The 57,671-nt window shown below is 44.8% G+C and carries 56 protein-coding genes (1 of these 56 running past the window's edge); 10 read left to right on the plus strand and 46 right to left on the minus strand.

The annotated features are described in order from the left end of the window. The 12 genes from NM125_RS09795 to NM125_RS09850 all read right to left on the minus strand — a co-directional run. The coding region (locus NM125_RS09795) for an efflux RND transporter permease subunit (RefSeq protein WP_255134735.1) at positions 1-3,474 on the minus strand (3,474 nt) is incomplete at its 3' end. A gap of 159 nt (positions 3,475-3,633) precedes the next feature. Beyond that, positions 3,634-4,089 (minus strand): hypothetical protein, encoded by a 456-nt coding sequence (locus NM125_RS09800; protein WP_255134736.1) that lies wholly within the window; start codon positions 4,087-4,089, stop codon positions 3,634-3,636. 579 nt (positions 4,090-4,668) lie between these two features. Further along, a complete protein-coding gene (locus NM125_RS09805; RefSeq protein ID WP_255134737.1) occupies positions 4,669-5,991 on the minus strand; it encodes a tetratricopeptide repeat protein in 1,323 nt (440 codons plus the stop codon). Positions 5,992-6,027: 36 nt separating this feature from the next. Continuing rightward, complete coding sequence (gene flgL, locus NM125_RS09810; RefSeq protein WP_255134738.1) at positions 6,028-6,921, minus strand: flagellar hook-associated protein FlgL; 894 nt, start codon at positions 6,919-6,921, stop codon at positions 6,028-6,030. A 3-nt stretch (positions 6,922-6,924) separates the two neighbouring features. Continuing rightward, positions 6,925-8,283 (minus strand): flagellar hook-associated protein FlgK, encoded by a 1,359-nt coding sequence (gene flgK, locus NM125_RS09815; protein WP_255134739.1) that lies wholly within the window; start codon positions 8,281-8,283, stop codon positions 6,925-6,927. Positions 8,284-8,285: 2 nt separating this feature from the next. Beyond that, positions 8,286-8,795, minus strand: a complete 510-nt coding sequence (flgN, locus tag NM125_RS09820; protein ID WP_255134740.1) for a flagellar export chaperone FlgN — start codon at positions 8,793-8,795, stop codon at positions 8,286-8,288. Positions 8,796-8,818: 23 nt separating this feature from the next. Next, positions 8,819-9,127 carry a hypothetical protein gene (locus tag NM125_RS09825; RefSeq protein WP_255134741.1) on the minus strand — a complete coding sequence of 103 codons (309 nt, stop codon included), beginning with the start codon at positions 9,125-9,127 and terminating at the stop codon, positions 8,819-8,821. Between the two features lie 21 nt (positions 9,128-9,148). Next, entirely contained in the window at positions 9,149-10,276 is a 1,128-nt protein-coding gene (flgI, locus tag NM125_RS09830) for a flagellar basal body P-ring protein FlgI (protein ID WP_255134742.1), read from the minus strand. Positions 10,277-10,299: 23 nt separating this feature from the next. Beyond that, positions 10,300-10,929: a flagellar basal body L-ring protein FlgH gene (locus NM125_RS09835; RefSeq protein WP_255134743.1), complete on the minus strand. Its 630-nt coding sequence runs from the start codon at positions 10,927-10,929 to the stop codon at positions 10,300-10,302. Further along, positions 10,911-11,615, minus strand: coding sequence for a flagellar basal body P-ring formation chaperone FlgA (gene flgA / locus NM125_RS09840; RefSeq protein ID WP_255134744.1), 705 nt, complete (start codon positions 11,613-11,615; stop codon positions 10,911-10,913). The genes NM125_RS09835 and flgA overlap by 19 nt, the downstream gene beginning before the upstream one ends. Before the next feature lie 24 nt (positions 11,616-11,639). Then, the gene (gene flgG / locus NM125_RS09845) at positions 11,640-12,431 is read right to left on the minus strand and encodes a flagellar basal-body rod protein FlgG (protein WP_255134745.1); all 792 of its coding nucleotides are present in this window, start codon (positions 12,429-12,431) and stop codon (positions 11,640-11,642) included. 30 nt (positions 12,432-12,461) lie between these two features. After that, complete coding sequence (locus NM125_RS09850) at positions 12,462-13,202, minus strand: flagellar hook-basal body protein (protein ID WP_255134746.1); 741 nt, start codon at positions 13,200-13,202, stop codon at positions 12,462-12,464. A 413-nt stretch (positions 13,203-13,615) separates the two neighbouring features. Here NM125_RS09850 and flhB point away from each other — a divergent pair, with 413 nt between their 5' ends. The 7 genes from flhB to NM125_RS09885 all read left to right on the plus strand — a co-directional run bounded on the left by flhB (position 13,616) and on the right by NM125_RS09885 (position 21,187). Then, positions 13,616-14,692 (plus strand): flagellar biosynthesis protein FlhB, encoded by a 1,077-nt coding sequence (gene flhB, locus NM125_RS09855; protein WP_255134747.1) that lies wholly within the window; start codon positions 13,616-13,618, stop codon positions 14,690-14,692. A 5-nt stretch (positions 14,693-14,697) separates the two neighbouring features. Beyond that, positions 14,698-16,848, plus strand: coding sequence for a flagellar biosynthesis protein FlhA (gene flhA, locus NM125_RS09860; protein ID WP_255134748.1), 2,151 nt, complete (start codon positions 14,698-14,700; stop codon positions 16,846-16,848). Next, positions 16,845-18,368 (plus strand): P-loop NTPase family protein, encoded by a 1,524-nt coding sequence (locus NM125_RS09865; RefSeq protein ID WP_255134749.1) that lies wholly within the window; start codon positions 16,845-16,847, stop codon positions 18,366-18,368. Before flhA ends, NM125_RS09865 begins: the two co-directional genes overlap by 4 nt. 4 nt (positions 18,369-18,372) lie before the next feature. Next, complete coding sequence (locus NM125_RS09870) at positions 18,373-19,170, plus strand: MinD/ParA family ATP-binding protein (RefSeq protein ID WP_255134750.1); 798 nt, start codon at positions 18,373-18,375, stop codon at positions 19,168-19,170. A gap of 15 nt (positions 19,171-19,185) precedes the next feature. Further along, positions 19,186-19,416, plus strand: coding sequence for a hypothetical protein (locus tag NM125_RS09875; RefSeq protein ID WP_255134751.1), 231 nt, complete (start codon positions 19,186-19,188; stop codon positions 19,414-19,416). A gap of 2 nt (positions 19,417-19,418) precedes the next feature. After that, entirely contained in the window at positions 19,419-20,189 is a 771-nt protein-coding gene (locus NM125_RS09880; protein ID WP_255134752.1) for a sigma-70 family RNA polymerase sigma factor, read from the plus strand. A 740-nt stretch (positions 20,190-20,929) separates the two neighbouring features. Then, the gene (locus tag NM125_RS09885) at positions 20,930-21,187 is read left to right on the plus strand and encodes a hypothetical protein (protein WP_255134753.1); all 258 of its coding nucleotides are present in this window, start codon (positions 20,930-20,932) and stop codon (positions 21,185-21,187) included. Positions 21,188-21,451: 264 nt separating this feature from the next. On the opposite strand, the gene fliR is transcribed toward NM125_RS09885, so the two are convergent. From fliR to NM125_RS09995, 22 genes are all read right to left on the minus strand, one after another. Continuing rightward, positions 21,452-22,240 carry a flagellar biosynthetic protein FliR gene (fliR, locus tag NM125_RS09890; protein WP_255134754.1) on the minus strand — a complete coding sequence of 263 codons (789 nt, stop codon included), beginning with the start codon at positions 22,238-22,240 and terminating at the stop codon, positions 21,452-21,454. Between the two features lie 46 nt (positions 22,241-22,286). Then, positions 22,287-22,556: a flagellar biosynthesis protein FliQ gene (fliQ, locus tag NM125_RS09895; protein WP_255134755.1), complete on the minus strand. Its 270-nt coding sequence runs from the start codon at positions 22,554-22,556 to the stop codon at positions 22,287-22,289. Positions 22,557-22,562: 6 nt separating this feature from the next. Next, entirely contained in the window at positions 22,563-23,384 is an 822-nt protein-coding gene (gene fliP / locus NM125_RS09900; protein ID WP_255134756.1) for a flagellar type III secretion system pore protein FliP, read from the minus strand. A gap of 4 nt (positions 23,385-23,388) precedes the next feature. Then, positions 23,389-23,970, minus strand: a complete 582-nt coding sequence (locus NM125_RS09905) for a flagellar biosynthetic protein FliO (RefSeq protein WP_255134757.1) — start codon at positions 23,968-23,970, stop codon at positions 23,389-23,391. Next, complete coding sequence (gene fliN, locus NM125_RS09910) at positions 23,970-24,908, minus strand: flagellar motor switch protein FliN (RefSeq protein WP_255134758.1); 939 nt, start codon at positions 24,906-24,908, stop codon at positions 23,970-23,972. Before fliN ends, NM125_RS09905 begins: the two co-directional genes overlap by 1 nt. 2 nt (positions 24,909-24,910) lie before the next feature. After that, positions 24,911-25,846: a flagellar motor switch protein FliM gene (locus tag NM125_RS09915; RefSeq protein ID WP_255134759.1), complete on the minus strand. Its 936-nt coding sequence runs from the start codon at positions 25,844-25,846 to the stop codon at positions 24,911-24,913. Positions 25,847-25,871: 25 nt separating this feature from the next. Continuing rightward, positions 25,872-26,375 carry a flagellar basal body-associated FliL family protein gene (locus NM125_RS09920; RefSeq protein WP_255134760.1) on the minus strand — a complete coding sequence of 168 codons (504 nt, stop codon included), beginning with the start codon at positions 26,373-26,375 and terminating at the stop codon, positions 25,872-25,874. Between the two features lie 11 nt (positions 26,376-26,386). After that, complete coding sequence (locus NM125_RS09925) at positions 26,387-27,142, minus strand: OmpA/MotB family protein (RefSeq protein WP_255134761.1); 756 nt, start codon at positions 27,140-27,142, stop codon at positions 26,387-26,389. Continuing rightward, complete coding sequence (locus NM125_RS09930; protein WP_255134762.1) at positions 27,106-27,984, minus strand: motility protein A; 879 nt, start codon at positions 27,982-27,984, stop codon at positions 27,106-27,108. The genes NM125_RS09925 and NM125_RS09930 overlap by 37 nt, the downstream gene beginning before the upstream one ends. 226 nt (positions 27,985-28,210) lie before the next feature. Continuing rightward, complete coding sequence (locus tag NM125_RS09935; protein WP_255134763.1) at positions 28,211-29,833, minus strand: flagellar hook protein FlgE; 1,623 nt, start codon at positions 29,831-29,833, stop codon at positions 28,211-28,213. A gap of 91 nt (positions 29,834-29,924) precedes the next feature. Then, positions 29,925-30,605 (minus strand): flagellar hook assembly protein FlgD, encoded by a 681-nt coding sequence (locus NM125_RS09940; protein ID WP_255134764.1) that lies wholly within the window; start codon positions 30,603-30,605, stop codon positions 29,925-29,927. A gap of 12 nt (positions 30,606-30,617) precedes the next feature. Beyond that, positions 30,618-32,471 carry a hypothetical protein gene (locus NM125_RS09945; RefSeq protein ID WP_255134765.1) on the minus strand — a complete coding sequence of 618 codons (1,854 nt, stop codon included), beginning with the start codon at positions 32,469-32,471 and terminating at the stop codon, positions 30,618-30,620. Continuing rightward, positions 32,468-33,046, minus strand: coding sequence for a hypothetical protein (locus NM125_RS09950; protein ID WP_255134766.1), 579 nt, complete (start codon positions 33,044-33,046; stop codon positions 32,468-32,470). Before NM125_RS09950 ends, NM125_RS09945 begins: the two co-directional genes overlap by 4 nt. A 3-nt stretch (positions 33,047-33,049) precedes the next feature. After that, positions 33,050-33,478: a flagellar export protein FliJ gene (gene fliJ, locus NM125_RS09955; RefSeq protein WP_255134767.1), complete on the minus strand. Its 429-nt coding sequence runs from the start codon at positions 33,476-33,478 to the stop codon at positions 33,050-33,052. Between the two features lie 18 nt (positions 33,479-33,496). After that, positions 33,497-34,816, minus strand: a complete 1,320-nt coding sequence (locus NM125_RS09960; RefSeq protein ID WP_428236984.1) for a FliI/YscN family ATPase — start codon at positions 34,814-34,816, stop codon at positions 33,497-33,499. A gap of 5 nt (positions 34,817-34,821) precedes the next feature. After that, on the minus strand, positions 34,822-35,508 hold the full coding sequence (locus NM125_RS09965) for a FliH/SctL family protein (protein ID WP_255134769.1): 687 nt from the start codon (positions 35,506-35,508) through the stop codon (positions 34,822-34,824). A 5-nt stretch (positions 35,509-35,513) separates the two neighbouring features. After that, positions 35,514-36,557 carry a flagellar motor switch protein FliG gene (fliG, locus tag NM125_RS09970; RefSeq protein ID WP_255134770.1) on the minus strand — a complete coding sequence of 348 codons (1,044 nt, stop codon included), beginning with the start codon at positions 36,555-36,557 and terminating at the stop codon, positions 35,514-35,516. 10 nt (positions 36,558-36,567) lie between these two features. Continuing rightward, positions 36,568-38,208: a flagellar basal-body MS-ring/collar protein FliF gene (gene fliF / locus NM125_RS09975; RefSeq protein WP_255134771.1), complete on the minus strand. Its 1,641-nt coding sequence runs from the start codon at positions 38,206-38,208 to the stop codon at positions 36,568-36,570. Between the two features lie 12 nt (positions 38,209-38,220). Further along, positions 38,221-38,535 carry a flagellar hook-basal body complex protein FliE gene (fliE, locus tag NM125_RS09980; protein ID WP_255134772.1) on the minus strand — a complete coding sequence of 105 codons (315 nt, stop codon included), beginning with the start codon at positions 38,533-38,535 and terminating at the stop codon, positions 38,221-38,223. Between the two features lie 26 nt (positions 38,536-38,561). After that, positions 38,562-38,795: a hypothetical protein gene (locus tag NM125_RS09985; protein WP_255134773.1), complete on the minus strand. Its 234-nt coding sequence runs from the start codon at positions 38,793-38,795 to the stop codon at positions 38,562-38,564. A gap of 4 nt (positions 38,796-38,799) precedes the next feature. Next, entirely contained in the window at positions 38,800-39,300 is a 501-nt protein-coding gene (locus tag NM125_RS09990; RefSeq protein WP_255134774.1) for a flagellar basal body rod C-terminal domain-containing protein, read from the minus strand. A gap of 11 nt (positions 39,301-39,311) precedes the next feature. Continuing rightward, complete coding sequence (locus tag NM125_RS09995) at positions 39,312-39,611, minus strand: flagellar basal body rod protein FlgB (RefSeq protein WP_255134775.1); 300 nt, start codon at positions 39,609-39,611, stop codon at positions 39,312-39,314. Between the two features lie 389 nt (positions 39,612-40,000). On the opposite strand from NM125_RS09995, the gene NM125_RS10000 reads away from it, so the two are divergent. Beyond that, complete coding sequence (locus NM125_RS10000) at positions 40,001-40,933, plus strand: sensor histidine kinase (protein ID WP_255134776.1); 933 nt, start codon at positions 40,001-40,003, stop codon at positions 40,931-40,933. A gap of 177 nt (positions 40,934-41,110) precedes the next feature. Then, positions 41,111-42,505: a PAS domain-containing protein gene (locus NM125_RS10005; protein ID WP_255134777.1), complete on the plus strand. Its 1,395-nt coding sequence runs from the start codon at positions 41,111-41,113 to the stop codon at positions 42,503-42,505. 96 nt (positions 42,506-42,601) lie between these two features. On the opposite strand, the gene NM125_RS10010 is transcribed toward NM125_RS10005, so the two are convergent. From NM125_RS10010 to NM125_RS10050, 9 genes are all read right to left on the minus strand, one after another. Continuing rightward, positions 42,602-43,939, minus strand: a complete 1,338-nt coding sequence (locus tag NM125_RS10010) for a sensor histidine kinase (protein ID WP_255134778.1) — start codon at positions 43,937-43,939, stop codon at positions 42,602-42,604. Positions 43,940-43,997: 58 nt separating this feature from the next. After that, positions 43,998-44,399, minus strand: a complete 402-nt coding sequence (locus NM125_RS10015) for a response regulator (RefSeq protein ID WP_255134779.1) — start codon at positions 44,397-44,399, stop codon at positions 43,998-44,000. 55 nt (positions 44,400-44,454) lie between these two features. After that, the gene (locus tag NM125_RS10020; protein WP_255134780.1) at positions 44,455-44,859 is read right to left on the minus strand and encodes a hypothetical protein; all 405 of its coding nucleotides are present in this window, start codon (positions 44,857-44,859) and stop codon (positions 44,455-44,457) included. A gap of 93 nt (positions 44,860-44,952) precedes the next feature. Continuing rightward, positions 44,953-46,719 (minus strand): methyl-accepting chemotaxis protein, encoded by a 1,767-nt coding sequence (locus NM125_RS10025; RefSeq protein ID WP_255134781.1) that lies wholly within the window; start codon positions 46,717-46,719, stop codon positions 44,953-44,955. 33 nt (positions 46,720-46,752) lie between these two features. Continuing rightward, positions 46,753-47,265: a chemotaxis protein CheW gene (locus NM125_RS10030; protein ID WP_255134782.1), complete on the minus strand. Its 513-nt coding sequence runs from the start codon at positions 47,263-47,265 to the stop codon at positions 46,753-46,755. A gap of 481 nt (positions 47,266-47,746) precedes the next feature. Continuing rightward, a complete protein-coding gene (locus tag NM125_RS10035; RefSeq protein ID WP_255134783.1) occupies positions 47,747-48,178 on the minus strand; it encodes an energy transducer TonB in 432 nt (143 codons plus the stop codon). A 314-nt stretch (positions 48,179-48,492) separates the two neighbouring features. After that, complete coding sequence (locus NM125_RS10040) at positions 48,493-49,635, minus strand: hybrid sensor histidine kinase/response regulator (RefSeq protein WP_255134784.1); 1,143 nt, start codon at positions 49,633-49,635, stop codon at positions 48,493-48,495. Beyond that, on the minus strand, positions 49,616-52,795 hold the full coding sequence (locus tag NM125_RS10045; RefSeq protein ID WP_255134785.1) for a PAS domain S-box protein: 3,180 nt from the start codon (positions 52,793-52,795) through the stop codon (positions 49,616-49,618). Before NM125_RS10045 ends, NM125_RS10040 begins: the two co-directional genes overlap by 20 nt. A 256-nt stretch (positions 52,796-53,051) precedes the next feature. Then, a complete protein-coding gene (locus NM125_RS10050) occupies positions 53,052-54,764 on the minus strand; it encodes a HAMP domain-containing methyl-accepting chemotaxis protein (protein ID WP_255134786.1) in 1,713 nt (570 codons plus the stop codon). Positions 54,765-55,527: 763 nt separating this feature from the next. Between NM125_RS10050 and NM125_RS10055 the strand changes: the two genes are divergently transcribed. Beyond that, entirely contained in the window at positions 55,528-55,719 is a 192-nt protein-coding gene (locus NM125_RS10055) for a hypothetical protein (protein ID WP_255134787.1), read from the plus strand. 201 nt (positions 55,720-55,920) lie between these two features. On the opposite strand, the gene NM125_RS10060 is transcribed toward NM125_RS10055, so the two are convergent. The 3 genes in view from NM125_RS10060 to NM125_RS10070 are tightly spaced (at most 19 nt apart) and all read right to left on the minus strand, a layout consistent with a single transcriptional unit that may run on beyond the window. Continuing rightward, positions 55,921-56,301, minus strand: coding sequence for a response regulator (locus tag NM125_RS10060; protein ID WP_255134788.1), 381 nt, complete (start codon positions 56,299-56,301; stop codon positions 55,921-55,923). 16 nt (positions 56,302-56,317) lie between these two features. Continuing rightward, a complete protein-coding gene (locus NM125_RS10065; RefSeq protein ID WP_255134789.1) occupies positions 56,318-57,385 on the minus strand; it encodes a protein-glutamate methylesterase/protein-glutamine glutaminase in 1,068 nt (355 codons plus the stop codon). 19 nt (positions 57,386-57,404) lie between these two features. Then, positions 57,405-57,671, minus strand: partial view of a protein-glutamate methylesterase/protein-glutamine glutaminase gene (locus tag NM125_RS10070; protein WP_255134790.1) — the 3' end only. Its footprint extends 801 nt past the window's final position; the window shows 267 of its 1,068 coding nt (coding positions 802-1,068); its start codon lies beyond the right edge, outside the window; it ends in the stop codon at positions 57,405-57,407.

A 57,671-nucleotide genomic window follows, 5' to 3' on the forward strand; every position in this document is an offset into this window, starting at 1 on the left:
ATAGGTTGCCATCACTACACCTCCGTCAGCCGCTATTCCAAATAAGGCGATGAATCCCACCCACACAGCCACACTTAAGTTCACGGTTCCCATTTGAAACAGATCCCGAAGATTTTGACCAAACAGATCAAAATTCAGAAACCATCCCTGACCGTAGAGCCAGACGAGCAGGAATCCCCCCGCCCAGGCCACAAAAATGCTACTGAAGATCATGGATGTAGTAGCCACAGACCGAAATTGGAAATACATGATCAGGAAGATAATGACCAGCGCAATAGGCAGGATAACGCTTAGCCGTTTCTCAGCTCGTACCTGATTCTCATAGTTACCCGCGAATTCGAAATTGATACCTGCGGGAATCGCTATGATACCGGAGTTCACACTCTCTTCAATAGCACGTCTGGCATTTTCTACCACTTCAATTTCAGCAAAACCATCTAACTTATCGAAGATTACATAACCCACCAGGAACGTATCTTCGCTTTTGATAGCTTGTGGTCCTTGGCGGTATTTAATCTCAGCCAGTTGTGAAAGAGGTACTTGAACACCCGTTTTGGTGGGAACCAAAAGTTCATTTAAAGCCTCAGGGTTATCTCTTAACTCGCGGGCAAAACGAACACGAATGGGGTATCGCTCTCGCCCTTCAACGGAGGTTGAGACTGCCATCCCACCCACACCCATCGCCATAAATTGCTGCACATCCTGAACGGATAACCCATAACGAGCCAATTGTTCCCGGTTCCAGTGAACTTCCAGATAGGGTTTACCAACAATACGTTCCGCAAAAACGGATGAAGCTTTTACCCCTTCAGCATTCTTCAGGACATCTTCCAATTGTAAACCAAAATTTTCGATTTCTTGAAGATCACTTCCCTTTACTTTGACACCCATAGGGGCTCTCATGCCAGATTGCAGCATCACCAATCGTGTTTCAATGGGTTGAAGTTTTGGTGCCGAGGTAGTTCCGGGTATGCGTGCGGCGGCTACAATTTCATCCCAGATATCATCCGGGGAGTGAATATGATCGCGCCACTGGCGATAATACTCACCGTTTTTATCCGGGATCAGTTCTCCATCTTTATCTCTTACAAACTCCCCTGAATCATTGACCTCGAATCGCATCCGTCGGCCATTTTCATCCGTTTTGTATTCCGATTTATATTGAATCACATTTTCGAACATGGAGATAGGTGCCGGGTCTAAGGCTGATTCAGCCCGGCCCATTTTTCCAACAACCATTTCAACTTCTGGTATGGAGTTAACAGACAGGTCAATTTTACGCATCACGTCTTCTGCCTCTTCTACACCTGCGTGAGGCATCGTAGTAGGCATCAAAAGGAAAGCTCCTTCATCCAGTGCGGGCATAAATTCTTCACCCAGTCCTGGAAAAGCTTCGGACGCTGAAGTCCAAACGGATGTTTCGCTTATATCAACCCCGACCGTATTAAAGCTTTTGGCTACAAATCCAAAGGTAGTTGCAAAGCCCAGCCAAATTACCACCCCAAAAATCACGAAAAAGGATGGGAGGGTTAGAAAAACCTTTTTATGATCCAGACACCAACTAATAATGGGTTGATAATATTTGATGATGAGCCAGAAGGTGGCAAGAATAAGGGCGATCACTAAAACGATAAAAAACAAATTACCTACAAAAGAGACTGATGGGCCAAAAGGAAGCCAGTATTCTGTCAGTAGCCAGGTGACTACTACTACAGAAAGGGCGTTGTTGAGAAATGGAATTCGTTTGTGATATTCTTCGCCTAAAAAGAATCCCATACCATTGATGAGTCCGAAGCCCATGATCAACAGACCACCCCAACCTGAAACAGTCAACATGGCAATGAATCCTCCGATCGCCAGCAAACCGTTCCAGCTCAGTTTTAATTTCCGATTGTTGATCTTTAACCCAAAGAACCAATGGGCAAAGGGTGGAATCAGTGTGATTGTAATGATAATGGAAGCAATCAGCGCGAAGGTTTTAGTGTAAGCCAATGGTTTGAATAGTTTCCCTTCGGCAGCGATCATCGTAAAGACCGGGAGAAAACTCACAATGGTGGTAGTTATGGCCGTCAATACAGCCCCGACTACTTCTAAAGTAGCATTGTATATAACTTCCAGAAGTGATTCATCTTCCTCCATTTCTTCCAAATGCCGGAGCATATTCTCAGAAAGAATGACTCCCATATCCACAATGGTACCAATGGCAATAGCGATCCCGGAAAGGGCCACAATGTTAGCATCCACCCCAAAATACTTCATAGCAATGAAGGTCATGAGTACAGCAATGGGGAGCATTGCAGAAATTAGCACCGAAGTTCGCAGATTCAGTACCATTATAACGATCACGATAATGGTAATCAGTATTTGAAGCGTGAGAGCTTCTTCGAGCGTCCCCAAGGTTTCAGAGATCAGCGTAGAGCGATCATAAAATGGGACAATAGTGACTTGAGATTCGGTTCCGTCTTCAAGGGTTTTTACAGGCAGGCCGGCAGAAATCTCCTTGATCTGTGCTTTTATATTATCAATTACCTGCTGGGGATTTGCACCTTGCCGGGCTACGACTACTCCACCAACGGCTTCTGCTCCAGCCTTATCCAGCACACCTCTTCGTGGAGCCGGCCCCATACTTACGAAGGCTACGTCCTGAATTCGAATGGGCGTATTATCCACTACTTTAACCACAGCAGATTCCAAATCTTCCAGGTTTTCTATGTACCCAATTCCCCGAACCAGGTATTCCACGTTATTCATTTCAATAGTTCGGGCACCGGTCTCAGCATTGGTTTTCCGAACCGCATCAATTACTTCAGGCAGGGTAACCCCATATGTTTTTAGTTTGTTTGGATCGATGTCGATCTGATACTCTTTTACGTACCCTCCAATGGAGGCGACTTCTGCCACACCTTGAGCTCCTGATAGCCCGTATTTCACATAAAAATCTTGTATAGACCGTAACTCCTGGGGGTCCCAGCCACCTGCGGGCTCTCCACTTTGATCCCTGCCTTCCAGCGTGTACCAAAATATCTGTCCCAGTCCGGTAGCATCAGGACCAAGGGCGGGCTTTGCAGTTTGAGGAATAGTGCCTGCCGGAAGTGAGTTTAGTTTTTCAAGGATGCGGGAGCGACTCCAATAATAATCCACATCCTCTTCGAAAATGATATAAATGATGGAAAGACCGGTCATCGAATTACTTCGAACGGTTTTGATGCCAGGCACAGTCAGTAACTGAGTGGTCAAAGGATAGGTAACCTGGTCTTCTATATCTTGAGGTGATTGTCCTTCCCAATCAGTGTAAACGATCTGTTGGTTCTCCCCAAGGTTGGGAATAGCATCCACAGGAACACGATCCCGAGGAAGAAAGTCAAGATTCCAGTTAAAGGGAGCTACTGCAAGTCCCCAGCCTACTAAGACTAACAAGAATAGTACAGCAACAAGCTTATTTTCCAGGAAAAACCGGATGGTTTTATTTAGCATGAGTTTATTATTGATGAATCGGTACAATTAAAAAAGCGGTCATCTCTCGATAGATAACTGAGACCTTGAAGCCTATTTTTTACAATAGATAGATAGTACAAGAATCAAGGTTCCTGACGTTACAGGAATGACTTTAGGGTAGAAAAGATGTACCGATCCCTAAATCAAAAAAGTCTCGTTGGCTAAAAAGATGGGTGGTGGTGAATAGGAATCCGAAATTAGAATAGCGTGGTTGTCGGATTCAGTTTTAGTGGTATGATCTTCCGCAATAACCTGGACAACAGCCAAAACCTTTGCTTTCACTTTTTGGAAAACTGGCGCTTCGGTTTTAACCGGTGCTTCATCGATACTGCAGGCACAGGCAAAACCGTAATCGTGCATTCCTACCATTGATATGGCAGGATTTGCCTCCTCGTTCTTGTGCTGATGCTCCATGGGGCAGTCATCGTGTCCCGCCATCATGGTCATAGGCATTTTATGATCAGCATGCATGGTTTCCATGGCATCACATTCTTCCAAGTCTTTGGCGTGCAGGCCTGTTGGAAGTGAAACACCAATGAGTATGCTCAGGCTTAGCAAAGATGCAATGAAGCGATATGTTGCAGAAATTTTCACGTGATAATATTAACGATTCTAACTGAGAGCTAAAAGCGATATCAAAATTATGCACATTTTAGATAGAATTCTGTAAATGTCATTATTAAAGGATTACCATGGTTGCTTTTCAAAACGGGGTAATGAAGAACTACTTACCAAGTATTTCGCGGCAAAGATCCTTCGCGGTTACTATCCCGGCCCTGCTTTAGTATTCTTGTGCTCAGGATGACTCAGAATCTATTCTCTTCTCCTAAACCAACCAACATCATTCAGAGCGTAGCGCCTGCCAACTAAAAAAGGATGAACCTTGGCAATGAAATGTTTTACAGACAGCTTAAGAAATGATCCCTATCAAAATTTGATGCCTGATCTAATCAAGGCAATCTTTCAATCCCATAAATCAAGGTTCATAAACTAAGGAACCTTGATTGGCATGATTGCAGGGTTACCATGATTTTTATTCAAACAGATGTAATGAAGAATTACTTACCAAGTATTTCGCGGCAAAGATCCTTCGCGGTTACTATCCCGGCCCTATTTCAGCATTCTTGTGCTCAGGAATGACCCGATTTATGTAACCGGGTAACAGGCAAGCAATCAGGCTACTTTTGCTACTAACTTCTGGGCTTGTTCTACTCGGTTGGTCTTAACGGATGCCACAATCAGTCTGCGCCGGTATTCATCAATTTGCGGGTTTGAATTGTAGAGTTCCCAATACAACTCGTACACAAACTCGTGCCACTCATTTTGCATAAACATAGTCATGTAATCGTTGAGCTCTTCCCTGATTTCATCGTCCATGGTCCCGGATCCTACCTCATCTTCAAACATTTTATTGAAGAAAAATTCCGACTTTTCGAAGTCCGTAAGTTCAATCGACAGCACTAAAAGCTGACGCAGAAACGTGCGGTCCACCTCTCCGTTTTTAACAGCAAACAGTTCGTTCAGAAGTTTGGAGGCTTCTTCCCTTAAACCGGATTTCAATGCAAGATCAGCCAGGTTAATCAAGGTCTCTTCTTCGGAGATTTTCACATCAAAATTGGCGAGTGAATAAAGCTCAAGTCGTTCGTAATAGCTGTTCAGCGACTGAAAGGCTTGCTTCCATTTCTTTTGCAGCTGAAAGATTTTGAACTGAATCAGGTAAGGAAGACTTTGCAGAGGCTCTGCATCCAACGATTTCTCCGTCAGTGCCAATGCCTGCGGCCATTTATACTGTTCGGCCAAACAACTTGCCAATCCATTCACTGCTCCTAAGCGATCAAAAGGTAACAACCGGCTTTTCTTAAGTAACTGCCGGTATTGTGCAGCGGCATGCACATATTTTCCCTCTTTGAAATACTGATCTCCCTGAACCAGGTATAACTGTGGAGAGTAGGATTGAAGCGTTAATTCATCCGAAGGGTTTACTTCCTGAACCGGATTTGTTTTCCTTTCAATCATAATGGGCATGGAAGCCAACCCAATTTCATTCTGGGTGATGAACCGGGTACAATCCGGAAGATTCTTACCATCAAATACCTGGGTTTTTCCTTTCTGAACCAGGCGAATTTGATAATGCTGATATAGCTTTTCATTCTGGGTATGAACAATCAGCGCCGGAGCCCATTTCTTTTCATGGACCTCCGCCTCATTGGGAAAATCATTGAATTGAATGACTTCATCATCTTCCACAAAAAGGGTCCACTCTTTATCAGATTGTGCCAGCATCTCATTCCAGATATCGGATCGCTGTTCTTCTTTCTCAGAAGTTCGCCACCCGATGTGTTCATCCAAATGATCCGGACGTTCGGCCGGGCTAACAATCCTGATGCTGTTGAAAATAGAATCCCATTCAGCAATCTTGGTTGAATTCAGGTATTTGATGTCGGTCAGATAAACGACCAAATCAATCCACTCTTTGTATTTAGTTTCTTCTTTCATGACTATTGATTCCGATTCTAATTTCAAGGTTCAGGCTTAGAGATAATCGAGCAGGGTATTTTTGAACATTGTAGTATGAACCGCCATTGCCGACTCATACGCTACTTCAATCCGCTGTAAATCCGAGAATGCTTCTGCATAATCCGTATCTACCAAGCGACTGATATCCGCTTCTTTCGTAATTCGGGTGGCTTCATATTGTTCAAACATGAAGTCCATCCGGTTGATATTATTCCCCAATCTTGAGGTCACATCCGTCACATGCTCAATGGACTCATCCACATCAGGCAGCAGGTTATTCAAAGCAGTTACGTCGTTATCACGCAAAGCCTGTTCAATATTTCCAATCACCTCAAAAAGATCACCCGCCGGTGTATTTCTGATTTCCGAACCGGTTACACTGATGTCGATATTGACACCATCTCCGGCCTGTACTTTAGGCGATTTGTTGTTACTTCCGTTTGAAACTCCACCCACGGCCGTACCGTCCAGTTCAAAAGGCTTTTCACCGCTGTTGGTGCCGGCAAATAAATAGCGGTCGCCGTAGCTCAGGTTCAGGGTACTGATCAGGCTATCTCTGATGCCTGAAATGGAATCGGCCATACTGGCCCGGTTGCTTTCTCCCAACGAGCTGGATGCTCCCTGCACAACCTTTTCCTTAATCTCAATCAGCCGGTCGATGGTTTCATCAAGAGCATCCTGGGCCAACCGGCTTTGCCGAAGGCCACTTTCGATATTGCTCTGAAATTGCTCTTCCTTGCGGATGTCTTCGGTCAGAATCCGGCTTCGCTGGAAAGAAACAGGGTCTTGTGATGGCACCCTGACTGTTTTCCCACTGGAAAGGTCAGACTGAATCTTTGCCATTTCACCGCGATTCTTATTGATATCGCGCATGAAGTTTCCAAAAATAGTTTTCTGTGTAATTCTCATGATTTACCTCAAAATTCCGATGAGTGTGTCGTACATATTCTGTGCGGCCGACATTACTTTGGCCGCTCCCTGATAAGCATTTTGATATTGAATCATCAGGCTTAGCTCTTCATCAATATTCACTCCCGCTTCCCTCTCCTGCTGGGTCGTCAGCATCTGAATTTCGGAATCCCGGGCTTCTATCTGAGAGTTCAGGCTGCTCAGGCTATTCCCGGCCGATGTAATCAAATCCACGGAATAATCAATCAGCTTTCTTCCGCCAATCAGTTGTTGGCTGCGAAGTTCTGCGATCTGTAGAGCCGTTTCACCATTCCCAGCTTCACCGTCCGTATCTGATGCCGCAATATTTGTCGGATCATCCACCAAAACCTGGTTCAGGCTGATGGTATCAGCAGTGGTGTTGGTTGGGTTGAAAAAGTTTCGGCTTACGTTATCATTCAATCCATAACCGCCGGAGTGAATGGCATTAAATTCGGTCACTATTGTTGATGCGAGTTCATCCAGCCGGTCTTTCAATGCGGGTATTTCGGTTTGATACATCTCAAGCTCAGCACCAAGCTGACCGCCCTGAGGCTCCACCGTTTTCCCACTTTCAAGTCGAATCTGATAGGTTTTATCCACATCGTTGATTTCAGCTTTCAGATGATCTGCTTTTTCTGCATCCAGCACCTTCACCCCACCAATGCGTAATTCAACGGCATTGGAATCGTTGGCGCTTATTTCGTAGTCGGTAAGCTCAGACAACTCCTCCAGCTTTCGCACCCTCAGATCCAGACTTGTATTATCGGGAGCTCCTGCAGCATCGGCCTGAGCAATGGTCTGATTCAGAGAATGAATTTCTCCCAGCAAGCCGTTAATTGCATTAATAGTACTGTTTGATGACTCCAGAATCAGGTCGCTGGTACGATCTATATTCCGGCTCACATCCTTAAATTTAGTGGTCATTTGCCGGGCATCACTGATCAGGCTGTTGCGAACGCTGATATCCTGCGGGTCGGTGGACAGCTCAGAAAAAGTATCCAGCAAGTTGCTGATACTCAGGTCCAGATCGCTGCCTGAATCGGAAGCCATACTGGCCTCAAGCTGTTCAAAAACCCGGGCTTTGCTCTGCATGAACGACATGTTTTGCCGCTTTTCGTTCAGCATCACATCGTTCATCTCGTTTCGGAGACGGGTTACATTCGAGATATTTACCCCAAGCCCGGTGTTATAACCGGTCATCTTCATGCCGTTTGGGGTCTTATCGATCCGCTGTCGGGAATATCCCTTTGTGTCGGCATTTACAATATTATTTGAGGTAACCGAAAGCGAACGCTCGGCACTTCGTAATCCACTTTTAGAAATTTCAAATAGAGAGCGCATAATCAGATCTCCTGGTTAAAAGCTACACCTGTTGTAATTCCTGATTGCTCGCCGGTTGGGGCGTAATGGGTGTTTTTGGCATTATGAGCACTGTACATAGACTGCATCATGCGGGCATTCTGACTCATTGCAAACTCAAGCAGTTGCAAAATCTGGTTATGCTTACGCTGCAGGTCTTTGGTATCAGCGGTGAGCGTTTTGTGCCAGTTTTCTATATCAGTTACAGACTCCGGAAACACCTCTTTAAGGCTCACCAACCGCACCGGTGCTGTACTACCCGAGGTAGCTAAGAGTGTGGATAGTTCGCTGATGAATTCCTGCTCATGAATTTTAAAGCGTTTAGACAGATTCCCATGCACGTCAGAAAGCTCTTCAATTCTTACCGCATTTGAAGCGATGATAGCATCAATCTGTTCCTCCATCACCTTAATAATCTGTTTGGAGCAATTATGAAGCAGGTCAACCGATTCTGCTATCTGTTCTAATGAAGTGGTATCGGATATGTTATACATTGCTTTGTTTCTTAATTATTGAATTACTTTTTGGTGGATGCGGAAGAATGATCCCAGTACCTGGAAACCAAATCAGCCATTCCTAATTTTCTTTGAGCGGCGAGTTCACTCGCCAGAGCATCGGTGATAAAGCTTCTGTACATATTATTCGATTGTCCCATCATGCCGCCTTTATCGGACATCTTAAACGAATCTTTAGTGAGCTCATTCACCAAATGCTTTGCAAAAATCTCTTCGAAATCAGTAGCCGCCTTCTCTTTTTGGAGGTCCTGGCTTCTGTTTTTATCAACCTGATTTCGGGCTATGTTTAAAAATGAGTCGTCTACTTTCATGTCTCTTCCTTTTGCTTTTCTCTACATTACAATGAGTTTGCCACGTAATACACCGGCTCTGTCCAGTGCCTGAAAAATCGAGATGATATCTCTCGGGCTTAGCCCCAGCGCATTCAGGGAACCGGCCAGCTGCTGTACATTTGTCTCCGGTTCCAGCACAATGGTTTGGGCCGCCTGCTCATTGATGCCCGCTTCCGGCACATCAAACACCTGTGTCTCTCCCCCGCTGAATGCCGGAGGCTGACTTACATACGGTGTTACCTGGGTTCGCACCTGAATATTTCCGTGTGAAATCATTACATCGTCAATTACCACTTCACCGCCGGCTACAATGGTTCCGGTTCGCTCATTAATAACTACTTTAGCCGGTGACTGAACCTGAATTTCCTGCTCCAGAATGATGCTGGTAAACACGTTCATGGTGCCGCGATCTCTGAAGGCTTCCGGCCAATTCACTTTTACCAAACCCGGATGGTGCATGGAAGCCAGCTCTTCATCAAACGTTTCGTTGATGATTTCAACCATATTCCGGGCATTGGCATAGTTTGGTTCTCTCAGGACCAGCCCCAAAGGTTCTTCCGTACTTAAATTGAATTCTTCGTTTCGCTCTACGGTCCCACCGCTTGGGATGGTTGCTGTCAATGTCTGGTTTTGGCTGAGCCGGGCGCCGGGAATTTCAGCCGTTATTCCCCCTACAATCAGTGGACCCTGAGCCTTGGCAAAAACGGCATCGTTATCCGGATCAAAAAGCGGAGTTTGAAGCAATACGCCACCCTGCAAACTACTCGCATCTCCCAAAGAGGAAACAGTGATATCAATTTCACTTCCGGGAGCATGGTACGGGGTGATGGTGGCTGTAACCATTACGGCGGCTACGTTTCGGGTCCGGAGGCGATCTGCGTCGACGGTAATCCCGAAGTTCTCCAGCATGTTGGCAATCGACTGAACGGTAAATACCGATCCCCTGCTGCTGGATGAACGATCCCCCGTGCGGTCCAGTCCGGTAACCAGTCCATAGCCGATCAGTTCCGTGCGTTCTGCATTTTGGATTTCTACCAGATCAGCCAGCTTAGATTGCGCCTGTAATGGAACGGATAAACCGAATACCACAAGAGCTACAATAATTTGGGCGAGTATAGTTTTTTTCATGTTGATTGCTTCTGTAATCTTGTTCATCGTTGTAGTTCGCGCAGTATCATGGCAGCACCCATCCCAAGTGTGACGCCAGCAAACACCACTTTCTTGAGGAGGCCCTTGTGTTGCTTTTTCTTTTTGATGCCGCCCATTTTCTGATAGCTGATATTGGCATTGGCAATGCGATACGAAAGCACCTGGTTTCGACTGTCCACATCATTCTGCCGAACGGTTCCGGTAATCGACATTTTGTGAACCTCACCGTTTACCTCAGTCATCCGGTTACCCTCTACAATCAGGTCTCCCCGGTCGGTCACTTCAACAATCTGAACACTTATATAGCCTTCGAGTAACTGGCGCTGACTGGAAAGGTTTTTCTGATCAGAACCGTAGTTCACATTCACGCCGGAGCCAAAAGTTGGCTCAAATGGCAGAAAGTTACCGCTTATGGCCCCATTGGCTGATCCATCTGAACTGGTGGAAAGTTTGGAATCGGAGGTTGAACTTCCGGAAGTGCTTTCCTTTAGGATCACCGTAATAATATCTCCCACCTGATTTGCTTTCACATCCCGGTACAGGGAACTCTGTGCATAGCCCGTTCCTGAGAATAGCAGCGCCAGAAAAAGAACAACAGGTACGATTCGATTTACTAATGTGTTTTTTGCCATAATGCTTCTCCCGGACCTTTAACTGTGCCCAGGTATTTGTTTCGTGTTTCTTTGCAATAAATTTGAATTTCTTCGTCGATGGCCCCGTTTTGGCGAGCCTCACAAGTCAGGATAATTTGTATTCCAAACTCCGTGAATATCAGGTCAACATCCTCTCCCGCTTCTACCAAAAAAGGTGTACTTATCTCTGAATGGTGAATCGGCTGTCCCGGATTCACGGTTCTTCTCAATGTCTTTCCTGCCAGCTCTTCCATACTCCGAACCGGTTTATCCCGCCCCATCCGTACAGGTACCCAACGCCAGCTTAAATCGCCCGGCTCAATGGTTTGCCCGCTCATCATTCTTTGGTTGGGAACCGGAAGCTTTTGTTCCGCTTCTACTTTCAGCTGTATCTGAACTTGTTCAATCGAATTCCCGTCCAGGTACAGCACTTCGAAATTGGTGTATTGTTCAACCGTACCTTGCAGCTTAACAGAGCGCACATGTTCGGGTTGGGCTTTTAGCAAACTGCCTTGAATCCACCGGGCAGTAAGAGTGAACCGATACTCCTCTGGGTCAAATGTTGACTCTATTGATTCCTGAGCTTTCTCTATAATAACCTGCCTGGTTTCATCAGTTGCAGTGGGGTACGCCGGCCCCGCTACCACAGAGATGCTTGAAAAAAATATGAGGAGTATCGGTATCACGATGCTATAGATTGCTTATGGGTCTTATCGTTTGATGGAGTTAGTTACCGACATCATGTCTTCAGCGGTTTGAACCATTTTTGAATTGGTCTCATACGCCCGCTGCGCTTCAATCAGCCGTACCATTTCGGTTACAATATCTACGTTAGACTGTTCCAGGTATCCCTGGCGAACCACCCCAAATCCTTCTGATCCCGGCTCACCGAAAAAGGGCATGCCAGAGGATTCTGTTTCTGCAAACAGGTTGTCACCAAGGGCTTCAAGTCCGCCCGGATTGGAAAACTTGGCCAGTTCAATCTGGCCCAATTCAACCTGGGTATTATCACCGGCCATCAGGGCAGTTACCGTTCCGTTTTGGGAGACTTCAATAGCCACCGCGTCGGTTGGGATTTCGATTTGGCTGGCCAGTGGCAATCCGGAGTTGTTTACGAGCATCCCGGTGGCATCGCGACTGAAATTCCCGTCGCGGGTATAGCCTATGTTACCATCAGGCAGTTCTACTTGGAAGAAACCGGCACCGCTGACGGCCAAATCCAGGGCATTGCCTGTTTCGGCTACCGAGCCCTGCATAAAGTTTCGAATAGTGGCTACGGCACGGGAACCGTGGCCTATTTGCAGCGAAGGGCCACTTGAGTTTTGATTTCCGGCGTTGCCCAGCTTGGAAGAAGCGATGTTTTCATAAAATAGATCCTGAAAAGCAATGGTGCTTCTTTTAAAACCGGTAGTTCCAACGTTAGCCAGGTTGTTGGCTATGTTATCTACCGATCGCTGTTGAGCACTCATTCCAAGTGCGGCTGTACTTAATGCTCTAAACATAATGCTGTTGTTTATTCTGTTGTTTGATAATTAAAATCTGCCCAGTCGGGTGGTTACCTGAGAAAGCATTTCGTCTGTTGTTTTCAATGCACGCTGCTGGCTTTCAAAAGCCTGCATGTTTCTCATCATATCCACCATCTCCGTCAGGGGCTGTACATTTCCTTTTTCATAATATCCCTGCATCACCATCCCGGTGCTATCTTCTGAAAGCATGTCTTCATCTATCACCGAGAAATAAGCACTCCCTTTTCGGTTAAGCATGGCCGGGTCTTCCACATTCACAATGCGCAGGCGGTCTTGTGCTTTATTATTCAGCCGGATGGTTCCATCTTTAGATACTTCCAGCATGGCATTCCCACCTGTTTCTCCGTTCGACTGCATATATTCTGCAAGCTGAACCGGGCCGGAATCTCCCATCACTTTAGCACCGGAACTGTTTACCAGGTATCCGTCGGGATTAAGGTGAAACCGGCCGTCGCGGGTTAAAAACTGTTCACCATTTTCTTCCACTACAAAGAATCCATCCCCGTTGATACCCATATCAAATTCATTACCGGTTGGCTCCAGAACGCCCTGCTCCAGGTTCACCTGTTGCATGGGTACACTTTTTGAGATGGTTTTCCCATTCACGTTCTCCTGAAACATCCGGTAAAACACTTTGGTACCTTTAAAGCCCGGCGTATTAATATTCGACAAGTTATCCGCGGTCATTTCCTGAGACCGGTTCAAAACCTGCATCGCCTGCATTTGGGTATATAATCTGTCAATCATGGGTAACTGTTTGTGATCATCATTTAAGGATTTGAAAAATCCGCCGAGAACCATGGAGAACATTTCCTGCGATTCTCACGGATTGAATTACAAAATCTGTGCCAGTCGGTTGAAAAGGTGCTTGATTTCGGCACTGAGCAGGCTTCTTAAACAGTCTTTAGAGATGTTTTAAAAAGGATTAAATCACTTATTAGAGTACTGAATCGGCTATTAATGCTGCTTCAGGTGTCAGGCTTATACCACAGAAAGAATTTCCTGAACCGGGAAAAGTTGCACCCTACCCCCGCCTTCCTCTTTTAGGGAAATGTTTTCCGTTAGCTGGATTTTTTGTCCTGTCTCTTTCCCATCATCCCCCTTAAATCAGCCGAATTTGAAGCCGGCGACCGTGGTACTGTTTTTGATACCAATGGGACATGGCAGATAATAAATCAGATCAGGAAAAAACGGAGGAACCCTCCCAGAAACGCCTCGATGATGCGAGGAAGGAAGGGAATGTCAGCATCAGTAAGGAGGTCTCCTCGGTAGCTCTTATGGTTACAGCGATTATATCGTTTGTAGCGATGAGTGGTATAATCGGTGACCGGCTTACCAAGCTGTTCGAGTCTTTCTTTTCGAATGCGGGCAGAGGATTCGCCGATCAGGAGGAAGCTACGCGCTACCTGCAGGATGCATTATGGGCCGGTATGGAAATGATTACCCCAACCATGATCGGCTTACTTGTGGTGGCTATTCTTGTAAATGTAGTGCAAACCGGAGGGGTCTTTTCTTTTGATGCTCTGAAATTTAAAGGCAGCAAAATGAATCCGCTTAGCGGACTCAAGAATATTTTTTCGACCAAAGGACTGGTAGAGCTGGTAAAGGGAATGCTGAAACTACTGATCATCCTGGTTGTCGCCTACTTCACAGTAAATAGTGACATCAACCACTTTGTCTCATTCATCATCTCCCCATTGGAGTATAGCATGAGCCAATCCGGTTCCTTCATTCTATTATTTGTAACCCGGATTATGTCGGCCCTGCTGGTTCTTTCCATTGCTGATGCCGTGTACCAACAGTTCCAGCATAAAAAAGACCTGCGTATGACCAAGCAGGAAGTAAAAGACGAATACAAGCAGATGGAGGGTGATCCGCATGTAAAAGGTCAGCGTAGAAAATTCGGAATGAAACTCCGCCAGCAAAAAAGAATGGATCATGCAGTTCTTGCTTCCGATGTGGTAGTAACCAACCCGACCCACTACGCCGTTGCCCTGAAATACGATCCCGAAAAAAGTAATGCACCTATAGTAATGGTGAAGGGAAAACGGCTGCGTGCTTTAAGAATAAAAGAGCTGGCCAAGCAGTATGGCATACCTATTGTAGAGAATGTACCTGTAGCCCGTGCTCTTTACGCGACGGCTGAGGAAGACGAATTCATTCCTGCAGACCTGTATCGTGCCGTAGCAGAGATCCTGGCGTACGTTTATAAACTGAAAAACAAACACAAAGTATAATTCACATGGCCTTTGGCGGAATCACAACCGAAAAGTTAAAAGGAACATTTTTCCAGACGGATGTCTTAATTTCCTCCAGTATCATCATGATCCTGCTGATTATGATTATACCGTTCCCCACCCAGTTGATGGATTTCTTCCTGGCGTTGAACATCTCCCTCTCCCTCATCGTGATGCTGGTGGCCTTCTATGCTTTGAAACCTTTACAGTTTGCCGTTTTCCCCGGTATGCTTTTGATTCTCACCCTCTTCCGGCTTTCGCTGAACGTGGGTACTACCCGCCTCATTTTAAGTGAAGGCTATGCCGGTTCCATCATTGAATCGTTTGGGGGATTTATTGTACAGGGCAACTTTGTAATCGGGATTATCATTTTCTCGGTTTTGGTGATTATCAACTTTGTGGTAATTACCAAAGGTGCTACCCGTATTGCTGAAGTTGCCGCCCGGTTTACCCTGGATGCCATGCCCGGTAAACAGATGTCGATTGATGCTGACCTTGCCGCAGGATTACTCACCGACGAAGAAGCCAAAAAGAAAAGAGAGGAAATCTCCCGTGAAGCCGACTTTTACGGTGCCATGGATGGTGCCAGTAAGTTCGTCCGCGGTGATGTAATCGCCGGCCTTCTCATTACCTTTATAAATATTATAGGCGGTCTTATTATCGGTACCGTGCAGCTTGGGATGCCAATTGGAGCTGCAGCGACTAAATATACGCTGATGACGATCGGTGACGGTCTGGTTTCTCAAATTCCCGGGCTTTTGATCTCGACGGCTGCAGGTATCATGGTTTCGCGTGCTGCGTCGGAAGGTAACCTGGGTAACGAACTTAAATTCCAGCTGCTGGGGAATCCTAAAACGGTCATTATCGGTGCAGTGTTTGTCTTTTTTATGGGGATGCTGCCCGGACTTCCCGTTATCCCCTTCTGGAGTATTGCCGGCTTCTTCCTGTTTATGGGATTGAAAAACTTTCAGCGAGAAGAAGATGAGAGGCTTGAAGAAGAAGCAGCTGAAACAAAAGAGCTGTCCGGGAAAGCCGAAGATCCGGTTGAGAATTACTTACTGATGGATACCCTGGAGCTCGAAATTGGCTACAGTCTCATTCCCATGGTAGAAGCCAACCAAGGGGGTGATTTATTGGATCGAATGACTTCCCTCCGAAAACAGCTGGCATCCGAACTGGGTATCATCATCCCTTCTATTCGAATACGGGATAACGTTCAGCTTGATGCTAACCACTACACCATAAAGATGAGAGGAATTATGCAGGGCGATGGTGAAATCTTACCCGGTTATCACCTTACTTTGCTTCCGGCCGATTTTAAACCGGACATACAGGGCATAGAAACTAAAGACCCGACCTTCGGAATGGATGCCATTTGGGTGAGCGGAAAGAATAAGTCTCAGGCTGAGAAGTATGGACTTTCCGTGATTGAATCCGGAGCAGTGATTACCACTCATCTGATGGAAGTGCTCAAGAAAAATGCCCATAAGCTGGTTGACCGTCAAATGGTGAAGAAGCTTATTGATAACATCAAAGAGCAGCATTCTGCCTTAGTGGAAGAGCTTATTCCCGATGGCATGAAGGTGGGAGAAATTCAGAAAGTATTAAAACGACTGCTTCGCGAACGGGTTCCGGTAAAAGACCTGGTTACCATTTTGGAGACCCTGGCCGATTACTGCCATCAAACCAACAACACCGATGTACTCACCGAGTACTGCCGTGCTGCTTTATCAGAGACCATCACCCGGCAGTATGCTAACAACGAGAACGAAGTAACGGTGGTAATGATGGACTCTAACCTTGAATCGCACCTGATTGCTCAGGCCCAGCAGGGAACGCTGAACAGCAACACGCTTGGGCTAACCCCTGAAACGGTTGAGAAATTGTATAAGAATTCGTCAGCTACTTTTGACAGTATGATCCGCCAGGGATTTGAACCGATTTTACTTACCTCGCCGGTCCTTCGCTTTACTCTTTTTGAGTTTTTGGCACCAATTTTGCCAGATATAAATGTGCTGTCGTACAACGACATTAGTCAAGACGTACAGTTTAAAACATTCGGCCGACTGAAGATTGAAGACCCTGTAAAGATGAATCAACCGGCGGCTAACACAGAACAACCAGCGCAACAACCTGAAGAACACGTACTGGCATGATATTGAAGAATATATTTGGGAAAACAATAGAGGCGGCTAAGAAAAGTGCCCAGCAGATGTATGGGGATGATTTCCTGGTTATTGAGTCCTCTGAAGGTGATGGGGCTGATGGTAAAGCCAGCATCACGATCTTTTCTGATGGCAAGAAAGAAGGCCAAACCAACGGCCGGCAGAATGGGCATACAGCTCCTGCAGCACCTAAACAACCTAAATCTGAGCCTAAGCAAGGTGTTATGTTTGAGCGATCCGGGGAAGCACCGGTTCCACCTAAAAACGGGCACAGCAATGGCCAATCCCGCAAAGATACATTGGGCTCTCTGCGTAAGTTTGCCGAGCAGCAGATGGGTGCCGAACTGAACGGCTATCAAAATGGAACGGCAGCTTTAGAGGAAGCAAATGAGCCGGAGCCGGAAAAAAATTCCGATATGTTGTACAGCCGTTCCTTCATTCGCCCGGTAAAACCGACGCCAGAAAAGAAAAAAGAAAATAAAGTTGAAGAGCCGGTTTCACCGTCTGGCGACCCAAAAGAAGAACAGAAAGAGACCCCTTCAGGAAAAGCTAAAAGCAACGGCTTCATCACCCATTTCACACCATCGAAGCCACAGGCCAACAAAGCCCCTGAAGTTCAGGAAGTGGTATCAACGCTGCATAATGAGCGCGAGATAAAAGCCCTGCACAAACGATTTGACAAACTGGAAGCTTTGCTCGACTCAGCCCTTATTTCGGCTAACCTCGACTACGCCTCCCACCCTGCTTTCCAGCAGCTGGTTCACACTGGAATAAACACCAGCGTGATTGCAGGTTGGTTCAGCGATATTATCAAAGAAGGCATCGACCCTTATGATCAGGGCGAGCTTTTTATGTCGAAACTGGCGGAAATCATCCGTAAAGCATTAGGTAAGCCGTCCGAAGAGGAAGCTCAGAAATTCATGCTCTTTGCCGGACCTTCCGGAGCAGGAAAAACACAGCTAATTATGAAGCTGACTCAACACCCTGACTTCATGATCGACAAGAAATTAGCTGTAGTATCAGTCTATCCGCAGGCAGAAAATGCAGCTCCTTATTATACTATTCTGGAACCATTCTGTGCCCAGCATGAAATTCCTTATTTCGAAGTGCAGAGCGGACTGGATGTCTCAAAGATTGTGGAAGACTTAGCTGAATTTGACCATGTATTTATCGACACGCCGTCTTTAAGCATCGAACAGGACAACTCGTTCCGGGAGTTTTGGAAAATCAAACAACTGCTCTCTCCTCTTGCTCCTTTAGAGGTGCATTATGTGGTGAATGCAGCTTTGAACCGTTTTTACTTCCAGAATTCGTCCGCTACACACCATCCCCTTCAGCCCGATTATGTGGCAATCACTCATCTTGATGAAGTGGCCCAGTGGGGACCGGTTATTCCATTCCTTCAAAAAATGGGATGCAGCGCCCGGTACATCAGCACCGGCAACAAGTTGAATAACTTGAATGAGTTTAACCCACAATGGTTTGCTCAAAAGGTATTACAGGAAAATTAGAATTATGAAAAAGCCAATTGAATTAGAACAACCATTTGTCTTCACTGTGATCAGTGGAAAAGGCGGCGTAGGTAAAAGTATGACCAGCGTTAACACAGCAACTATGCTGAGCAAGCTCGGATACAAAGTTGCCTTACTGGATGCTGACCTGGGCCTGGCAAATTGCGCCACCCTGTTGAACGAACCCGTGAGTGCAACGGTAAGTAGCTGGATGGAAGGAAAATGCGGAATTGAAGACTTGCCATACTATACCTCCGGAATCACACTGGTAACCGGAGCAAATGACCCGGGCGAGAACAAGTTTAAACCCGATCTGTTTATGGATGCCCTCGATCAGGTGACTGCCTTTCTGAAGCAAAGCCATGATTTTATCATCATTGATACCCCTGCAGGTGCTGGTGAAATGTCACTATGGGCACTGGATATTTCGCAGGTTGGGGTTTTAGTTCTTGTTGATGAACCCACCGCTATTTCCGATGTGTACCGCTTATGCAAGTACGTATTTAATATCGACCCCGGGTATAAATTCGCAAGTATCGTGAATTATGCTGAAAGTGAAGACACAGCCCAAAGTACCTATCAGCGGTTCAACACCATCCTCAATTATTTTCTAAACAAGCAGACACAATACTTCGGGTTTATTCCGGCAAGCAAGCAAATTCGGGAATCGGTTCAAAAACAAGAGCCGCTGCTGAACATGGATGCCGGGACTGATATACTCAGGGAATTCGAGTTTATTGCAGAAAACGTGCTGGCTTATGCCAAGAATGAAGAAAAAACACTTTTAAAGACTGTACATTAACGGAAGGAGAAAACCATGCTAATACGATTAATTACTGTAATTTCACTGATTCTTTTTATGCTTCTGATGATATCCGGGGTGAACATTGAAGTTGCCCTATACCGCAGCATGCTCACATTCATGATCCTGTTCGCCGTGGTTTATATCTCTATTTTTCTGCTGAATGTGCTCCGTGAAGACCAAAACTCAGATGGTATGTCTATGCCAAACGGCGGGAGTACTTCTAATGCTAACGGAGAGGGGTAATCATGGGAAATAAGTCACTACAAGAACTGGTTGAAATCTATTGCACGAACCCAGCAGATGGGATTCGAAATTCTATCATCAGTAAATCCACTCCGCTGATTCGCAGCATCATTGGCAAGATCAATCGTCCCGATCAGCCATTGGCACACCGGGAAGATCTGGAGAGTGCCGGCGTCATCGGGCTGCTCCAGGCTTTGGATTCTTATGATTGCGAACGAAATATTCAGTTTAACACCTTCGCTTATTACCGAATCCGCGGCAGTATTGTTGATTACCTGCGAAGTATTGATCAGCTGCCAAGAAAACAGCGCAAAAACTACGGTCAGGTGCAGGAAGTTATACAGAGAATGAGCCAGGTTCTGGGGCGCGAGCCTTCCGATGAGGAAATCGCCAACGAGCTGGAAATGGATATGGATGATTACTACAAACTCCTTTCCAACGTACAGCAGCGAAATGTGCTCTCTTTAGATACCCCCGCTTACGATGAAAACTCCGGTTCATTCTATGAATTCCATGAGGATCCAAATTCTGAGACACCGGATACCAATTTGGAGAAGAAAGAGCGCACCGAAGCTCTGCAGAAGAAAATCGGACAGCTAAAGGAACGAGACCGGCTGATTCTGATGCTCTATTATTACGAAGATATGACCATGAGTGAAATTGCTCTGCTACTGGAACTTACCGAAGCCCGTATTTCTCAAATCGTGGGTAAGTTGCTCATTCAACTCAAGGGCGACCTCGGGCAAGAGCAAGTGGTGTACGTTAACAACTGATACGCGATTGGTTTATAATAATTAGCTCCTCACCCACCATTCAGAGCTCTATCACTTGCCTGCCATATAGGTAGGATGAACCTTTGCATTAATATTCCCTAGCACTTCAGATACAAGATCTTACCAAAATATTGTGCTTGGCTTCATCAAGGAAATCTTTCAATCCCTTAAATCATTATTCATAACTAAGGAACCTTGATTGGCTTGATTTCAGGATTATTGCGATTATTATTCAAATCTGAGCAATAAAGAACTACTTACCAACTATTAACGGGTACAGCTCGCTCGCACTCTCCATCCCTCCTCCGGTTTTACAACTATTTGCTCAGAAGGACCCGGTTCTGCTTTTCTTACCCTTTCTCTAAACCGACATTCAGAAGAGTCCCGAGTGCAGGGACGGTGAACTTTTGGCATGGATTGATTGCCAAGCATTTCAAATAATCATCGCTTTTAAAATGTAACTCTTAGATTTCATCAAGAGAATCTTTTAATCCTATTAATCAAGGTTCAATAATAATTTACGAACCTTAATTGGCTTGATTTCAGGATTACCATGATTGTTAATCATATTGGTAGTGCCTGTCTGCCTGGAGGATTAACCTTAACCACAGAATATTTACTAAACAGTACTTACAACCAACTTTTAATGATACCAGGTACGGTTTTCAACAATTCTAATTTAATATCTGGTCATTTCTGTCCGATAAAGAATTAACGAACAACCTTTTCGTTACCATAACATGTCACTCGTACCAAAAATAACACGCTTTACAAAACTGCCGGAGCTCCTGAAACACAAACAGGAAGCCGAAGAAAAGCAGAAAAAAGGCCGGCAAGACCGAAAAGATAAAGACCGCCCTCCTTTTGTTATAGAAGACGAAGTGGCTTTAAACTCCAAAAGTCTGTCTGAATTAAAAGTACGAGCTCACGCAAAAGAGCCCCAAAAACCAAAGACTAAAGATGAAACCATCGGCGGGCACATCGACCTTCAGGCATAATTTTTATCTATAGAACTCCTCATTACAGAGTCCCCGCAAAAAATTATTACAGCCCACATCTATTCCAGTAAACAAGCGAAGCCATTCATGGCTTCGCGAGAATGATGAATGGTGAATGGTGAATATCATGCTTAGATTTAATCAAGCTAATCCTACAATCCAATAAATCAAGGTTCAAAAACTAAGGAACCTTGATTGGCTTGATTTCGGGATTACCCTGATTTTCATTCAAAGCTCCCGGGATGAGGATGATGTACCTTTACCTTAAAATTCCAGCGGAGAAATGACACCCATCACTTCTACCAGGAAGTCGTACAGATGCTGGAACATCAAATCGAAGGCTGTGGGCAGGTACGGGATGGCGAGCATCAGCAGGGCAATCCCTACACCAAACTTGATGGGAAGAGCGATGAACATCATGTTGGCCTGTGGCATGATCCGGGCAAAAATAGCCAGCGATACATCCAACAGAAACAGCACAATGATGAACGGAGAGGCAATCTGAACCCCGATCGTAAAAAGGTAAGTGGCAATCTCAAGCATATAAGGCCCGGCCAGATGAATTTGAGCCTCATTCACCGGTATAACCTCAAAGCTTTTTGCCAACGCACTGATATAAATTTTATCGCCATCAATCGACAGAAAAACCAACACGGCTATCATGCTGAACAGGTTACTAAGTACAGCGCTTTGCTGTTGGGTTGAACTGTCAATCATATTGGCAAAGCTGAGGCCGGTATTTAAACTGATAAGCATCCCCGCCATTTCAAGTCCTGCAAACACAAGCTGGCCCACCAAACCCAAGGCCATTCCCACTAAAATTTCGAGAATAATGGCCTGGAAAATAAATAGCGTGCCGTCACTTGCTGAGACAAAAGCACCATCGGCCGGGATGGCAAAGAAAAGCAGAATGGTAGTCGCCATTGCAAAAAACAGCTTAATTTGCTTGGGAAAAGCTGCCGAACTGAAAAAAGGTCCGGTCATGATAAGCGCAGCTACCCGGGTAAAAACAAGGAACACCGATAAAATCATATCTATCGTAAGTGATTCCATTTACTTACCTCCGGGTTGCTGTTTCGGTGAGCACAAAAGCCTGCGGTTATTGTGTAATCTGCGGTATGAAATCGAACACGCGTTGTGTGAAATCGACCGCAAACTGCAACATGAAGCCAAAAGCAAAAAACAGTACCACCACTACCACTACCATCTTCGGGATATAACTAAGAGTCATTTCCTGAATAGAGGTAGCCGCCTGGAAAATGGCGACAGCTAAACCTACGGCAAGCGCCCCTACCATGGCCGGTGAACATAAAACCACAACGGCTGTGAGCATTTCCTGTAACCAATAAAGTGCTGTATCTATATTCATTCTTCTCTAATTAAAACTTTCAACCAGCGACTGTACCAGCAGGTACCAGCCATCGGTAAGTACAAAAACAAGGATTTTAAAAGGCAGCGAAACCATCACCGGCGGAAGGAACATAATACCCATCGCCAGCAAGATGGAAGCAACCACAAGGTCTATGACCATAAAGGGCAGGTAAATCATAAAGCCAATCTGGAAGGCCACCCTAAGCTCGCTTAACACATAGGCCGGTACGGCTACATAAAGTGGCAGGGTTTCAATATCATCTACGCTTTGGATTTCCGCCATGTCCATAAAATACAGCAGGTCCTGATCTGATGTCTGCCGAACCATGAACTCCTTGAGCGGAACCGCAGCTGCCCCCAATGCTTCCATTTGCGTCATTTCTTCGTTGATGTACGGCTGAATGGCTTCCTCGTTCATCCGGTCAAATGTGGGCTTCATGATGAAAATTGTGAGGAATAATGCCAGTCCTACCAGCACCTGATTGGGCGGTGACTGCTGTGTACCCAACCCCATCCGTAGAAAGAAAAATACCACGATAATCCGGGTAAAGCTGGTCATCATGGTGATGAAGGCCGATCCGAATGAAAGTACCGTGATTAAAATCAGAGCCTGAATCGGCAAGGTAAAATCTTCGTCCTGTGCGGTAGCGCCGGTGTTTCCAATCGATAGATCGATTTGCGGAATAGCTTGAATAAACATCGGGCTTGTTACCGAAGCCAAATTAATCGGTGTAGCCTCAGAAGACGATGGCAGTGCCACAAACAGCGAGGCCATCACTATAAAAACCTTCGTAAACAACGAACTTTTAAGTTTCAACTTCGACATCATCTTAGTTCTTGAACATTTTATAGAGTGATTTAAAATCAGCGGAACCGTTTTTGACCTCTGCTATTTCTTCCAAACCTTCGTTTTCATTCCACTCTGATTTAGGGATGCGATGCAGTAAATTCAGCGATCCTGCGGTCATTCCCATCACCCACACCTCGTTATTAATTTCTACAAACTTCAACTGTGCACCTTGCCCCAGAATATGTTCTCCAAGGTCACGCCCTTCTTGTTTTTGTTGGGTTGAACCGGACTTTTTTCTTGCCCAAAACCAAACCAGTCCCAGCATCCCCATCATTACCAGGAAGGTGGTAAATGCATTTTGAAAAACGGTGTCTTCCCCGGCATTTTCCGGCTCTGAAGCTGTTGCTTCAACTTCAGCGGTTTTTTGCCCAAGGCTTGTTTTTAAACCCTGGGTGCGTTCTATCGCTTCCGGATTGGATGCAGCCTTTTCAGTGGCTGAGAACTCCATTCTTGATACCAGAAACATCCAGATAACCAACAGGGCCACCGCAAACGCAAGCACGATTTTGAGCACGTTCTGTGGCTTCTTTTTTGACTGTGAAAGGATTTTGGTGAAGTCCATTACGAGAGCTTGGCTAAACGTTGGCGGGTAGTAATCAGATTTGAGATCCGAACGCCAAAATGTTCGTCTACAACTACAACTTCGCCGTGAGCAATACGCTGCCCGTTTACGAGGATGTCAACCGGCTCACCGGCCAGTTTCTCTAATTCTATTACAGAACCTTTGGAAAGCTGAAGTACTTTACCAAGCGGTAATTCGATGCGTCCAAGTTCTACCGACACATCCATTTCCACATCTTTAAGCAGATCCATGCTATTGCCATCACCATTTTTGATGGCCGGAGTGGTTTGCTCAAAATCTTCAAACTCAATATAGCGGCCGGATATCACCTCTTCCTTTGCGCCGGCTTTTTCGAGTTCTTCGGAATCAGATGGAGTGAACTCATCTTTTGCCGGTTCTTCCTCAACTTCCTCTTCAGGTTCTTCCTCAGCTACAACCTGCGCTTGCGGATTCCCGAACACTGAAGCTGCTTTAATTTTATCGTCAGCCAGGCCTTCCACTTCCATCATACCAAAGAAATATTCGGTATGGCCTAATTTATCTTCCAGCTGCTTAAGCGTTAATACTTCCAGCTCGCGGAGATCAAATTCCTGCCCGTCTTCTTTCAATTTCTTGGACAGCGTTGTGGAAAGTTCGGACGAGAACTTCATCAATAAGTCTTTAGTCACCTCGTTGAACGAGCTTTCATCCACACCCAACATGATGCTGGAAAGAATGGCAAACCAGTCTTTATCCAGAATACAGATAAGGTCGGTCTCGGTATTTTCATCTCTTGTAAGGATGAAAATATCTTCCTTGACCATCTTCTCCAGAAAAGCTTCCGAAGAAATAGTCTCAAAAGAGGTGATTTCAATATTCGTTTCTTCCAGCAGAACAGAGGTTAAATACTTCTCTATTTCGGGAAGGTTATTTTGCAGTTGTTCTTGATAGTAATTCATAGTTATACCAGTTCCTGTTCGTTAATTTCTTCGAGGAGTTCAAATATTTTGACAGCTCTGTATCCCTGAATAACCCCGGGATATGCCGTCATTTTCTTTACGCCATTCACGCGTATTTCCAGCGGCTTGTCTGACTTTTGCCGCAGCGGGATGGTATCGCCTTCCTTCAGGTTCATGATTTCATCCAGGGTGAGCCGAGTGGTGCCCAGCAACGATTGAATGCGGATGTTGGCTTTTTCCAGGGTTCGCTTATACGACTCCATCTCTTCCTCCGAAAGCCGTTCCTTGCGCGAGTTCATCCCCTTTTTCATGATCGTGTCGTTCATTGCCTTTTTGAGCAGGCTGTAGGAATAGGAAATGCCGATCTCAATTTCTTGACCGCCCAGATCTACCGCAAATTTCACTACGATATTGGGGTCAACAGAAGCCAGATGGAGGTTTTCAGGCTTGCTTTCGTACTTTACATCATCCACCTTGAAATCCATGTACGGCTCCCAGGCCATCACAATTTCATTGCTGATGCTACCCATCACCCGCGACATAATTTTCTCTTCGATGATGGTGAGGATTCGGCGCTCGCTAAGTTTCTTTTCAGCACCGCCGCTTTGTCTTTCAATAAGGTGAATACAAAATTCGGGAGGAAGGACCACTATCACTTCACCGCCAAGTTCTTTCACTGATAGCAGGTAAATGGTGCTCGGGCTTTTTATTTGCCGGGCAAACTCCGTTGACGAAAGTTGGTCTACCTTGTCGAGGTACACATCCACTTTGTAGCGAAGCGAGGAGCTGAAAATGCGGCTTAGGTTTCGGGAAAATACTTCATGAATAGCATGCAGCGTCCTCATGATTTCCTTACTAAACAGCTTTGGATGTTTGAAATCGTAGGATTCTACATATTTAACATTTCCCAATGTATGCCTGGGCAGCTTCGATTCCATAAGAGTTTCCGTTCTTGGTTTACGATCATTGCATTACATATTTAGTGAAATACAAATTGCGTACCGAACGTACTCCGATTGAGGAATTAATTAGTCCTGAAAGTTCTCTCCTTAATTCTTCGCGCCCGGCTACCCGGGTAAGTTGGTCAACATTACGTGACGAAAGCGCATCAATAATTTCTTGCTTCAGCTTCATCATATTCTCGTCGAGAAGCGAAACATGGTCTTTATCGTCCAATTCAAGGCTTATTTCCACCATCAGGTATCTTTTCCCATAAGTATTAGCGGGATTCACCACCATCTCTTCCATTTGATAAGTGCCGTAATCGGACGGACTTTTCTCACTCATTTTAGCAAAAACGGTTGGATAATATTTATCCACAATGGCGTACGCCAGAAATCCCTGCCCCACCAGAATAAGCACAAGCAGGAAATATTTTCCGAGCTTAAGAAAATTTGGCCCGCCTTTACGCTTCTTGGCTTTTATATCCTTTTTGTCTTTTGGGTCGTTTTTATTCTCTGTAGCCATGATGGTAACTGTTAATTTGTTGTTGGATTATAAACCGGAATGGGCTCATCAAATGGCAGTACGGCCTCAAGGGCTCCCCTGGCAATCAGGTCTTTCAGGTAGATCTCAACGCGCCGGTTTCTTCTTCTTCCATCCGCTGTTTCATTTTCTGATACCGGGCGATATTCCCCAAAACTGCTCGCCTTAAAATGGGAAGGGGCCATATCTGCCTGTGCTTGTAAATACTGCACTACCGATACCGAACGCGCCGCCCCCAAATGCCAGTTTGATTGGAACAACATGTTACTAATAGGCACATTATCGGTATGCCCCTGTACCTCAATATCAATTTCACGCTCCCCCAGAACTTCGGCAACCTGCTGTAATACGATCTTAGCCTCCGGTAATAATTCAGAAGAACCACTTTCAAATGTAAGCGAATCACTCAACGTGATTTTAACTCCGTCGCGGAGTAGCTGAATATCCACTTCGGATGCTACATCCTGCTCATGCAAAAAATCGGCAAAGGCTTCCCATCGCTCCATCTGCTCTTCCATCATTTGCTCGAGCTGCTCGGGTTCTATTTTATTCTCAATACTTTCTACGGCTGCCTGAGATTCCGGCAAAAATCCCGCATTCTTCTGGAAGTATTGTATAAAGCTGTTAAACGATGTTTTCTCAACACCGGAAGTCATGGTGTATAGCAACACAAAGAACGTGAGAATCAACGTCACAAGGTCACTATAGGTCACTAACCAGCCTTGAGAATCTCCTTCAGATTTTCCCATTCTTTATCCTGTTGTTCGATCCAAAGTTTGTAAAACTTCTCGTCGCGTTGTTTGATAATCTTTAGTTCTTCATGGTGTTTGACGTACTCTGCCCGGCTGTGCGGGTCAATATGAATCAGCATTTTCTTTTCCATGATGCGGGGATTTTCACCGGCTACAATGGACAAAATACCCACCCTGAACATCCGCTTTCGGTTCAAAGCAATTTCACTCAAATACTCTAATTTTGCCGCCAGCGGTCCCACAATCATATTGGCGAACATACTTCCGTAAAGTGTTGTCAAAAGGGCCACCGCCATACCGGCCCCAAGCGCCTCCGGATCCGAAATATTCTGAAGCATCAATACCAGCCCCACAATAGTCCCGATCATACCGAATGCAGGTCCATAGGTAGCCAGTGAATTCATAACACCGGCAGCGAGTTCTAAATCCCGCTCTGCTCCTTTTATCTCATCTGCAAGAATACTATCCAGGCTTTCTTCTTTGAAACCGTCAACCGCCAGCTGAAGACCATTCTTCAGATAGTCATCTTTTAGATGTTTGATGTCGTTATCCAGAATCAACAATCCACCGGTTCTAACACGCCGGGCAAACATACTGAGCAACTCCATGTCGGTTCGGAGGTCAATAGAGGTCACTTTCATTAATCCCATGAAGGTTTTAAAACTCGTTTTGATGTCATCAATGCTGAAGCTGATCATGGTTGATGCCATCGCCCCCCCAACCACAATAAAAAGAGAAGACAAACTCAAGAATATGAGAATACTTCCTTCCATCATGATGGAACCGACGATCAGGGTGAACCCAATAACTAATCCTATGATTGTTGAACGATCTAACATATTTCCTTTATCGGTGTATGGATAAAAATCTTAAGAGGATATCCCCCTGTTTTTCTAAAAGCGTATCGGTACTGAATGGTTTAGTGATATAGGATTGGTATCGGCATTTCTGAAAAATTCATAAGCATAAAAAAACTCTACCCCCATAATTGATCTGCAGACCAATTTCTGAGAGCAGAGCTTTAACCTTAACTATGAAAAATTAGCTACGTTATCGTTTGGCTAATTACCTTTTCAGATTTACTGCTTCTGTCAACATTTCGTCAGAAGTTGTGATTACCCGAGCGTTTGACTGATAGGCTCGTTGTGAGGTAATCATATTTGTAAATTCTTTGGCCAGGTCAACATTTGATCCTTCCAACGAACCGGAGTTAATAGCTGTTCCGGCAAAGCTATCGGCTGTGTTTACAAACATTTCGCCGGCAGCTGAGGTAGCACGGAACAACCCGCTTCCTACCATTTCAAGTCCATTCTGGTTTTGAACCTGCGCAAGAGCAAGCTGCGCCAGAACGGTGCTGTTTCCGTTGTCATAAATTCCCTGAACCTGTCCGGCTCCATCAATGGCAACATCAATAAGCTGTCCCTGGGTGTAACCGTCCTGGCTAATCACCTTAGCAGAATTAGATCCTGCATATTGTGTGAACCGTGTTCCTGTTTGGGAATCACCGAGGTTTACGGCGAAACTTGATGTGCTTGCTCCTCGACCAGGCTCAAAAGTCATGTTCAGCATATCGCCTGAAGAAAGCTGGCCGAGTTCATCAAACGTAACGGTTCCGGAAGCTCCGCTTGTGATGGTTTCGCCATCAAGGAAACGGGCGTCGTATTGCCATTCGTTGGTACCAACCTGTGTGAACTCAAGCATCAGTGAGTGAGCCTGACCAAGATCATCATAAACCGTGGTACTCATGGTTTGCGTGTTGGTTTGGCCTTCCTGAATAGTTTGCAGTCCCGGGAAGTTGATGTCTCCCGCTCCGGTTACTGATACATTTGAAATGTCGAGATCACTGTCGCCCATAGTTGCCGAGCGCAGGTTCATCATTCCGTCAATCAAAGAAAGCTGGCCTTCAGTTGAGGTTAATCCACTGTTGAAGCTGTTAATCATATCACCAACAGTGTCACCGGCAGAATAAGTATGTGAGATAGTTGCAGCCGTTCCGTCGTTTAATGTAACATCGAACGAAATTACATCACCCGCAGATAGATCCGTCAGTGTTTGGCTCAGATCGTTTATAGGAGTTGTAGCCGTTGCATTGTCTCCGGCTGCGGTTGTAAATCCACTTTGAGCTTGCAGTACTTTGCTCACGCTGGTTCCTGCATTCAGGTTACCGGCAAGCGTCACGTTATCTGTTTTCTTTGGAGGAAGTACGTTCTCAAAATCGATACGAACGTCTTCAGCCGCACCGCCGCCCAGAATGTTTCCACTACTGTCAGCGATGTATCCTTGAACTGAACGACCGGCCTGATCTACCAGCATTCCATCTTTGTTAAATACAAAGTTACCGGCTCGGGTCATCAGGTTTTCACCGCCGTCTGATACCATAAAGTATCCTTCGCCTTCAATGGCTAAATCGGTGGATCGGCCTGTGCTTTGCATCGCACCCTGGCTAAAATCGCGGCTGATGGAAGATACACGCACTCCCAACCCAACCTGGTTGCTCAGCTGGGGGGAGGAATCTCCGCCACCACCTGCCCGGCCTAAACGCTCACTCATCATCTCAGCAAAAGTAACCGATGATGATTTGTAGCCCGCCGTTTCTACATTTGCAATGTTATTACCTATAACATCCATTTTGGTTTGAAATGCTCTCAAACCACTAACACCTGAATTTAAAGATTTGACTAATGACATAAGTTATCTCCTGTCTTTTTGAAAATTGCAGCCTTTAGTACTGCCGGGCGATGCTACTCGATGCCCCTTTTGTTTTTTTGATTAATTACGTTTAGAAAATTCCAGTACCTACTTCTTCAACATCACCAATAGGTATCTCTACATCATTCACCGAGAGGAATACTCCTTCGGATGTATAACGTACTCTGTCGGCTATACCCTCAATAAATACCAGCGAGCCTACGGGATTATCCCCGTTCGCTGCCTTCACTTCAATGGTATAATCTCCTTCTCCCATGCGGTCACCGGCATTATTCAGCCCGTCCCATGTCCAGTCGTGGTCGCCGGATGACAACCCATTCATTGTTTCGCGGCGTATTTCTGATCCACTCGCATCGCGGATGATAATCTCAACCGAATCGGCTGAGTTATTCAGTTCAAACTGAATATCAGAATTGCCTTCAGCTCCAAGGTGAACCTCATTGCTCAATGCCTTCACCTGCTTTCCTGTAAGTGATGCTGCCATGGAGTTTGTTAAGCTGGCGCTCATCATATCCTGGCTACCTTGCAGGGTTTTCAGGCCGTTATTCACGCTGATCAGCTGCTCCACTGAGTTAAACTGAGCAAGCTGGGAGGCAAATTCGGCTCCATCCATTGGGTTGATAGGATCCTGATTACGCATTTGCGCCACCAACAGGTGTAAGAATTCCTGTTGCCCGAGCTGACTTTTCTTAGTCTGCCCTTGTTGAGCAAATGCTCCTGAGGCTTGTGAAGTTATACTATTTACATCCATGGTTCGGTTCCTTTAAGCGGTCCATTCCATTTGGTTGTAGCCAAATCGACGGACGGTTTGTTGTAAGTTCTGTTCGGTTTTCCGGGCCGTTGCCTGTTCATTTCCCGCACCCGATTTTATCATCGGCGATTTTTGCCGGGACGAAGACGAGTTCCCAAAGAAGCCCGACATTTCCTGCCCCTGTTCACCGCCATCAAACTGAAGGTTTACATCCAGTTGACATTCCTGCTCCAGGTGTTGTTTAATTTCCTGTTCGTACTGCTGCATCAGACGACTTAATTCCACACTTGTGGTTGCCAGCTTCACCTGTAACACGCCATCCACCTGTCGGGTAGAAAGCTGAATGCTGTTTCCATCCTCCAGTTCAAAACTGTGCTTTTGCCAGGTTTCCGGAGTGGCTTTTCCGGCTGAAATCGTTTTCTGAACAGCCTGGGTAAGCGATGGCATCACGGTTCTGCGAACCAGCATATTTGATACAGGCATTTCTCCCATTCTGGCAAACAAAGCGTTGGAAGTATCCTTCTGCTCGGTCATCTCAACCGATTCTTTTAAATATTCTTTCAGCATCAACTCTTGCTCGGTTGTCATCGCAGAATTTTGGCCGGGACTCATCTGGTTCTGAATGGCTTGAACCGGAACATCCAGTTGCGACAGAAAGGAAACCGGAGCTTTTGTGTCTCTGCCCTGGGTAATAACGTCAAGCCGCTCGGAGGTCAGTTCCTGCCGGCCCGAAAAAGCATAGTTTTCACGAAATCTCTTTTCTCTTACTTCTTCAGCCTTTTGGCTTTGTATTCCCTGGTTTAATTCAGGAGTACCTGTGGTGGTTTGGCCGGTAGCTGCCCGCATAGCCTGTTTTGTGACATCCACCTTTGCTTCAGGCTCGGTTTCATTGGTCTCAGAGTTTTCCTCAACCTGCTGTTTCTGGATGTTTGCAGATACCTGCTCAGCTACTTTTTGATTCTTTTGCAGAGGAGCTGCTCCTTCATTCACCAAAGGTGAGGCAGGAGCCTGGTTTTGTACATTGTTTGTTGAAGAAGTTTTCGATGAATCTCCTTCAGCCTCCTGAAGTTCAATTTCTGATTCAGACACCTTTTCTTTAACCGAAAAAGTGGTTTTCGTTGTATTTCCACCTTCAGATGTTTCCGTGACTTCAGAGCCACTCTTAACCGAAGACTCCATTTTTGGTACTCCCGGTTCAACAGCCTTAGCTTCCCCTGCCCCGGCTACCTGTTCAGCAGCCGGTTTTACTACCTGGTCGGCATTCTTTGCTTCAGAAACTTCCGTGGTGTTTGTTACCTCAGCGTTCCCTTCGGAATTCAATGGTGTACTTATAGCTTTGGCCGGTTTCGAAATGGTTGATGCGTCTGATTTATCTTCGGTTTCAACCGCTGACCCGGCCGTTTCTATATTCTTTTCAGTTGCCTTATTTGAAGGCTCAACGGCAGTGGGAGATGTCTTTTCGCCGGCATCGGTTAACACAGTATGCTCTTTCTCAACTTGAGAATTGCTTTTAGACTCAGCCGGTTTAGACTCAGGAATTTTAACTTCCTTTTCTGCCTCCGTTACTTCCTGATTCTGTTCATTTTCAACTTGCTCTTGCACCGCTACTTTTTCATCTCCTGTAACTTCGACCTTAGCAGGTGTGGTTTCATGGGCAAGGGGTGCTTCTTCCGACAGACCTTTCTCCTTCTTCGAAGAAGTGTTATCAGATTCCGCTTGCTGTCCAAAACCTTGTACGGTTTTCAGTATAGAACCAAATAGTCCCGGTGAAGCCTGATCTCCTTCAGCTCCTGGTGTTTTTGTAATATTTGTTGCAAGCCCGGCTTCTTTACTACTTCCGGCTGATGATAGTAACTGCTTTATCATAGCATAATCTCCGTCATAAGTTTGGCTGCTTTATCGGAATTCAGTGACCGCAGAATTTTCTCCCGCTGAATGGTGCCCCCTCCATTGTAAAGCCTTACCAACTGCTCGTTGGTCATTTTCTCAAGGATAGGAGCAAGATCGTCTTCCTCCAGGTTTAATAAACTTTTAATACGCTGCGCGAACTCTTCTTTGCTGAGCTCCTGAATATCCTCAGCATCGGTTTCTTCCGGCTGATTTGCTTTGAGCACTTCGATCTCAGCAATCAAAGAATCGACTCTTTTATGCAAAAGGGTATTTTCTTCCAGTGCCAGCTGAAGCTCATCGGTAACCAAGGTGTCAACGGCTACAGAATCCATTACCATTGTTGTATCAGAGAGAACGGCAACCACCGAATCTTCCTGAGCAGGCAAGCCCAGTGCTTCAAATTCAGCGTCCAGCTTTTCTTCCTGTGCCTGCACCAATTCATTGTACTCCTCTTTATTGATATAGGGATACAAGAAGTACATGGCGACAATCATCACCAACAATGGTACAGTTATTAAACCCGCAATTTTAAGTATTACTGCTTTGTTCATCGCTTAACGGCTAAATGATTGAGTTGCAATTTCATCCATAAATTTCTGTTCATCTTTGGCCACACGTTCCGAAAAAAGTCCCTTTTCAAATTCTTTCACTTTCTCCAGTATGTGAAGGTTCTTATGCGCCGCGGCCAGTTTCTCTCTCTCTTTGGAAACCTCAACTTCAGCTTTGTCCAGATCCCTGCTCAGCTTATCCATTTTCTGATGCACCTGTTGCAGATGAGCCGATCGTCTTCGGATCATATGAATATTCTCCACTGAGTTATCTTCGGCGTTTTGCAGAAAGGTTTTCAATTTCCCCTGTACATCATCACGCACATCGCTGATCTTCTGCTTTTTGGAAACCTGCTCAGCCAGCTTTTGCTTCTGAAGCTTTTCCTGGTGTTTCCGAACTTTAAGAACCGGTGCAAGAGAGAATTTGAATTTCATGTCTGTTGCTCGTGATTTTTATTCAATAATTTTCTTTAGCGTATCCCAGAGATCATCGCTGAAATCTGTTTCGTTTAAGTCCTGTATCAAAAATGATTCCAAACCCGGATGTTTTTTTATGGATTCGTCAATTTTTGGGTTTGAACCTTTTACATAAGCGCCAATATTGATCAGGTCTTCGGCCTCGCGATAGGTAGCCAGCAGCTCCCGGGCTTTCATCGCAATTTGCCGTTGCTCGGGTGTTACAATCTTGGTCATAACCCGCGAAATACTTTCGAGGATATCAATCGCCGGATAATGATTTTTATGCGCTAAACGGCGGGAAAGCACGATATGGCCGTCTAAAATGGAACGTACAGCATCGGCAATGGGTTCGTTCATATCGTCATTATCAACCAAAACGGTGTACAATCCGGTGATGCTTCCCTTGTGTGTTTTACCCGGTCTTTCAAGCAATTTCGGGAGAATGGTGAACACACTTGGAGTGTATCCTTTGGTGGTTGGAGGTTCCCCGGAAGCCAGCCCAATTTCTCTTTGCGCCATGGCTACCCGGGTCACAGAATCCATCATCAAGAGGACATTTTTTCCTTGGTCGCGGAAATATTCCGCAATAGCCGTTGCCGTGAATGCTCCTTTTACCCGACTCATGGCCGCGCTATCTGAGGTTGCCGCTACCACAACCGACCGCGCCAGCCCTTCTTCGCCGAGTGTGTCTTGGATAAATTCCTGAACCTCACGGCCACGCTCACCAATCAGGGCAATCACATTGATATCGGCCGAGGAATGCTTGGCTATCATCCCCATTAAAACGGATTTACCCACACCGGAGCCGGCAAAAAGCCCAATTCGCTGTCCGGTTCCCACCGTATTTAATGCATCCAATGCCCGGATGCCGGTAAACATAATGTCGTTAATGGGGGCACGGTCAAGCGGAGCGGGTGGGTCGTTATGTACCGGCATTTGCCCGGTTACACGAATTTGTCCTTTCCCATCTATGGGCTCGGCGTTGGTATCCACTACCCGGCCCAGCATCTCAAAACCGACCGGCACATTCAGCGATTGCCCCATACTCTCCACTTTGCAGCCGGCTTTCATACCCACTACACGGTCGTATGGCATAAGCAGCGTTTTCCCTTCCTTCAACCCCACTACTTCAGCGGGCACAATGGTATCCATAACAGTATGGATGCCATACACTTCCCCAACCGAAGCCTCCAGTCCGGTACATTCAATGATAGTACCGATGATGGAAGATACTTTTCCAAACCTCTTCACCTGGCTCAGCTCACCGCTGATTTTTCCACGAATGGTATCGAAGTGCTTTTGTAAGGAGGGCATTTCAGCTATTTCCATGATGGCAGGGCTAATGTCTTTTTAAATTCATCCAGCATTTCCCTGAAGTTGTGAACCACGGTTTCTTCCTGGGTTTCCAGCCTGAACTCGCCGGGATTGCATTCTTCGGAAATCTGCATGTTCAGTACCATACTTTTGGAAAAATCGTCTTTTAGTGCCTGCACAAATTCCAGGTCATCTTCGCAAACCCAAAGAATGGGCTTCGACTGCTCATTAATCTTTTGCAGCAGCGGGGCTAATTTTTCCTCAAGGGATTCTCTTATTGCGGGGTTCTCAACCGGAATACCGAGAATAGATTCACTAATCTCGAAAACCATATCCAATAAGCCCGGCTCCAATATCTGTTGGCGGCTTTTCCACTCTTCATGAGCTTGCTCCAAAGCCTCCCTGACCACTGAAAGCTTTTCATCGATCTCAGCCCGGGCCGTTTCTATGCCTTCAGCCTGGCCTGCATTAAATCCTTCAGCGTAAGCTTCATCGCGAACCTGTTCAAGCTTTCTTTTCCAACGGGCATCTCTTTCATCAAGTAGCTCATTAATATCTGTCTTTTCTTCCGTGTATTCATCTTCTTCGTTTTTAACCTCACTTTCATTAAAAATCATCTGGTAATTCAGGCGCTTGCTGCCCTCATTAAACCAGCTTATTTGATTATTTTGTAAGACCTTCTGAGTTCTCATTCTGCTTACTCAACTATCTCTTCTTCGTCCATCTTACGTGTAGAAATCTGGCCGTCTTCTTCCAGTTCTTTTATTTTCTTGATGATACGCTGCTGGGCTTCTTTCACATCTTTCAATGCTACCGGACCAAGGGCATCCATATCTTCACGCAGCATATCGGCCGCCCGGTTCGACATGTTTTTGAGGAACTTGTTTGCCAGTGCTTCTTCCACTCCTTTGAGTCCCATAACCATGTCGGCTTTTTCCATCTCGTTGATGATAAGCTGAACGGTGCGATCGTCGAAGTGCAGAATATCTTCGAATAGGAACATTTGCTCTTTGATATCGCTGGCCATTTGTTCATCCCTTTCACCGATGGTATCCAGTACATGGCGCTCAACGGTAATATCAGATCCGTTAAGGATTTGGGCCACGATATTGGTTCCGCTTTTCACGCGGTCGCCAAGGGTATCCATGCCACCCATATGTTCTTTGATTACTTCCTCAATTTCCTCGATTACCTCGCTTGAAATTTTATCCATACTTGCCAGGCGATACACAATATCTGCCTGCAGTTCTTTGTCGAGATATCCAAGTATTTCGGCCGATTTCTCCACCTGTAGCTGGGAGAAAATAAGTGCGGCAACCTGAGGGTGTTCATTCTGAATGAAGGAGGCAATTTGAGTGATTTTGGTCTGTTGAAATTCATCAAATACCGTACTGCCACTTTGTGCCTTAAGCCGCTTCAGCATCTTCTCTGAATTGGCACTGTCTCCCAATTGGGCAAGCAGATCTTCGGCGGCATCCACACCACCATTCAGCATGTATTGCTTCACTTCCATCAGGGCGTAATACTCCTTTAAAACACCATCCACGACTTCTGATTTCACATCTTTAATCTTAGCGATCTCAAGAGTAATTTTTTCGATCTCGCTCTCGCTCAGTGATTTCATCATCGTTGCTGCCGTGCGAGTACCAATACTCATGATAAACACAGCTGCTTTTTGCGGACCGCTTAAGTCCGAAATATCATTAAATACACCCGGTTTACTTTTTGTAGTAGCTGCCATTTTTCCTCTGTTAATTATCTTCTGATGCTATCATTGCTCTCATTACCTGGGCGGCTTCTGCCGGCTTCAACTCAACGAAATTCACGATTTCGTCTTTGTTGTATTTCTTCTCAGGTAACTTCTTCGTTTGGTTTTCACCTTCTTCACCTTCGGCTCCCTCTGCTCCTTCAAGCTGGTTAGCAGCCGAGCTTTCTCCCGGTAATGAGTTTTGTTTTTCACCGCCTTCCAGCTGATCGCCCGCTTCAAATTTGCTTACCATATTGAGTTCATCCACTCCTGATTTTTTCTTGATGCTGTTGATCAGCAGAATTACAACCACAAAGGTGATCCCGATGAGAGACCATCGTAAAATGTTGTTGGTGAAGGTAGGCTGGCCTGTAAAAAAGTCGCCGTTGTCGATCGGATGCTTATCAAAGAACTCAACCTGTTTCACCGTCAATTGATCTCCGCGATTGTCCTGAATACCCAGGGCTACTTTCACAACTTCCTTAAATTCTTCCACTTCCTGCTCAGAGTATGGCTCACTTACCAGCGTTTGCTCTCCCTCTTCGCCTTCTTCAAACCGCTGCTTGTAATTCAGCAGCACCGAAGCCGACACCATCTTTAACTCACCCTGAGTTTTCTCAAAAACTTCCCGGGTACGATTTACCTCGTAATTTCTGGTTTGAACCGTTGACCCGTTGTTATTACTGGCAACCACCACCGATCCGGTCTGGTTGTTGTTGGTCACATTCCCGGCAACCGGCTCCATGACCTCATCATTATTGGTTTGTTCTCTTTTTTCTTCTGAAATAACGGTTCGGCTGTCGGGGTCAATTAAATCCGACTCCCGTACAATCCGATCAAAATCATGTTCTACTGAAACCCGGAGAATACTGTTACCGGCTCCAAGAACTCTGTCCAGCATCGACTGTCCGCGCTCGGTCAGATAGGCTTCCGTTTTTTGGCGAAGCTGCATTTGGGATGATCCGAAAGCGAGTTCTGATTCATAATCAATTTCATCAGTCAGCCTGTTTCCGGCCTGATCCAAAACGGTAACATTAGCCGACTCCAGCCCTTCAACACTACCGGCAATCAGGGATGTTATCCCTTCAATTTGTTCTTTTTTGAGGGCCTGCCCCTTTTTCAGGTTCAGGATTACTGATGCCGAGGCCTCTACTGATACTTCTTCAAAAGGAGAACGCTCAGGCAGCACCAAATGGATGCGGGAAAACTCAACCTGCTCCAGGCTGTTGATAGAACGAGCCAATTCCCCTTCAAGAGCCCGCTTTTTATTTACCTGCTGCATAAAGTCGGTCATACCGAGAGCATTGGTATCAAAAAGCTCGTAGCCTTTTACGTCCGAGAAGCTTCCACCCATCGGGGCCAGCTCCAGCCGTAGTTCGTGAACCTTATCGCTGGGTACATAAATAGCGCGGCCGCTTTCCTGCAGCTCGTAATTGACTCCGCGATTATTCAGTTCGGTTACAATTTCCTGGGCTACCTCAGGCTGAAGTGATCCAAACAGGAGCACATTTTCCTCCTGTTGCGACCAGTAGAACACACCCCCGATAATGGTGAGCACCACCAGCATCAGCACCACAAACATGGCACGCTGGGCATTGCTCAGCGGACCAAAAAACTCCTGAAAACTTTCTACATACTTATTCATTTAGTGCTGTCCTTATATTTGCATTCTGCTTATTTCATTGTAGGTCTCAATGGCTTTGTTGCGCACTTCAACCATCATCTGGAAGCTGAGCTGAGCACGCTGCATTGAGATCATCACGTCCGCAACGTTGTCGGTTTTACCGGACACGTAATCCTGCATCTTTGATTCAGAAGTTTTCATCGTTGTATCTACCCCGTTGATCGCATTAGAAAGCATATCGGCAAAGGAATCTTTTTCAACATCATCTACCGCGATCTCATAATGCTTCGGGGTAATTTCAATATCCTTGGGTAACTGTAATCCGTTTAATTGTACTGGGCTTTGCATGGCTTTTTCTTACCTGTTTCCTTCTTTTAAATTCGGGTGTCTATATTTCTTCCGCGCGACAACTCATGCTGATTCACTTTTCCATCCACCGAATAAATATTCATCGCTGCTTTTTTCTCTGCGGTAAATTTCTGGTTGATCAGAGAAGATTCATCCTGGGTTAGCTTGGGTAAATCTTGAGAGCCGGCTGCACTTCTAAGGGCTGTGTTTCGGCTTACTTGTCCGGCTTGTTGGGTATAGATTGAATTAATACTGTTCATGGTATCAGATCTCCAGTGATCGTTTAATAATTTCTTTTTCAGCTTCGATGCTGCTCAGATTGGCTTCATACAGACGATTGGCACTCACCATCTCCGTCATTTCGCGCACCATATCGATGTCCGGATATTTTACCATTCCGTTTTTATCGGCATCTGGGTGGTTGGGATCATACTCGTAGCGGAATTTATTCTGTTCGCTTACATGAAAGTCAGGCCCCAGCCCGGTTGCTTTCTCACCGTTAGGAGTATTTCCAACACCGGTAGCCATGTGCTTTGGGTTGGTTCTTGTGAGTGAAGAAACACTCTCGGAAAGGACCTGTAGAAATTTTTGTTGGTCCGGAGCTAAAGATTGTACCCGTTTTGGCCGATAAACATTCTCGGAGCCTGCGGGTGCCGAAGTTTGAGCATTAGCAATATTTTGCGATGCAACGGAAATCCGCTCGCGTTGTAAGGCCAGGCCCTGAGCGGCAGTTTGAAATGTTGATGATAATCTATCTGGGAGCATCTGAATGGGTTTTATCGGTTAATGCCTGTAATTCCTGATTTAAGAAGACTGAAGTGATGCCGAAGCGAGCGGGTAACCATTTGCACCCGAATTTGTGTATCGGCCATCTCTATCATCTCATCTTCCAGAACCACACTTTCTTCTGTCTGCACAATGGAAGGCGATACCGCTTTCATGCCGCTGATGCCTTCATCCAGCTGTGCCTGCTGAAGTTCTTCCTCAAAAAGCACTTCATGCCTTTTATAATTAGGCGTATCGGCATTAGCGATGTTTGAAGCCGTCACTTTTTGGCGAAGTGAATAGGTATCCATCGCCCTGGCTAACATTTGACTATGATTACTATCGATAAAGTTCATTGAAATTTTGCTTTGGTTTTGAGTCACTCGCACGGGTAATTGCAATTGCTGTGCCAGCTCACCTAAACCTCTCTCAAATACCTGATATCCATTTTTTTGGGGAACAATCCGAAAAGACAAGAGTAGAATTGACCGCTTCTTGGCAAATTTTTCCGTCTTTCCGAATTCATTTAAGGTGTAAGGGGGATCGCTGATAACCGGTTAAACAACCCGAACAGAATTAAAGCAGAACAACAATGATGACTTTACGGCAAGAAATTTGTACACCAGATTTGGCAGTTAAACCCGTTAATGCATTTAAGCAGATTGATGGTTACCATTACATAACTTCGGAGCATACATTAATGCAGATCATAAAAGACCTATTTAACGGGTATCCAGAGCCCCTTTTGGTTTTACATCACAATAACCGGAAAATCTGCTATGCCAGCCATCCTTCTGCTGCTATTGACGATCTGTTAGGGCAAAATTTTGATGAAGCCGTTACTGTAATTGACGCGAACATATCCGGCGAACCGGTTGCCTGCTTAAAAAATCAATGGCTGGGCTTTGATGAACGTGCATTTACATGGGAAGACGAAGAATACACCCTCATTGTTTTTAAGCAACGAAATGAAATACCGGATGAGGAAACCTTAGCCTCTTGGAGAAATATGATTGCTGTCATGCTTCACCGGTTCCGCTCCCCGCTTACCGGTATATCCGGCTATGTTGATATGCTTAGTGAATACAGCGATGACGAACAGCAGGAGAAATATTTCGCCCTGATTGACAAGGGTATCAACAACCTGTATGATATGATGGATGAACTGGAAATACTTTATACCATCGACCCTAATGTGATTGAAGATGAAGATGAATCCACCTCCCTGAAAGCTGGAAAATTAATTAAAAGCACGCTGCTTGACTACCCGGCAGACGTTCAGCAACGTATCGATATACAATCCATTGATTCGGACTTTGAACTCAAAGGAAATCCTTCCAGCCTCAAAAACATTATTGAGCTTTTAGTTCAAAACGGTCTTCAGCATGGAGCGGATCACACGGTTACTGTTTCTGTACCCTCCGAAAGGCTGATCCAGATTTCAAATCCCGGTCCTGCTATTCCCAAGGCTATCGCTGATAATATATTCAGCCCTTTTGTAACTGATAAAGCCAATGGATTGGGTATTGGGTTGACCCTGGCCTTGCTATACGCCCGGCAGCTTGGTGGAACTATTTTCTTGTCCAATAATGATGATGAAGAGATTACCTTCAGCCTTTGTCTGCCTGAATAGCTGAGACAAAGGGGCCGTCATTCAACTACTCAGCTCCGTTCCGGCTAACAGTAATAAGTCACTATTTACTTCCTATAGCTTCTAAAAATTAATGTTTTCTCGAATTCAACCGATAAAACAAAAGGGAAAGTAGATACCATACTGATCTGAATACATTTAACAAAGGAAGCTATCCATATGTTGACTGAAGAATTGACGACTGATAAGATTAAAGACCTCAAAAAACCGGTTCCTGTAAACCAGGAAAGCCCGTTTACTTTTGAGGAGTTGTTCTTATCCGTCACCGACACTAAATCTCAAATTACTTACGCCAACGAGGTCTTTGTCAATGTAAGTAAATACAGTCAGCAAGAGTTAGTAGGACAGTTACATAACATTGACCGGCACCCTGATATGCCCCGGGCAGTCTTTCATATTTTCTGGGAGTATCTGAATGCAGGAAAACCCATCGCTGCCTATTTTAAGAATTTGGCCGGGGATGGATCTTTCTACTGGGTTTTTGCATTAACTTTCCCATGCAAAGGTGGTTTCTTATCCATCCGTTTAAGACCGGGGAGTGAGCTTTTTAACACCGTTAAAGACTGCTATGCCAAAACCCTGCAATTCGAAAAGCGAAAAGAGCAGCAGTTAGGTGATAAGCAAAAAGCCATGGAAGAGTCCCGGGCTTTTCTGTTAAATCTGCTCAAGAAAGAAGGGTTTTCAGATTACCGGGAGTTCATGTGGAATGCCCTTCAAAAAGAAATGAGCTACCGTGAAAGCATCCTTAGTGAAGGAATGTCGGAGGAGAAGAAAAAGACCGAAAAACACATCGTCCCTCCTGTTCTGGTAAAAGTTGAAACGATACTCAGTGAATTGGTACTGGGCCTGGAGAACCTGCAAAACATTCATAACGCCCTGATCGGGCACTCCGATTACATCCTGAAACTGGCTCGTTCTATCCTATTGCTTTCCCTGAATGCACAGATCAGTTCTTCCAAGCTGGATCAGGATGATAGGTCGCTATCGGTAGTAGCCGAAAAAATGGGGGAACAATCGGTGGATGGGGAAAAACGGCTTATCAATATGAAGGAGAATATCCATCATTTAAGCGACCTGATAGCCGAGCTTAATTTCGAGATCATCTCTTCTAAACTTCAGGTTGAGATGACCATTGATTTCTTCAAAGAGCTGGAAAAACAAAAATTTGAGAAAGAGATATCCCTGATTCAATCTGATGAAGTTATAAATTTGTTGTATGATGCCTTTATGCCGCGCTTAGATGTTATCAGTAAAGGAATTGGAAAAGTGCCGGCTTATCTTCGTGACCTAATGAACGGAGTGAAGGACATTGAGCGATTTTTATTGGTACTTCGATTTATACATATTACCGGAAAGGTGGAAGTTGCCCGTATGAATGACGATGCCAACTCATTTTCAACTACCTTTCAGGATCTGGTGAATGAAATTGAAACGGCCGATTCCCACCTTGGCGAACTAAATGAAGTGGTAAGCGATAACAAAGACAGCGGACTGATGTACACCGCTTACCAGGAACGCCTTACAAACCTTATTGCAAATATTGACCGCAGATAAGCAGCCTCGGCCAATACTGTTAGGGTAACACCCAAAAAAGAGGAGTCAATTGGCTCCTCTTTTATTTTGTCTGTTATATAATGTTTAGTTTCTTTTTTAGCTTAAATGAGCCCCGGCCGAACCCTTTATATTCTCTTTCTGAAAACACAGAGTAAAGGTGGTTCCTCCCTCATCAGAAATGTATTGATAGGTTCCATTCAACTGTTTTACCAGGGTTCTAAGTAAGGTATTCCCCAGGGTTTTATCCCGGTCAATGTCAAAGTCTTCCGGCAGGCCCGAACCGTTATCCGCTATAGAGATATATACTGTTTGTTCCTGGTTATATAGTTGAATGCGAATCTTACCAGACTCCGCTTTAGTAAAGGCATGCTTGTACGCATTGGTAATCACCTCGTTCATAATTAACGAACAGGGATGTGCCTGATTGATATTCAGCATCACCGATTCCACATCCAGTTTCACATCAATTTTTTGGGTCAGCTCATAGTACATTTTAGAAATGGAGGTAACTATTTTCTTCAGGTTCTGCCCAAATTCCAGTTGACTAAAGCTCCCCGATTCATACAACAACTCGTGCATGTTTGCCATAGCCTGAACACGCCCTACACTGGAGTACAGTTTAGACTGAACGCTCTCGTTGCCTTCGGTAAAGGCTTGTAACTGCATGAGGCCCGAAATAATGGCCAGGTTGTTTTTAACGCGATGGTGCAGTTCTGACAAGAGAACCGTTTTCTCCTCCACCGCCATCTTCAACTCCTTTTCGGTCTCGCGAAAGGGGGTAATATCCTGCCCAACCATAATGAAGCTTGTGATAAAGTCGTACTCATTGCGGACCGGAGTAAGCGTTGCCGAAAACACAAAGGTACCGCATGTCTTCTTATTATTAATCAGCTCCCCTTTCCATTCTTCACCATTCCCTATTGCCGTTCTTAATTCGGTGTACTGCTGCTGGTAGTCGAGGCTGGATTTGAACATCTCGAGCCCGCAGCCAATTACCTCTTCTTCTTTGTACTGTGAGAGTTTTAAAAAACTTGGATTTGCATACTCAATAAACCCCTGCCTGTCGGCAATAAGGATGAGCGCCGGGCTCAATTCTGCCACTTTACTGAACTTGTAATATGGATTTTTGGCTACGCCCAGCTTTGTAGGGTCACCAAAAGAAGGTTGAAACATATTACTGGAGTGGTTTCTGATCAGTCGGATTATTTTACTTTGAGAGGGAGCTGAAATTTCTTTTTCGGGTGGCTCCTGTTCATTCTTTTGAATTTTTCGGAGAGGCGTTTTAGCCATATTCTCCAACTTTGGATCCCCTTCAGCTTTTGGAGAGGAATTTGTTTCCAAATAATTGAGCCGACAACTATTGCCCTCCGGATCAAGCTTCATACCTTTCCGTAACTCTTCGGTGAGTTTTTTCTTAGGTGAAGAATTTTTCATTGTTCATCTCCTCATGGCAGTGTAATTAGTTCTCGGCTTTTTATAAGTGGATGAACCCTTACCCGGTTTCCCCACTTCTCTTAGTATTAATCATCTCACTGATTTTGTCCTTCAACAGAAGATGGGTCAGTGGCTTATGTACAAAACCCATTCCCTGTCTTAAAATGGCATCGATTCGGTCTTCGTTATTCTCGGAAGAAACAACGATGGCCGGTATATCTGACATCTCCGGATGATCGCGGGCATAATCCAGCATTTCCAGTCCGTCCATAATGGGCATGTAGATGTCCACCAACATCATATCTACCTTTTCTTTTTCCAGGATTTCCAGTCCTTCCTTACCATTTTCGGCTTCAAAAATTTCGTCTACTTCAACATCCAGATCTGCCGAAAGCACCGTGCTTCTCAGCACCACTCTCATTGCAGCATCATCTTCAACAATCAGTACATTTATCTTCATCCCTACTGCTCCTAATAATTAGATTTGATAAAACCGTCTGTAAATAAATTTCAGCTCAAAGAATCAGAGCCAGAATCACTGCAACGACCGACAGCATCACCGCCACAGCAGATATGGTTATAAATATGGTGGTTCGCTTTTTTTCTGAACTCAGATCGGCCAATACTGCCGACACTAATGGATAGTTCACGCTCAGCCCTTCAAACTTTTCGGACATAAAGAATGTGGTAATATCTCCATCCTCGTTCTTGTAACTGTACTTTTTGTTGAAGTGGTAGTACAATCGCCCGAAGATCATGTCTTCATCAACACCACAAGCATCCGCTATTTCCTGGATGTTTACCGGTACGCGGATTCGGGCAATCCGGTCCGGTTCGTCCTTAGCGTACTTCTTGTACTCATCATAGTAGCGATAGTAAATATCCTCAATGATCTCTAAGTCTGTTGGTATTTGATCCATGTTAACCTCTCTGTGTTATTTATACTTGAATAGAGGATCCGGGAAACCAGATCCTCTGCTACAAGTCATATTCATTTATGTAGTCGCGCCTGGTTAGAAATCACTGAAGTCATCATCATCCTCGAAAGGGATTAGTTCGTGAGCTTCTACTCTCTTGGAAGAACCATTTGAATGGCCGTTTGAGTGCGCTTCATGCTTCGATCCATTTCCGGATCTGCTTTGTTGACCATTGCCTTTACTGTGCCCATTATGGCCGTTTCCATTTGCAAAGCCATTTCTGATGGCTTTACTACTCGTGGCAGGCTGCTGCTCCGGGTTACGGATAAAAGATCCGTTTCCAATACTTGCTGAACTACCTCCCCCAACAAGTCCGACCAGCTCTACAATGATGTTATTCAATTCATTGGCCTGAGAAGTCAACTCCTCAGCGGCACTGGCCGATTCTTCGGATGAGGAAGCATTATCCTGAACCACGTTGTCCATTTCGGTCATAACCGAGGTCATTTGCTCAATGCCTACCGCCTGTTCTTTGGAAGCTGCTGAAATCTCCACTACAAGCGTACTTACACTTGAGATGCTTTGCTCTATTGCTTTCAGGTTTTCAGAAACCTCTTCGGCTACACTTGAACCACGGTCTGAACTTGCCTGTGACTTCTGGATCAGTTCTGATGTATTCTGGGCAGCTTCCGCACTTCGCTGTGCCAGGTTACGTACTTCTTCCGCTACCACGGCAAAACCTTTTCCTGCCTCTCCGGCACGGGCTGCTTCAACAGCGGCATTCAATGCCAGCAGATTGGTCTGGAAGGCAATGTCGTCGATCGTGTTGATGATTTTGGATGTTTCCTGGGCAGAACTCTTAATCTCATTCATAGCCTGAACCATACGCTGCATGGCCTGAACCCCATTTTCAACCAACGGCTTCGACTCATTCATGGCCAGCTCGGCCTGACTTGAATTATCATCGGTTTGCTTAATTTGGGCAGCCATTTCTTCCAGAGATGATGTGGTTTCCTGAAGACTTGCAGCCTGTTCGCTGGCACTTTCAGCCAATTGCTGGCTTGCGCTCGACAGTTGCTCGGAGGACACACTAACCTGGTCGGAACCGGTTCTAAGTCTTTCGATTATGCTCTTAAGCGTACCATTAATAGAACGGCCCACAAAGAAGCCAAATGCCATCACACCTAATACTGAGATCAAGGCTACCACGCTAATAATCCAGACATAGTTGTTTACCGTAGCCTGGGTATTGTCAGCCAGGGCTCTGGCGCCATTTTCAGCCGCCTCGTTTATAGCTACTGAACGATCCAGCAATTCCTGGTACTCAACAGCAGCATTCCTTTCCGCTTCAAATAAAGCATTACTTACTTTAGTCAGCTCCGATGGATCTGTGTTATTCTCCAGCGCCAGGGTTGCATTAAGATAAGCCTGAAGGTTACTTTCGTAGCTTTCAATAACTTCTTTAAGCCCCTGCATCTTCTCCTCCAAAACCGGGAGATCGTGGGCTTCTACATAGCTTTCAAATTCTGCATACTCTCCGTAAATCTTCTCAAATCTCGAGAGTGCCGATTCCATATAGGAAACGTCGTTTGTGTTTGTAAACTGGAGGTGTTCGTAGCCAGCCTTGCGTACAGCTGTTTCAAATGCCGCAGCGGTTCCCCACTCATTAAACGATACCTCAGATAAAGAGGTGGTGTTGTTTTGTATTTTATTGAGTGAGAATAGTGCGATAGCACCAAGAATCAGTGTTACCACAGTTGCAGATGCTGTAAGGAAAAATATTCTTTTCCCTATGGTCCAGCTACCTTCCGCATCACTTATACCCTGACTTACATTATTCAGATAGTTATTAATCGATGACATTGTTGCCTCATGTTTACGGTTTTAATTTGTTGATTAAGCTGCGGTGTCGTTTGTCTCCAATACCTCTTCGGGCACATCAAATAGTACTTTGTGGATATCAACGATCATTTTTACAGACTCCTTAACCTTACCAATACCCGCCAGGTATTCGCTGTTTCCCTTCACTCCAAATGATGGGACTTCTTCAATTTGATTGTCTTTGATATCAGCTACTTCCGATACCTTATCTACCAGTACGCCCATCAGGTAATCACCTTCCTGAACTACAATCACGCAGGTCTCGTCGGTGTCTTCAACTGCCGGCAATTCAAAGCGAAGCCGCAGGTTCATTACCGGTACAATTTTACCTCTCAGGTTTAACACCCCGCGAATGTACTTCGGCATCTTGGGAACGGGGGTAATCGGCATCAGGCCAATGATTTCCTGTACTTTTAATATTTCGATTGCGTACTCCTCTTTACCTAAAAAGAAGCTGAGAAATTTTCCGCCAGCTATTATATGGCCGATTTCTTCGGCCTCTTTTTCTTTAACCAGTGTTTCTTCCATGTCGATGATAGTTTTGCTTCTTTACAGGCAATGGGATCCGGACGTTGAGGGGTCTCATGCCGGTTTCCTTCGCCAAAAAGCATAATTATTGGTTTGATAATTACATTATCGGACATCCACAGATTTTCTTAAATGATTTTAATGTGCCGGACTAACTATTTATGAAGGGAGCAACCTTGTAGCGTCCGCAGGTCCTGCAAGCGTTGTAGGGATATCGACCCATATTACCCGGCGAATGCTCCAGGGGCTTTTATACACCAGGAGGTTCTTCTCTTTATCCTCCTAATTAACCTATGCGTAAGAATATGGATGTGTAGATCTCTCTTATTATGCAACCTTACCTTGCAAAACCTCTCTCTATTTGGGATGAAGGTATTTTGTAATTGGAGGTGAAAAACATGCCCATAAAAAAAGCATTACCCTGGTCAGGATAATGCTTTTAGCCAATTATTGGGGATGTTATGTCTTAGTCTAAAGTTCTTTAGCTGTTGATCTTGAAGCTTACCGGAAGGGTGTAGTATACCTTAACGGGTTTTCCTTGTAATTTACCCGGTGTAAACTTCACTTTTTTAATGCCCTCTACTGCAGCTTGCCCACAGCCGGCGCCGATATCTTTAATCACTTCCGGGTTTTTAACATCACCGTTTTCATCAACCACAAATTTCACAAAAACCCGGCCTTCTACACGTCCGGCTATGGCAGCCCGGGGATATTCAATATTCTTATATACCTCTTTGATACCTCCATCAATTTCCGGCATCTGGTCCACTACATCATAAATTGTAACTGAGTCGTCAGCAACAACTTCAAAAGCCGGGTTGTCAACAAAATCTGGTACTGTTTCAGCGTTTGCACTCGTTACCACCAAAAGGGCAATTACAAAAGAAAAAAGTTGTATTGATTTCTTAAGCATGGGTTTTCCTCAATTTTAGATGTAGAAAAAGTTTTCACGTATTAGCATTTCTAAATCAATTATCGGCAGTACTAAAGCTTTCTTAAGTTTTTTCTTAAAATTTTTTAATAAAACTTTTTTAACCCTTCAAGAACACTTATTAGAGCCGATTTACCCACAAAAAAAGCAGTAGAAATTACTTCCTACTGCTCACATAAATGTCAAAACTGAGTTTGATTAGGGAACGAGTCTAACATATCGGATGGATATCCATGTAAATCAATAGCGACTATTCGATTCCCTAACGCACGGGACTCAAGTTCGCCCACGTATTGTTAAGCGGCTATGACCGCTTGCTCCGATTGCGGGATAACCAGGGTGAAGGTAGAACCGGCTCCCTCTTCACTTTCTACCACTATTTTTCCACCATGTAGTTTTGCGAGTTCGTTACAAAGCAAAAGCCCGAAGCCCGCACCATTTTTGTTCATTGAGGTTTCATTCTTTGGGTGTACCATCTTAAAAAGCCGCCCCTGGATTTCTTCCGACATCCCAATACCATAATCCTTCACCGTTATCTTGAGGTTTTGTTCAGCCTCAATATTGATTTCGATGCTGCTGCCTTTTTTGTCGCTGAATTTGATGGCGTTTGTCAAAAAATTTCGGATTATAGTTCGGATGAAAGACTTATCTGCATTTACTTCAAAGTCTTCTTGTGGATGTATATGAATCGTAACTCCTTTTTTTTCAGCTACAAATTCCATCATTTTTACATCTTCTTGAATGGCCTTGATCAAAGAAAAATCGCTCGGATTTACCTTCATTTCTTTACTCTGTACCCGGGCCCAGCTCAATAAATCGGTTAGCAGGTTCCATAAGTTCGTGGAGGACTCGTTGATTAATGTGAGTAATTTTCTCAACCTCTCGGGCTCCGTTTCTTCAAGATCGGTTAGCAGCATATTTATGACCCCGCTTATGCCGTTTACCGGTCCTCTAAGGTCGTGCCCAATCACTGAATAAATCCGGTCTTTCATAAGGCCTAACTCATTCAACTTTTCATTCTGCTCCTTCAGCTTGTCTTTTGAAAGTTTCAGGGAAATATGCGTATCTACCCTTGCCAGTAGTTCCTGGTTGTTGAACGGCTTGGTCACGTAATCGGCCCCTCCCAGATTTAACCCTTTTACCACACTTTCCTGCTCTACTTTAGCAGTAAGAAAAATAACCGGAATGTGATTTAGCTCAGGATCTGCTTTCAATTCTTCACACACCTCAAATCCATTTTTACCGGGCATCATTACATCCAGCAATATTAAGTCGGGCTGATATTTTCGAACACTATTCACCACCTGTTCCGGTTTTGAAACGGCCGCGATTTTATAGCCTTCGTCACGCAGGGTGTTACCCAACAGCTGAAGGTTTTTAGGAATATCATCCACAATAAGAATAAAACCTTTTTCTTTACTACTGCTTTGCTCGTTCATAGCTTTTTACTGATTCCTTATTGTTTGATGCCACCGGTATATTCATGCTAATCATCCGGTCGTAGTTCTGAAGTGTTGCCTCAATGCCTTCTATATCAAAACAGGAGGCATATTCCAGAAGGTTATCGGCCAAAACTTCCAGACCTGAAATATTTAATTCCGAGCCGGCCTTTTTTAGTTCTTCCCCAAAAATTTCGAGCGTATCCATCATCAGTGCCTGGCGGTCAATTTCCTGCATAAGTATATTCAGCCTTGGCTCCCATGTAACCTTAAATTCTTCCACCTTACTGGCAGGCCACTCTTCTTTTAGTTCTGATAAATCTAAACCTGCCTTAGATTCTGCTATAGTTGCTCCTTCATTTGCATTCTTTAACTCTAAGAACTGGCTTAAGCTTCCCACAAGTTTGGCATAACTAATGGGCTTGCGCAGATACCCGTCAAATCCCAATTCTTTTACTTCATCACCGTATCCGATAAAGCCGGAGGCCGTTAAGGCAAGAATTTTAATGTCGGGATTATGCTCTTTAATGATTTTCATAGTTTCCACACCATTCAGGCCCGGCATTTTAATATCCATCAGGATAAGATCGATAGCGTGCTCTTTGGCTTTTTTAATGGCTTCACTCCCATCACAAGCCTGAAGAATAGTGAGGGGCTGATCTTTCAGAAATTCCGCAATCAGCTCTCTGTTGGTAAGAATGTCGTCTGTAACCAGAATGGTAGCTTCCTCAAATACCATACTATCGGCAGCCACGTCATCACCTTTTTGCTCTACAGCTACAGAAGAAGTAACCACCTTTGGAATGGTAACGATAAAGCAGCTTCCCTTACCCACCTCGCTTTCTACAGCAATCGAACCTCCTGCCATTTCTACGAGCTTTTTGCTGATTGAAAGCCCCAAACCGGTTCCTCCATACTCATCGGTAATCTTTCTTCCCTGCTGCTCAAACGCATTGAAAATTTGATCCATTCGATGCTGCGCAATGCCAATACCGGTATCACTTACTTTGATGATCAGGTCCACTTTACTGAGATCCTGTTGTTCAAGGTTAGCCCCCAGCTCTATGATTACTTTCCCTTTTTTGGTGAATTTGATGGCATTTCCTACCAGATTAAACAGAACCTGCCGAAGCTGAGCTTCATCGAGCAAAAGAGCATCCGGTATTTGATCTTCGATAACTGCGTCCAGTTCTATTCCATTCTGCTCACTTTTCACCGAAAAGATGTCTTTAATCTCCCGAACAAAACTCTTCACATCTACAGGACTCAAACTTATTTCCTGCTTACCGGCTTCAATTTTTGAGAGGTCCAGAATATCGTTAATCAGCTGTAAAAGCATCTTGCCGCTGCTGGTAATATTCTGCAGATATTTTTCACTAACCCCCGTTGTAGCTCTTTTCTGAAGCAATTCGGTAAATCCCAGAATGGAGTTCATCGGGGTTCGGATTTCATGGCTGATATTGGCAAGAAATTCACTTTTAGCCTTATTGGCTGCCTCGGCTTCTTCTTTTGCCTTCAGCAACTCCAGTTCCATCTTCTTACGATCTGTCAGGTCCTGAAATACCCCGTACAACTTATATATGGTTCCATCCTCTTTTCTCTCTGCCAACCCCATGGCCCTAACCCACCGCTCATTTCCCTTGGCAGTTATAAATGGCACTTCCACATCATAGCCTTCCCCTGTTTCTGCTGTGTGAGTAACCGCCTTTTCAATAATATCACGAGCCTTTCCCGGAAAATAACTCAGACCGTCCTCCAGATTTGTATCAATGCCAACAGGAAGTTCATGGATATGATATATTTCTTCGGTCCATAAAGATTTACCCGTATCCAGATACAACTCCCACCCCCCAACAGCTGCCATTTTATTGGTTTCTTTCAGTAATATCTCAAGTCGTTTTCTCTCTGTAACATCACGGGAACCGGTACGGAGTTTTATAACCTCTCCTGCTTCATTAAGCACGGGTTCTGTTGTGGTTTCGAACCAGATATATTCACCGGTTTTCTTTCTTATCCGGTAAGTAAAACTCTTAACTTGTTCGCCTCGCTTTGCTTTCTCATGAGACTCAGCTTGTATCATTTCCAAATCTTCCGGATGAAAGAGTACATACGGGCTGGTACCAATAAGTTCTTCCGGCTTATAACCTAAGAGTTGTTCTGAAACCGGGGAAACGTATAGGTAGGTGCCATCGGCCTGATGCAAGCAAACCATATCAGCCGAGTGATTCGCCAATAATTGATACATCTCCCGGCTTTCTTCTAACTCTTCCTCAATGTGTTTTTTTTCAAGGATAGATCCGATCCACTCGCTTAATAACGTAATGGTATCCTTATCGCCATGGGTAAACTCTGGCCTCTTTTTCTCACTGGAAAAATTCAGGGTCCCATACAGTTCACCATCCACATATACCGGTGCGCCAATGTAGCTTTCCAGCTTAAAATGCTCGTAACACACATGGTGGCAATAATTCGACTTGCCCATGTGATTGATCGCCAGCACTTCTTTATCCTTCAACATTATGTTGCAGTAGGTATTGGCCAGCTCAAACTCCATTCCCTTTTCCAGCCCGGAACCGGACGGGTAGAAATAATCTACAAGGTACTTCTGATCCTTTATCGAACTGATGATGCCCAATTCCAATTCAAGCAGTTCGGAGGTAAGCTTCAGAGACTCGTTAATTTGTTGATCGTAATTATGGGTATCCTGGCTCATTACTTTTACCAGCAAATGAAGCTGGTCGGCAAGCTGCTGCAAGTTTGCTTCTTTGTTCTTCTGATCCCTCAAATCATGGATTAACCCCAAAAAGCCAATCGTGTCCCCTGCATGATTCTTTACCACGCTTCCTATGGTTTCTGCTATAAACTCAGTCCCATTTTTAGTTCGATAAGCTAACTCATAGGAAACCTGTTCTATCGTAGATGCTTTATTGTATTTCGTTCTTCCCGTTTCTTTAAAGTCCTCTTTTTCAGCATAAAGGATGGCTGTTTTTTTTCCCATCACTTCATTCCGTGAAAACCCGAAGGTATCTTCAAAAGCTTTGTTAACAGCCAAAATTTCCCGATCTGCATTCGTTATTATAGCCGCATAGGGAAATGACTTGAATGCTGATTTAAGAAAATCAGTATTCACATTAGCTAAAAATTGGTCTTCCGTTTTCATGTTTTCTTCATAGGTATATGGCGGATTGAAATTGCTTATCGGCTTTTCTCCTTTCTTGTGAAGAAAAAGCCCCCAATCATTTCATTAGAAAATTTTAACAATAAAAGGTAGATGCTACCCGTGAATAATGAATCAGCTTTTCAACCTAAAATTGAAATGAATGGGATTTAGGTATTTTCACCTAAACACAACTCTAAAAAAGGCAGTGAAGATTTCTCTTCACTGCCTGATTGATAAATTAATCGGGGAAATTGAATCAGAAATCACTAAAGTCATCGTGACTGAAACCATTCAGGGCGGGTTCTCTGTGAAGATTCTGCTTTGCCCTTTCTGATTTTCCATCCCCATTAAAGTGGCGGATACCATTCACTGTATGTCCATTTGAAGATACAGAAGGGGTGACTTTTTGAGCCAGGGGAATGTGCTTTGCAACTCGTTGAAGTACACCTTCCTGTTTGGGCATATGGTGAGCTCCACTTCCTCCTACCATTTCCATCAGTTCATTTACAATGTATTGAAGCTCCGCAGCCTGAGAGGAAAGTTCTTCTGCCGCACTGGCCGACTCTTCAGACGATGAGGCATTGGTTTGAACCACATTATCCATTTCAGACATAACGGAACTCATCTGTTGAATCCCAACAGCCTGTTCTTTGGAAGCAGCGGAAATTTCTACAACCAGAGAACTCACTTCATTAATGCTTTCTTCAATCTTTTGAAGGTTATCGGAAACCTCTTTCGACACTCCATTGCCCCGGTCAGAACTGGACTGGGATTTTTGTATCAGCTCCGAAGTATTCTTGGCTGCTTCTGCGCTTCGCTGTGCCAGGTTTCTCACTTCCTCAGCTACAACGGCAAAACCTTTACCGGCTTCTCCGGCACGGGCAGCCTCAACGGCAGCATTCAGCGCCAGTAAGTTTGTTTGGAAGGCAATGTCATCTATCGTATTGATGATCTTGGATGTTTCTTTTGAAGAATGGCTGATTTCCTTCATGGCCTCAGTCATCCGTTTCATCGCTTCCACCCCACTTTCAACCAGTGGTTTAGATTCTTTCATAGCCACTTCCACCTCCGCAGAGTTTTCCGCATTCAGTTTTATTTGGCTCGACATTTCTTCAAGTGAGGACGTCGTTTCCTGAACACTTGCTGCCTGCTCGCTTGCACTTTCGGCTAAATCCTGGCTGGCTCCTGAAAGCTGAACCGATGAGGCATTAACTTGCTCGGAACCACTTTTAAGTCGGTCTATAATCGATTTCAAAGTTTTGTTTACCGACCGGGTTATAAAGTATCCCAACAATCCAGCCAGAGTTACACCGAACACCAACCCGATAATGGCAAAAGTACCTATGATGTTATTCTGTGCAGTGGCACTTTTAACCTCAGAATCTACAATGGCTTTGTTCAGTTCTACAATCCCTTGTAATCTTTCCTTAGCAATGCGATAAGACTCCATGTTATAATTCATGAACTGATCCCTTAAATTGGAAAGTATCTCGTCAGCACGTTGTGAGTCTTCCGAAATCAGCAAGTATTCTCTTGATATTTTTCTAAACTCATCCTGATGGTTTTTCCAGGTTTGATAGGATTTTAAGAATGCTTGCCATTCTAAGGCTTCTTGTTGAGTTTGTGGTAATGGCTCATAGATGGCTTTCGCTTCGGTTAGCTTATCCCAGTAATGATCTACAGTCTCTACGGCTTCTTTACGTTCCTTATCCGATAAAGCCGGATTCTGCAAGGCCTCTTCTTTACTTCTGATTTCGGCCATAGCCAAATTCATATCTTGTAACGACTGAATACTGGGAAGCCTCACTTTCCCGATTTCTTCTACCGTTTTCTTATTACTTGTAGCTGCATACTGCCCTAATGATCCAAGAATCAGTGAAATCAGGGTGATTCCGGTAAAGGCTGCTGTTAACTTCTTTCCAATTGTCCACTTTTTGTTATTTGCTGAAACGTTAATTGTACTGCTCATTAGTTTACCTTTTGCAAGGTGGTTTAGTTTGAAATTGTAAAAGCCGGAAGCCTCAGCTTTTTTTAGCTGGATATAAAAGCACCCCGGCTTTAGATAGTTGAAACCGTTAAAGCCGACATTATTTAACGCAAGCAATAACAACCTGCGACATCACCAGCTTTGGTTTTGAAGAGTTATCGGATAAAGTGAAAAAACATTAAGTAATTTTAATAATTAAATTAAATAATATTAATTACTTATGATTCACATATTCTTCACATTTAAAAATGTGATTTACGGAAAGAGGTTTTAATCAGGAGAGTTAATGTTAATAAGCTGAGCAATCTCGCTCTTCACTTTTGATGGCTTTGAAACCGAAGTACCGACCTTTGGGCAGGAATTTTTAATTGGTAATCACTTCGATGCGGGATTCACCGACTTCTTTATAGCCGGCATATTATCTCTGTTTTTTTCTCTCAACCGTAATAAATCTTGCTCATTTGTAGGTTCAAAATGAGCCGGGGTGTTTTTTCACTCCCAGGTAACCCCTTTATCGGAAAAAGAAAAGAATAGTTAAGCCTTTTTATGGAGAAAATTTTCTGTGTACAAAACATATCATTAATGAATGCTCTACACGATGCCGTGAACGACTCGCTTGCATACCGGAATACATCTAACCACAACCACCATCTTCCCACCGGTAACCATCGCTTCCAGTAAACAAGCGAAGGGGTTCAGCCCTTCCATACTATAGCACCTAACCGCGATGCCGTGAACGACTCGTTTGCATACCGGAATACATCTAACCACAACCACCATCTTCCCACCGGTAACCATCGCTTCCAGTAAACAAGAGAAGAGGTTTAGCCCTTCAACCTACACCAACATCCGCGATGCCGTGAACGACTCTCTTAAGTACCGGAATCCAAATATCCCCAGCCACCAACTTCCCATCAGCAACCATCGCTTCCAGTAAACAAGCGAAGGGGTTCAGCCCTTCAACCTACACCAACATCCGCGATGCCGTAAACAACTCGCTTGCATACCTGAATACATCTAACCACAACCACCAACTTCCCATCAGCAACCATCGCTTCCAGTAAACAAGCGAAGGGATTCATCCCTTCGCTAATAACATAACCAAATACCAGGAACCGGAACCGAAAGCATCAGCCCATTAATGCATCACACCTAATACATCCAGGATTTTTTCTTTCAGTACTTCCGGGGTGAAAGGTTTGTGAACAAAACCTGCATATTGCTCATCTATAATTTTGATCCGGGCATTATTGCTTTCCGTGGAAACGATGAGTACAGGCATATCCATGGTAATTGGATTCTTCCGTACTTTATCCAGCATCTCCATTCCATCCATAATGGGCATGTTCACATCAATGAAAAGTAGGTCCAGCCAGTTGTTGTCAACCACTTCCAACCCTTCCGCACCGTTGCTTGCCTGGTGTACTTCGCCTACTTCAATACCGGTGTTCTTAATTGTTTTTATGATCATACTTCGCATTACGGCGCTGTCGTCAACCACAAGTATATTAATTGCCATTTTTATCTCCGGTTAGTTACGCTATCAGTTCTAATTTCTTTGGTTTTACATGCTTCAGAATTGCACCCGTTATTCTATCAAGCGGAAGGATATCGGTTGCGGCGCCAATCTTTGCAGCCTCTTTGGGCATACCATACACCACCGAAGTTTTTTCATCCTGCGCTATAGTATAGCACCCTTTTTCTTTCATCCGAAGGAGTCCGCAGGCACCATCAGCTCCCATACCTGTTAATATTACGCCTGTAGCCTTATTTTCGGCTACATTTGCCACCGAGTCAAACAACACATCCACACTGGGACGATGATGATTCACTTTCTCCGTTTCAATAATCTTAATCTCAAAACCTTCCACCGATTGCTCAACAATCATATGCTTGTCGCCCGGTGCAATAAATACTTTTCCCGACAGCACCATATCTCCGTCTTTAGCCTCAACAACCTCAACTCTGCACAGGTTATTTAAACGGGATGCAAATTGACCGGTAAAAACCGGGGGCATGTGTTGGACCACAACCACACCGGGAATATCCTCCGGCAACTGGGGCAGCAGAAATTCAAGAGCACGGGTCCCCCCCGTCGATGATCCGATGGCAATCAGTTCGCATTTGGAGCGCCTGAATATTTCACTTTTGTCCAGTCCATAACGGGAGGATTGCTCCCCTGCCTTATGAATATCTCCAGTGTGTGAAAGTACATTTGCCACCGATGCCGTCCGCACCGCGGTTACTAAATCGTGCTCCATTTCTTTGGCGTCATAATCCGCTTTCGGCTTTGAAATCACTTCGATGGCTCCGGCTGCTAAGGCGCGCAAGGCTCTTTTGCTATTTGCCGGGGTAACGGAACTGACTACCACCACGGGTAAAGGAAGGTGCTTCATCAGTTTCTTAAGGAAAGTCAGCCCATCCATCCGGGGCATCAGCATGTCTAAAGTTATAACGTCCGGTTTAAGCTCTGCCAATTGCTGGCGGGCTTCATAAGGATCTTCAGCCATGCCAACCACTTCAATATCTTCGTGCTTATTCAACAAGAACGAAATAAGTTTTCTATCAAATAAAGAATCGTCAACAACCAAAACTTTTATCATGCCAGCCCTCCATTCTTTATTATGAAACCGGTTCAGCCATTTTACGGGCCATTTGTTTAATGATAGCTTCCGGGATTACCTGCAAAGGCAGAATCTCTTCAGCGGCGCCAAGCTTTGCGGCTTCTTTCGGCATTCCATATACCACCGAGGTGGCTTCATCCTGAGCGATGGTATGAGCACCGGCTTCCTTCATATGTAAAAGCCCTTGAGCTCCATCGGCTCCCATTCCCGTCAAAATCACGCCCATGGCATTCACTCCGGCCGATTTAGCTACCGAATTGAACAT

The organism is Gracilimonas sediminicola, assembly GCF_024320785.1.
GTDB lineage: Bacteria > Bacteroidota > Rhodothermia > Balneolales > Balneolaceae > Gracilimonas > Gracilimonas sediminicola.

Bases quoted from the DNA above. Each gene is read 5' to 3' on its own strand.
- NM125_RS09825 (WP_255134741.1), bottom strand. From the start codon at position 9,127: ATGAAAGTAGACGACTCATTTTTAAACATAGCCCGAAATCAGGTTGAT.
- NM125_RS09850 (WP_255134746.1), bottom strand. From the start codon at position 13,202: ATGATTGACAGATTATATACCCAAATGCAGGCGATGCAGGTTTTGAAC.
- NM125_RS09960 (WP_428236984.1), bottom strand. From the start codon at position 34,816: ATGCCCTCCTTACAAAAGCACTTCGATACCATTCGTGGAAAAATCAGC.
- NM125_RS10005 (WP_255134777.1), top strand. From the start codon at position 41,111: ATGTTGACTGAAGAATTGACGACTGATAAGATTAAAGACCTCAAAAAA.
- flgN (WP_255134740.1), bottom strand. From the start codon at position 8,795: ATGTATAACATATCCGATACCACTTCATTAGAACAGATAGCAGAATCG.
- NM125_RS09805 (WP_255134737.1), bottom strand. From the start codon at position 5,991: ATGAAAGAAGAAACTAAATACAAAGAGTGGATTGATTTGGTCGTTTAT.
- NM125_RS09915 (WP_255134759.1), bottom strand. From the start codon at position 25,846: ATGGAATCGAAGCTGCCCAGGCATACATTGGGAAATGTTAAATATGTA.
- flgL (WP_255134738.1), bottom strand. From the start codon at position 6,921: ATGAGAATTACACAGAAAACTATTTTTGGAAACTTCATGCGCGATATC.
- fliJ (WP_255134767.1), bottom strand. From the start codon at position 33,478: ATGAAATTCAAATTCTCTCTTGCACCGGTTCTTAAAGTTCGGAAACAC.
- NM125_RS10010 (WP_255134778.1), bottom strand. From the start codon at position 43,939: ATGAAAAATTCTTCACCTAAGAAAAAACTCACCGAAGAGTTACGGAAA.
- NM125_RS09940 (WP_255134764.1), bottom strand. From the start codon at position 30,605: ATGGATGTAAATAGTATAACTTCACAAGCCTCAGGAGCATTTGCTCAA.
- NM125_RS09965 (WP_255134769.1), bottom strand. From the start codon at position 35,508: ATGAGAACTCAGAAGGTCTTACAAAATAATCAAATAAGCTGGTTTAAT.
- NM125_RS09920 (WP_255134760.1), bottom strand. From the start codon at position 26,375: ATGGCTACAGAGAATAAAAACGACCCAAAAGACAAAAAGGATATAAAA.
- flgK (WP_255134739.1), bottom strand. From the start codon at position 8,283: ATGCGCTCTCTATTTGAAATTTCTAAAAGTGGATTACGAAGTGCCGAG.
- NM125_RS10040 (WP_255134784.1), bottom strand. From the start codon at position 49,635: ATGAACGAGCAAAGCAGTAGTAAAGAAAAAGGTTTTATTCTTATTGTG.
- NM125_RS09930 (WP_255134762.1), bottom strand. From the start codon at position 27,984: ATGTTAGATCGTTCAACAATCATAGGATTAGTTATTGGGTTCACCCTG.
- NM125_RS09870 (WP_255134750.1), top strand. From the start codon at position 18,373: ATGAAAAAGCCAATTGAATTAGAACAACCATTTGTCTTCACTGTGATC.
- NM125_RS09835 (WP_255134743.1), bottom strand. From the start codon at position 10,929: ATGGCAAAAAACACATTAGTAAATCGAATCGTACCTGTTGTTCTTTTT.
- NM125_RS09905 (WP_255134757.1), bottom strand. From the start codon at position 23,970: ATGGACTTCACCAAAATCCTTTCACAGTCAAAAAAGAAGCCACAGAAC.
- fliE (WP_255134772.1), bottom strand. From the start codon at position 38,535: ATGCAAAGCCCAGTACAATTAAACGGATTACAGTTACCCAAGGATATT.
- NM125_RS09865 (WP_255134749.1), top strand. From the start codon at position 16,845: ATGATATTGAAGAATATATTTGGGAAAACAATAGAGGCGGCTAAGAAA.
- NM125_RS09935 (WP_255134763.1), bottom strand. From the start codon at position 29,833: ATGTCATTAGTCAAATCTTTAAATTCAGGTGTTAGTGGTTTGAGAGCA.
- NM125_RS10060 (WP_255134788.1), bottom strand. From the start codon at position 56,301: ATGGCAATTAATATACTTGTGGTTGACGACAGCGCCGTAATGCGAAGT.
- NM125_RS09995 (WP_255134775.1), bottom strand. From the start codon at position 39,611: ATGGATACCTATTCACTTCGCCAAAAAGTGACGGCTTCAAACATCGCT.
- NM125_RS09950 (WP_255134766.1), bottom strand. From the start codon at position 33,046: ATGAACAAAGCAGTAATACTTAAAATTGCGGGTTTAATAACTGTACCA.
- NM125_RS10035 (WP_255134783.1), bottom strand. From the start codon at position 48,178: ATGCTTAAGAAATCAATACAACTTTTTTCTTTTGTAATTGCCCTTTTG.
- fliF (WP_255134771.1), bottom strand. From the start codon at position 38,208: ATGAATAAGTATGTAGAAAGTTTTCAGGAGTTTTTTGGTCCGCTGAGC.
- flgI (WP_255134742.1), bottom strand. From the start codon at position 10,276: ATGAAAAAAACTATACTCGCCCAAATTATTGTAGCTCTTGTGGTATTC.
- NM125_RS09945 (WP_255134765.1), bottom strand. From the start codon at position 32,471: ATGATAAAGCAGTTACTATCATCAGCCGGAAGTAGTAAAGAAGCCGGG.
- NM125_RS10025 (WP_255134781.1), bottom strand. From the start codon at position 46,719: ATGTCATCGATTAATAACTATCTGAATAATGTAAGTCAGGGTATAAGT.
- NM125_RS10015 (WP_255134779.1), bottom strand. From the start codon at position 44,399: ATGAAGATAAATGTACTGATTGTTGAAGATGATGCTGCAATGAGAGTG.
- flhA (WP_255134748.1), top strand. From the start codon at position 14,698: ATGGCCTTTGGCGGAATCACAACCGAAAAGTTAAAAGGAACATTTTTC.
- NM125_RS10030 (WP_255134782.1), bottom strand. From the start codon at position 47,265: ATGGAAGAAACACTGGTTAAAGAAAAAGAGGCCGAAGAAATCGGCCAT.
- NM125_RS09885 (WP_255134753.1), top strand. From the start codon at position 20,930: ATGTCACTCGTACCAAAAATAACACGCTTTACAAAACTGCCGGAGCTC.
- NM125_RS09990 (WP_255134774.1), bottom strand. From the start codon at position 39,300: ATGCTCCCAGATAGATTATCATCAACATTTCAAACTGCCGCTCAGGGC.
- fliQ (WP_255134755.1), bottom strand. From the start codon at position 22,556: ATGAATATAGATACAGCACTTTATTGGTTACAGGAAATGCTCACAGCC.
- fliG (WP_255134770.1), bottom strand. From the start codon at position 36,557: ATGGCAGCTACTACAAAAAGTAAACCGGGTGTATTTAATGATATTTCG.
- NM125_RS10065 (WP_255134789.1), bottom strand. From the start codon at position 57,385: ATGATAAAAGTTTTGGTTGTTGACGATTCTTTATTTGATAGAAAACTT.
- NM125_RS09985 (WP_255134773.1), bottom strand. From the start codon at position 38,795: ATGAACAGTATTAATTCAATCTATACCCAACAAGCCGGACAAGTAAGC.
- NM125_RS09875 (WP_255134751.1), top strand. From the start codon at position 19,186: ATGCTAATACGATTAATTACTGTAATTTCACTGATTCTTTTTATGCTT.
- fliN (WP_255134758.1), bottom strand. From the start codon at position 24,908: ATGAATTACTATCAAGAACAACTGCAAAATAACCTTCCCGAAATAGAG.
- NM125_RS10020 (WP_255134780.1), bottom strand. From the start codon at position 44,859: ATGGATCAAATACCAACAGACTTAGAGATCATTGAGGATATTTACTAT.
- NM125_RS09880 (WP_255134752.1), top strand. From the start codon at position 19,419: ATGGGAAATAAGTCACTACAAGAACTGGTTGAAATCTATTGCACGAAC.
- NM125_RS09925 (WP_255134761.1), bottom strand. From the start codon at position 27,142: ATGGGAAAATCTGAAGGAGATTCTCAAGGCTGGTTAGTGACCTATAGT.
- flhB (WP_255134747.1), top strand. From the start codon at position 13,616: ATGGCAGATAATAAATCAGATCAGGAAAAAACGGAGGAACCCTCCCAG.
- fliP (WP_255134756.1), bottom strand. From the start codon at position 23,384: ATGTCGAAGTTGAAACTTAAAAGTTCGTTGTTTACGAAGGTTTTTATA.
- flgG (WP_255134745.1), bottom strand. From the start codon at position 12,431: ATGTTTAGAGCATTAAGTACAGCCGCACTTGGAATGAGTGCTCAACAG.
- NM125_RS10045 (WP_255134785.1), bottom strand. From the start codon at position 52,795: ATGAAAACGGAAGACCAATTTTTAGCTAATGTGAATACTGATTTTCTT.
- NM125_RS10000 (WP_255134776.1), top strand. From the start codon at position 40,001: ATGCAGATCATAAAAGACCTATTTAACGGGTATCCAGAGCCCCTTTTG.
- NM125_RS10050 (WP_255134786.1), bottom strand. From the start codon at position 54,764: ATGAGCAGTACAATTAACGTTTCAGCAAATAACAAAAAGTGGACAATT.
- fliR (WP_255134754.1), bottom strand. From the start codon at position 22,240: ATGGAATCACTTACGATAGATATGATTTTATCGGTGTTCCTTGTTTTT.